Annotated in this window: 62 protein-coding genes (1 of these 62 only partly in view); 46 read left to right on the top strand and 16 right to left on the bottom strand. The window is 45.0% G+C overall.

Annotation, left to right across the window (positions count from 1 at the left end):
* Together L4D19_RS22540 and rmf are read left to right on the top strand one after the other, a co-directional pair.
* Positions 1-785: the 3' end of a DUF3466 family protein gene (locus L4D19_RS22540; protein WP_428454345.1), read on the top strand. Its footprint begins 1,288 nt before the window's first position; 785 of the gene's 2,073 nt are visible here — the last part of the coding sequence; the start codon falls outside the window, past its left edge; its stop codon occupies positions 783-785.
* Positions 786-956: 171 nt separating this feature from the next.
* The gene (gene rmf / locus L4D19_RS22535) at positions 957-1,130 is read left to right on the top strand and encodes a ribosome modulation factor (protein WP_075767993.1); all 174 of its coding nucleotides are present in this window, start codon (positions 957-959) and stop codon (positions 1,128-1,130) included.
* A 65-nt stretch (positions 1,131-1,195) separates the two neighbouring features.
* Here rmf and L4D19_RS22530 read toward each other — a convergent pair whose 3' ends face one another.
* Together L4D19_RS22530 and L4D19_RS22525 are read right to left on the bottom strand one after the other, a co-directional pair.
* On the bottom strand, positions 1,196-1,549 hold the full coding sequence (locus L4D19_RS22530; RefSeq protein WP_428454344.1) for a hypothetical protein: 354 nt from the start codon (positions 1,547-1,549) through the stop codon (positions 1,196-1,198).
* Entirely contained in the window at positions 1,546-3,285 is a 1,740-nt protein-coding gene (locus tag L4D19_RS22525; RefSeq protein ID WP_428454343.1) for a trypsin-like serine protease, read from the bottom strand. The genes L4D19_RS22530 and L4D19_RS22525 overlap by 4 nt, the downstream gene beginning before the upstream one ends.
* Positions 3,286-3,517: 232 nt before the next feature.
* On the opposite strand from L4D19_RS22525, the gene L4D19_RS22520 reads away from it, so the two are divergent.
* On the top strand, positions 3,518-3,934 hold the full coding sequence (locus tag L4D19_RS22520) for a GNAT family N-acetyltransferase (protein WP_428454342.1): 417 nt from the start codon (positions 3,518-3,520) through the stop codon (positions 3,932-3,934).
* A gap of 262 nt (positions 3,935-4,196) precedes the next feature.
* On the opposite strand, the gene fabA is transcribed toward L4D19_RS22520, so the two are convergent.
* Together fabA and L4D19_RS22510 are read right to left on the bottom strand one after the other, a co-directional pair.
* Positions 4,197-4,712 carry a bifunctional 3-hydroxydecanoyl-ACP dehydratase/trans-2-decenoyl-ACP isomerase gene (gene fabA, locus L4D19_RS22515; protein ID WP_428454341.1) on the bottom strand — a complete coding sequence of 172 codons (516 nt, stop codon included), beginning with the start codon at positions 4,710-4,712 and terminating at the stop codon, positions 4,197-4,199.
* Between the two features lie 69 nt (positions 4,713-4,781).
* Complete coding sequence (locus L4D19_RS22510; protein ID WP_428454340.1) at positions 4,782-6,491, bottom strand: AAA family ATPase; 1,710 nt, start codon at positions 6,489-6,491, stop codon at positions 4,782-4,784.
* Between the two features lie 317 nt (positions 6,492-6,808).
* Here L4D19_RS22510 and matP point away from each other — a divergent pair, with 317 nt between their 5' ends.
* The 4 genes from matP (at position 6,809) to L4D19_RS22490 (ending at position 8,706) form a co-directional block, all read left to right on the top strand.
* On the top strand, positions 6,809-7,267 hold the full coding sequence (gene matP / locus L4D19_RS22505; RefSeq protein WP_160657158.1) for a macrodomain Ter protein MatP: 459 nt from the start codon (positions 6,809-6,811) through the stop codon (positions 7,265-7,267).
* Between the two features lie 91 nt (positions 7,268-7,358).
* Positions 7,359-7,664: a DUF3634 family protein gene (locus L4D19_RS22500; RefSeq protein WP_428454339.1), complete on the top strand. Its 306-nt coding sequence runs from the start codon at positions 7,359-7,361 to the stop codon at positions 7,662-7,664.
* A gap of 87 nt (positions 7,665-7,751) precedes the next feature.
* The gene (locus tag L4D19_RS22495; RefSeq protein WP_428454338.1) at positions 7,752-8,165 is read left to right on the top strand and encodes a PPC domain-containing DNA-binding protein; all 414 of its coding nucleotides are present in this window, start codon (positions 7,752-7,754) and stop codon (positions 8,163-8,165) included.
* Between the two features lie 58 nt (positions 8,166-8,223).
* On the top strand, positions 8,224-8,706 hold the full coding sequence (locus tag L4D19_RS22490) for a PaaI family thioesterase (RefSeq protein ID WP_428454337.1): 483 nt from the start codon (positions 8,224-8,226) through the stop codon (positions 8,704-8,706).
* Positions 8,707-8,800: 94 nt separating this feature from the next.
* Here the strand turns inward: L4D19_RS22490 and L4D19_RS22485 are convergent, their stop codons facing one another.
* Positions 8,801-9,046 carry a hypothetical protein gene (locus L4D19_RS22485; RefSeq protein ID WP_428454336.1) on the bottom strand — a complete coding sequence of 82 codons (246 nt, stop codon included), beginning with the start codon at positions 9,044-9,046 and terminating at the stop codon, positions 8,801-8,803.
* Positions 9,047-9,369: 323 nt separating this feature from the next.
* On the opposite strand from L4D19_RS22485, the gene L4D19_RS22480 reads away from it, so the two are divergent.
* On the top strand, positions 9,370-10,086 hold the full coding sequence (locus L4D19_RS22480) for a PilZ domain-containing protein (RefSeq protein ID WP_428454335.1): 717 nt from the start codon (positions 9,370-9,372) through the stop codon (positions 10,084-10,086).
* A 260-nt stretch (positions 10,087-10,346) separates the two neighbouring features.
* Here the strand turns inward: L4D19_RS22480 and L4D19_RS22475 are convergent, their stop codons facing one another.
* Complete coding sequence (locus tag L4D19_RS22475; RefSeq protein WP_428454334.1) at positions 10,347-10,745, bottom strand: response regulator; 399 nt, start codon at positions 10,743-10,745, stop codon at positions 10,347-10,349.
* A gap of 338 nt (positions 10,746-11,083) precedes the next feature.
* On the opposite strand from L4D19_RS22475, the gene L4D19_RS22470 reads away from it, so the two are divergent.
* The gene (locus L4D19_RS22470) at positions 11,084-11,290 is read left to right on the top strand and encodes a YodC family protein (RefSeq protein ID WP_075768003.1); all 207 of its coding nucleotides are present in this window, start codon (positions 11,084-11,086) and stop codon (positions 11,288-11,290) included.
* A gap of 163 nt (positions 11,291-11,453) precedes the next feature.
* Here L4D19_RS22470 and L4D19_RS22465 read toward each other — a convergent pair whose 3' ends face one another.
* Entirely contained in the window at positions 11,454-13,049 is a 1,596-nt protein-coding gene (locus L4D19_RS22465) for a BCCT family transporter (RefSeq protein ID WP_428454333.1), read from the bottom strand.
* A gap of 533 nt (positions 13,050-13,582) precedes the next feature.
* Between L4D19_RS22465 and L4D19_RS22460 the strand changes: the two genes are divergently transcribed.
* On the top strand, positions 13,583-14,293 hold the full coding sequence (locus L4D19_RS22460; RefSeq protein ID WP_428454332.1) for a hypothetical protein: 711 nt from the start codon (positions 13,583-13,585) through the stop codon (positions 14,291-14,293).
* Between the two features lie 146 nt (positions 14,294-14,439).
* Here the strand turns inward: L4D19_RS22460 and L4D19_RS22455 are convergent, their stop codons facing one another.
* Entirely contained in the window at positions 14,440-14,673 is a 234-nt protein-coding gene (locus L4D19_RS22455) for a hypothetical protein (RefSeq protein ID WP_428454331.1), read from the bottom strand.
* 297 nt (positions 14,674-14,970) lie between these two features.
* Between L4D19_RS22455 and L4D19_RS22450 the strand changes: the two genes are divergently transcribed.
* The 8 genes from L4D19_RS22450 to L4D19_RS22415 all read left to right on the top strand — a co-directional run bounded on the left by L4D19_RS22450 (position 14,971) and on the right by L4D19_RS22415 (position 24,709).
* Positions 14,971-15,807, top strand: coding sequence for a BrxR family transcriptional regulator (locus tag L4D19_RS22450; protein ID WP_428454330.1), 837 nt, complete (start codon positions 14,971-14,973; stop codon positions 15,805-15,807).
* Positions 15,808-15,919: 112 nt separating this feature from the next.
* Entirely contained in the window at positions 15,920-17,425 is a 1,506-nt protein-coding gene (locus tag L4D19_RS22445; protein ID WP_428454329.1) for a DUF3375 family protein, read from the top strand.
* 1 nt (position 17,426) lies between these two features.
* On the top strand, positions 17,427-18,107 hold the full coding sequence (locus L4D19_RS22440; RefSeq protein ID WP_428454328.1) for a DUF4194 domain-containing protein: 681 nt from the start codon (positions 17,427-17,429) through the stop codon (positions 18,105-18,107).
* Complete coding sequence (locus L4D19_RS22435) at positions 18,100-21,453, top strand: ATP-binding protein (protein ID WP_428454327.1); 3,354 nt, start codon at positions 18,100-18,102, stop codon at positions 21,451-21,453. Before L4D19_RS22440 ends, L4D19_RS22435 begins: the two co-directional genes overlap by 8 nt.
* A complete protein-coding gene (locus tag L4D19_RS22430; protein ID WP_428454326.1) occupies positions 21,446-22,663 on the top strand; it encodes a Wadjet anti-phage system protein JetD domain-containing protein in 1,218 nt (405 codons plus the stop codon). Before L4D19_RS22435 ends, L4D19_RS22430 begins: the two co-directional genes overlap by 8 nt.
* A 569-nt stretch (positions 22,664-23,232) precedes the next feature.
* Positions 23,233-23,532, top strand: coding sequence for a hypothetical protein (locus L4D19_RS22425; protein WP_428454325.1), 300 nt, complete (start codon positions 23,233-23,235; stop codon positions 23,530-23,532).
* 20 nt (positions 23,533-23,552) lie between these two features.
* Complete coding sequence (locus tag L4D19_RS22420; protein WP_428454324.1) at positions 23,553-24,047, top strand: hypothetical protein; 495 nt, start codon at positions 23,553-23,555, stop codon at positions 24,045-24,047.
* Between the two features lie 59 nt (positions 24,048-24,106).
* Complete coding sequence (locus L4D19_RS22415) at positions 24,107-24,709, top strand: P-loop NTPase family protein (RefSeq protein WP_428454390.1); 603 nt, start codon at positions 24,107-24,109, stop codon at positions 24,707-24,709.
* A 26-nt stretch (positions 24,710-24,735) separates the two neighbouring features.
* On the opposite strand, the gene L4D19_RS22410 is transcribed toward L4D19_RS22415, so the two are convergent.
* The gene (locus L4D19_RS22410; RefSeq protein WP_428454323.1) at positions 24,736-26,619 is read right to left on the bottom strand and encodes an NACHT domain-containing protein; all 1,884 of its coding nucleotides are present in this window, start codon (positions 26,617-26,619) and stop codon (positions 24,736-24,738) included.
* A 326-nt stretch (positions 26,620-26,945) separates the two neighbouring features.
* Here L4D19_RS22410 and L4D19_RS22405 point away from each other — a divergent pair, with 326 nt between their 5' ends.
* The 11 genes from L4D19_RS22405 (at position 26,946) to L4D19_RS22355 (ending at position 32,527) form a co-directional block, all read left to right on the top strand.
* On the top strand, positions 26,946-27,797 hold the full coding sequence (locus tag L4D19_RS22405; protein WP_428454322.1) for a major capsid protein P2: 852 nt from the start codon (positions 26,946-26,948) through the stop codon (positions 27,795-27,797).
* A 12-nt stretch (positions 27,798-27,809) separates the two neighbouring features.
* The gene (locus L4D19_RS22400) at positions 27,810-28,079 is read left to right on the top strand and encodes a hypothetical protein (RefSeq protein ID WP_428454321.1); all 270 of its coding nucleotides are present in this window, start codon (positions 27,810-27,812) and stop codon (positions 28,077-28,079) included.
* Positions 28,076-28,228 carry a hypothetical protein gene (locus L4D19_RS22395; RefSeq protein WP_160657061.1) on the top strand — a complete coding sequence of 51 codons (153 nt, stop codon included), beginning with the start codon at positions 28,076-28,078 and terminating at the stop codon, positions 28,226-28,228. Before L4D19_RS22400 ends, L4D19_RS22395 begins: the two co-directional genes overlap by 4 nt.
* Entirely contained in the window at positions 28,228-28,431 is a 204-nt protein-coding gene (locus L4D19_RS22390) for a hypothetical protein (protein WP_428454320.1), read from the top strand. Before L4D19_RS22395 ends, L4D19_RS22390 begins: the two co-directional genes overlap by 1 nt.
* Positions 28,431-28,841, top strand: coding sequence for a hypothetical protein (locus L4D19_RS22385; RefSeq protein ID WP_428454319.1), 411 nt, complete (start codon positions 28,431-28,433; stop codon positions 28,839-28,841). Before L4D19_RS22390 ends, L4D19_RS22385 begins: the two co-directional genes overlap by 1 nt.
* A complete protein-coding gene (locus L4D19_RS22380) occupies positions 28,841-29,452 on the top strand; it encodes a chemotaxis protein (RefSeq protein WP_428454318.1) in 612 nt (203 codons plus the stop codon). The genes L4D19_RS22385 and L4D19_RS22380 overlap by 1 nt, the downstream gene beginning before the upstream one ends.
* 197 nt (positions 29,453-29,649) lie before the next feature.
* Positions 29,650-30,267 (top strand): hypothetical protein, encoded by a 618-nt coding sequence (locus L4D19_RS22375; protein ID WP_428454317.1) that lies wholly within the window; start codon positions 29,650-29,652, stop codon positions 30,265-30,267.
* On the top strand, positions 30,264-31,361 hold the full coding sequence (locus L4D19_RS22370) for a hypothetical protein (RefSeq protein ID WP_428454316.1): 1,098 nt from the start codon (positions 30,264-30,266) through the stop codon (positions 31,359-31,361). Before L4D19_RS22375 ends, L4D19_RS22370 begins: the two co-directional genes overlap by 4 nt.
* A 107-nt stretch (positions 31,362-31,468) precedes the next feature.
* Positions 31,469-31,870 (top strand): virion protein, encoded by a 402-nt coding sequence (locus L4D19_RS22365; protein WP_428454315.1) that lies wholly within the window; start codon positions 31,469-31,471, stop codon positions 31,868-31,870.
* 100 nt (positions 31,871-31,970) lie between these two features.
* The gene (locus L4D19_RS22360) at positions 31,971-32,384 is read left to right on the top strand and encodes a hypothetical protein (RefSeq protein WP_428454314.1); all 414 of its coding nucleotides are present in this window, start codon (positions 31,971-31,973) and stop codon (positions 32,382-32,384) included.
* A gap of 2 nt (positions 32,385-32,386) precedes the next feature.
* Positions 32,387-32,527, top strand: a complete 141-nt coding sequence (locus tag L4D19_RS22355) for a hypothetical protein (RefSeq protein WP_192928708.1) — start codon at positions 32,387-32,389, stop codon at positions 32,525-32,527.
* A 27-nt stretch (positions 32,528-32,554) separates the two neighbouring features.
* On the opposite strand, the gene L4D19_RS22350 is transcribed toward L4D19_RS22355, so the two are convergent.
* From L4D19_RS22350 to L4D19_RS22340, 3 genes are all read right to left on the bottom strand, one after another.
* A complete protein-coding gene (locus L4D19_RS22350) occupies positions 32,555-33,037 on the bottom strand; it encodes a phage protein (protein ID WP_428454313.1) in 483 nt (160 codons plus the stop codon).
* Positions 33,038-33,619: 582 nt separating this feature from the next.
* Complete coding sequence (locus tag L4D19_RS22345; protein WP_428454312.1) at positions 33,620-35,704, bottom strand: ATP-binding protein; 2,085 nt, start codon at positions 35,702-35,704, stop codon at positions 33,620-33,622.
* A gap of 3 nt (positions 35,705-35,707) precedes the next feature.
* Complete coding sequence (locus tag L4D19_RS22340) at positions 35,708-36,886, bottom strand: FIST signal transduction protein (protein ID WP_428454389.1); 1,179 nt, start codon at positions 36,884-36,886, stop codon at positions 35,708-35,710.
* A gap of 156 nt (positions 36,887-37,042) precedes the next feature.
* Between L4D19_RS22340 and L4D19_RS22335 the strand changes: the two genes are divergently transcribed.
* The gene (locus L4D19_RS22335) at positions 37,043-37,768 is read left to right on the top strand and encodes an SDR family oxidoreductase (protein WP_428454311.1); all 726 of its coding nucleotides are present in this window, start codon (positions 37,043-37,045) and stop codon (positions 37,766-37,768) included.
* Between the two features lie 73 nt (positions 37,769-37,841).
* Here the strand turns inward: L4D19_RS22335 and L4D19_RS22330 are convergent, their stop codons facing one another.
* Complete coding sequence (locus tag L4D19_RS22330; protein ID WP_428454310.1) at positions 37,842-38,285, bottom strand: hypothetical protein; 444 nt, start codon at positions 38,283-38,285, stop codon at positions 37,842-37,844.
* 276 nt (positions 38,286-38,561) lie between these two features.
* On the opposite strand from L4D19_RS22330, the gene ccoN reads away from it, so the two are divergent.
* The 11 genes from ccoN to L4D19_RS22275 all read left to right on the top strand — a co-directional run bounded on the left by ccoN (position 38,562) and on the right by L4D19_RS22275 (position 48,559).
* Positions 38,562-39,989: a cytochrome-c oxidase, cbb3-type subunit I gene (ccoN, locus tag L4D19_RS22325; RefSeq protein WP_075768020.1), complete on the top strand. Its 1,428-nt coding sequence runs from the start codon at positions 38,562-38,564 to the stop codon at positions 39,987-39,989.
* A 12-nt stretch (positions 39,990-40,001) separates the two neighbouring features.
* Complete coding sequence (gene ccoO / locus L4D19_RS22320; protein ID WP_428454309.1) at positions 40,002-40,613, top strand: cytochrome-c oxidase, cbb3-type subunit II; 612 nt, start codon at positions 40,002-40,004, stop codon at positions 40,611-40,613.
* A 9-nt stretch (positions 40,614-40,622) separates the two neighbouring features.
* Entirely contained in the window at positions 40,623-40,805 is a 183-nt protein-coding gene (locus tag L4D19_RS22315; RefSeq protein WP_428454308.1) for a cbb3-type cytochrome oxidase subunit 3, read from the top strand.
* Positions 40,802-41,782, top strand: coding sequence for a cytochrome-c oxidase, cbb3-type subunit III (gene ccoP / locus L4D19_RS22310; protein WP_428454307.1), 981 nt, complete (start codon positions 40,802-40,804; stop codon positions 41,780-41,782). Before L4D19_RS22315 ends, ccoP begins: the two co-directional genes overlap by 4 nt.
* Positions 41,783-41,902: 120 nt before the next feature.
* Complete coding sequence (locus L4D19_RS22305) at positions 41,903-42,394, top strand: FixH family protein (protein ID WP_428454306.1); 492 nt, start codon at positions 41,903-41,905, stop codon at positions 42,392-42,394.
* Complete coding sequence (locus L4D19_RS22300; protein WP_428454305.1) at positions 42,391-44,784, top strand: heavy metal translocating P-type ATPase; 2,394 nt, start codon at positions 42,391-42,393, stop codon at positions 44,782-44,784. The genes L4D19_RS22305 and L4D19_RS22300 overlap by 4 nt, the downstream gene beginning before the upstream one ends.
* The gene (gene ccoS / locus L4D19_RS22295; protein ID WP_428454304.1) at positions 44,777-44,971 is read left to right on the top strand and encodes a cbb3-type cytochrome oxidase assembly protein CcoS; all 195 of its coding nucleotides are present in this window, start codon (positions 44,777-44,779) and stop codon (positions 44,969-44,971) included. Before L4D19_RS22300 ends, ccoS begins: the two co-directional genes overlap by 8 nt.
* Complete coding sequence (locus L4D19_RS22290; RefSeq protein WP_428454303.1) at positions 44,968-45,645, top strand: sulfite exporter TauE/SafE family protein; 678 nt, start codon at positions 44,968-44,970, stop codon at positions 45,643-45,645. The genes ccoS and L4D19_RS22290 overlap by 4 nt, the downstream gene beginning before the upstream one ends.
* A gap of 74 nt (positions 45,646-45,719) precedes the next feature.
* Positions 45,720-46,475: a fumarate/nitrate reduction transcriptional regulator Fnr gene (gene fnr, locus L4D19_RS22285; protein WP_075768028.1), complete on the top strand. Its 756-nt coding sequence runs from the start codon at positions 45,720-45,722 to the stop codon at positions 46,473-46,475.
* A 226-nt stretch (positions 46,476-46,701) separates the two neighbouring features.
* A complete protein-coding gene (gene uspE / locus L4D19_RS22280; RefSeq protein ID WP_428454302.1) occupies positions 46,702-47,643 on the top strand; it encodes a universal stress protein UspE in 942 nt (313 codons plus the stop codon).
* A gap of 106 nt (positions 47,644-47,749) precedes the next feature.
* Positions 47,750-48,559, top strand: a complete 810-nt coding sequence (locus tag L4D19_RS22275) for a carbon-nitrogen hydrolase family protein (protein WP_075768030.1) — start codon at positions 47,750-47,752, stop codon at positions 48,557-48,559.
* Here L4D19_RS22275 and L4D19_RS22270 read toward each other — a convergent pair.
* Positions 48,556-48,945, bottom strand: a complete 390-nt coding sequence (locus L4D19_RS22270) for a PTS sugar transporter subunit IIB (protein ID WP_428454301.1) — start codon at positions 48,943-48,945, stop codon at positions 48,556-48,558. The genes L4D19_RS22275 and L4D19_RS22270 overlap by 4 nt on opposite strands.
* A 413-nt stretch (positions 48,946-49,358) precedes the next feature.
* On the opposite strand from L4D19_RS22270, the gene L4D19_RS22265 reads away from it, so the two are divergent.
* Positions 49,359-49,766, top strand: a complete 408-nt coding sequence (locus tag L4D19_RS22265) for a hypothetical protein (RefSeq protein WP_428454300.1) — start codon at positions 49,359-49,361, stop codon at positions 49,764-49,766.
* A gap of 16 nt (positions 49,767-49,782) precedes the next feature.
* Positions 49,783-50,178, top strand: coding sequence for a GFA family protein (locus L4D19_RS22260; protein WP_428454299.1), 396 nt, complete (start codon positions 49,783-49,785; stop codon positions 50,176-50,178).
* Between the two features lie 73 nt (positions 50,179-50,251).
* On the opposite strand, the gene ttcA is transcribed toward L4D19_RS22260, so the two are convergent.
* Both ttcA and L4D19_RS22250 read right to left on the bottom strand, forming a co-directional pair.
* Positions 50,252-51,145, bottom strand: coding sequence for a tRNA 2-thiocytidine(32) synthetase TtcA (gene ttcA / locus L4D19_RS22255; protein ID WP_075768035.1), 894 nt, complete (start codon positions 51,143-51,145; stop codon positions 50,252-50,254).
* A gap of 237 nt (positions 51,146-51,382) precedes the next feature.
* Positions 51,383-52,552 carry a serine hydrolase gene (locus L4D19_RS22250; protein ID WP_428454298.1) on the bottom strand — a complete coding sequence of 390 codons (1,170 nt, stop codon included), beginning with the start codon at positions 52,550-52,552 and terminating at the stop codon, positions 51,383-51,385.
* Positions 52,553-53,036: 484 nt separating this feature from the next.
* On the opposite strand from L4D19_RS22250, the gene L4D19_RS22245 reads away from it, so the two are divergent.
* The 3 genes from L4D19_RS22245 to L4D19_RS22235 form a co-directional block, all read left to right on the top strand.
* The gene (locus L4D19_RS22245) at positions 53,037-54,521 is read left to right on the top strand and encodes a carboxypeptidase M32 (protein WP_428454297.1); all 1,485 of its coding nucleotides are present in this window, start codon (positions 53,037-53,039) and stop codon (positions 54,519-54,521) included.
* Between the two features lie 92 nt (positions 54,522-54,613).
* Positions 54,614-55,000 (top strand): hypothetical protein, encoded by a 387-nt coding sequence (locus tag L4D19_RS22240; RefSeq protein WP_428454296.1) that lies wholly within the window; start codon positions 54,614-54,616, stop codon positions 54,998-55,000.
* A 447-nt stretch (positions 55,001-55,447) separates the two neighbouring features.
* Positions 55,448-56,568, top strand: a 1,121-nt coding sequence (locus L4D19_RS22235) for a glycogen/starch/alpha-glucan phosphorylase (RefSeq protein ID WP_428454295.1), incomplete at its 3' end; no start/stop codon positions are given.

Below are 56,568 nucleotides of genomic sequence, written 5' to 3'. Positions count from 1 at the left end.
CTGAAGGTGACTATTACGCCGTTCGAGCTGCTATCTACAAGCCAAAATCAGGTTTTAGTGTAGATTCTGGCCAATGGGAAAGAACAATTATTCCGGGCCTTGATATCGAAGAAGGCAACGATCGTAAACTTCGCTTCTCTATGGCGACAGACATCAACAGCAACAACAAGGTGATTGGTTTCAGCAAAAATGTTAGCTCTGAAAACCGCTCTTATTCTGAAACGATGTTTGTTTATGATAATACTGCTGGAACGCTGAAGAAACTTGACACCTCGATTGACTCAACTATTTTCTTCCAAGGTGCTAACGGGTTCCCGTCTTCGATCAACAATAAAGATCAGGTTGTTGGCTGGGTGGATTCAGAGAGTGTCAACCAGGTTAATGGTCGCCAGCGTCGCCAGCGTGCATTTACCTACATGGCGGGTGCCGACATTACAGGTTCGCCACTTCAGGCCAATAAGGCTTGGATGCTGGACGATTTGACCAATGGTGGAAGCGTAAGTACCGAGAATAACGCCTTCCGTATTGCTCATGCAACGGATGTTAACGATGCTGGTATTATCTCTGCAACGGCATTCAAGTGTGAAGGTGGTTATCAGAGTCTGACTAAAGAATCGCAGTGCTCAACAGACGAGAAGGTAGTTGCCGTTAAACTGGTTCCTATTGTCGGTGGTACTATTGAGCAGCGTCCTGAGGAGCAGTCGACTATCAAGCGTGAAGGTGCATCTCTTGGCATGTTTGCTTTGACATTGCTAGGTTTGATTGGTTTCAGACGCAGAAAGTAATTTTTTGTTAAAATTGCTTATTTTTTACTCAGGCTCACAATTTGTGAGCCTGAGTTGTATCTGGGGTTGATCAATAGTTCTGTTTGGCTAATTCTTATAAGTGGAGTCACAAAAACTCCATCATTATGAAACTGTAATGAAAGAAACTCTGATAAGGATGAGGATCGCACTATGAAGAGACAAAAGCGGGATCGTTTGGAACGCGCACAGGCTCAAGGCTATAAAGCTGGTATCAATGGTCGTTCCAGTGAAGAATGTCCGTATCAATCTCCGGATGCCCGTACTAATTGGCTTGGTGGCTGGCGAGAAGCAAGAGAAGAACGGCAGACCGGCCTCTATAAATAACACTCCCTTCATATCACCCTTATTAAGCCCCTCAGGAGAAGGGGCTTTTTACTGTTTTAACGCTTCTATTTTTCTATCGGGATAATAGTATTGGTGATATTCAACTCTTCTCCTTGCAGGGAGGCAGGGATCTGCACTTCAAAGCGTCCATTAAATGGGGCACGCCTGCAATGATCGGCCACTGTTCGGATAACCGCCACATTCTGCGGTTTGCTGTTATCATTCATGACACGCAGTCCGAAACTGTTATCTTGGGTACACCCTGTACTCTGAGTAATAAATACAATGGAAGTATCACGGACCATATAAGACGATATTGGCTCAACAGGGCCTTCTACAGGAGGGTAGGAGACTTCGGTTGATGTACATGCAGTGCTCATAAACACAGAGCATAACACTAATATTGACTGTTTAATCATACTGATTCCTTGTGTGTAGATTGTCGACGTAATGCAAATCCCAAAAGCATAAGAAGGGAAAGCAAGCCCGTGTTGCCACCACTTGAAGATCCTGCAAAGCCTACGGAGGCTACAGGGGCTACTGGGTCAGTATCATCGCTATATGAAGGAGTAGGGGTAAATAATATGTTTTTTAAGAAGACAGTATCTTCGCCATTATTTACTACATTATCTTTAAGGTATGCAAAATAGATAGTACTTTTATCTTCTGTTAATGGTATAGAAACGGATGAGTATTGGTCTTGCTGCCCACTATCAGCTAGTTTAGTGACGCCGTTTACTGTTAAGGTAAAGAAGTCAAAGTTAAGTTCTGAAGAGGTACGATAGTCAAAAGAAAGAGTACCTTTCCCTTCTATGTTCACGGCGGTTAGTGATATTTCCGAATGGAAAAGGTTAGGGTTTGAACGTAGCACGGTTGGATTGTTATTTACGCTGGTGTCTTGTGTTTTTATCCAAGGGGATTCATTAGACATCCAGCCAGTTAGATTAGTGACGTCGCTAAGAGCTTCACCCTTGAAGGTTTCCACCAAAGTGACGGTACTTAGTGTTGTCGTAAACTGAGGCTCTTTGGCATAGTCAGTTGTGAAAGCTAAGCTTAATTTAGCTTCCCCAGCTACATTTGACGTGTACTTGACTGTAACTTGGCACTGTGTGTTTGGAGCAATGTTACCTGTTTGGTTTGTATTTACTGAACAGTTGTCATTGCTGATTACGGCATCACTAATGTTGTGTGTTGTCAGGGTCACTGAATTAATTTGTAAAGGTACTGCCGTGCTATTTTCAATGGTGAAAGTGTGAGTGTAGCTTCCTTGTAGCTGATACCCTATGTTGTAATTTTGGGTATAAGAAATACCATTCCTACGTTTATTGATCCAATCTTCAAAATAAGCCGCTTTTGCATAGACGCCATATTTACCGCCGACTGCGCATCCGTCCCCCCAACTGACGACTCCGATTTGCTTGGTTTTACCTGCAATCGTTTTGACGAGTGGGCCACCACTGTCACCCTGGCAAGAGTCATAACCGCTGTATACAAAGCCTGCACAAAGCGCATCAATTCCCACATTGTTGTAGTTGTTACCTGCATTCTGGCATGTTGCTAATGGGACAAAAGGTACATTGACTTGTTTCAAAATATCCGGTTGGCTCGATACGCCTGCAATTGTGTTTCCCCATCCCATCACCGTCATTAAGTCGCCGTTGTTAAGTTGGTTGGTTTCTGTCAATGTGGCAATTTCAACGGCTTGAATATTGGTAGGGGTTCGCTCAAGCTGAAGTACAGCTATATCGTTACTGCTGCTGTTTGGCTGGTTGTAACCTTCATGGACATAAATATTTTTCACCGCAATGTGTTGAGTATTCGCACTGTTGGTGCTTAGCTTGTGTAAGCCGAGTGCCACTTTAATATCTTCTGCATTGGTTCTTTCTACACAATGCGCAGCGGTCAAAATGAGATCACCACCAATGTAACTTGCCCCACAAAAAGGGGTGTTAGTATCGGCAGTGGAAGGCATAACCGCAACCATGAAAGGCCAGTTACCTTCCACTGCGTTAGTACCGCCGATAATACGTGGCTTAGTGGTTTGTGTTTCATTTTGAATCGGGGTTGCTTGCGACAAGGGAGTGGCCATTATCGAAATACAGGTGATGGCCTTTAATATCCCTTTATTTATAGATTTAATATGATTTGCTTTCATTATGTTCGCCAACTTATTGATAAATATGGGTGATTCTCTTTGATATGCAACAGGTTTGCAAGCGTGAAAGATTTGATTTGTGGTGAATATCAGCAGTATCCCTAATAACTGAAATAACAAATGCTTTATTGAGAACTTTGAACAAGTGCAAGGATTGATATGTGACTCAGGTATACGCTCTCAATTCGAAAAATGCTAAAGAGAGCAACCTGTTATATTCAGAGGAAGCAGTATGGAAGTTAACTATAAAGTAAATCATCCAATTACATCTGAAGAGTTTATAGAGTTACTGAGTAGGACATCGCTTGGGGAGCGTAGGCCGCTTGAAAGTGAGGCTATCGTCAAAGGGATGCTTGATAACGCGAGTTTAATGGTGACAGCCTGGCTAGACGGTAAACTGGTTGGTCTTGCCCGGTCGCTAACGGATTATCATTATTGCTGTTACTTGTCTGATTTAGCTGTAGATGAAAGTGTTCAATCGATGGGCATTGGAAAGTATCTCATCAAGAAAACGAAAGAAGCGCTGAAGCCTGAGTGTAAGATTGTATTGTTAGCAGCGCCTTTAGCTGAAGAGTACTACCCGAAGATAGGTTTTGATGCCCGTAATAGTGCCTGGGTTCTATCTGATATCAATAAGCTCGTGATTTGATAGGTGCCAGGGCGATACACTGTAACGTAAGTGTGATCTATATTATTCAATGACTTAATCAGTTTTAAGTGGCCTATGCGTTTAATGTTAGGTGAGTAAGCTAATGATTTGGCTGGTGGTTTTTTATTGCTGTCTTTTAATTGCCTGAGCTGTGACGCTGTCACTGTTTGAGTTATAGAGTAGGGTTATTAAGTAGAAAAAAGCATCGTTACAAGGTAACAAAAAAGGCCGCATAAGCGGCCTTTTATCAATGAGTTCTGACTTAGAAAGTAGACGTGTCTTTGAACAGACCGACTTTCAAATCTTTCGCGACGTAGATTTCTTTACCGTCTACCAGAACGCGGCCATCAGCAACGCCCATGATTAGCTTACGGTTGATAACGCGCTTAAGCTGAATGTCATAAGTCACTTTCTTCGCATCTGGAAGGATTTGACCTGTGAATTTCACTTCGCCTACACCCAGTGCACGGCCTTTGCCTTCACCACCGGCCCAACCAAGGAAGAAACCAACGAGCTGCCACATCGCATCAAGACCAAGGCAACCAGGCATTACAGGGTCACCTTTAAAGTGGCAGTCAAAGAACCAAAGGTCAGGGTTGATATCCAACTCAGCGTGGATGAAACCTTTTCCGTGCTCACCGTCTTCGTCAGTGATTTCAATGATACGGTCAATCATCAACATGTTGTCAGATGGCAAAGATGGGAAAGCTGGACCGTGTAGTTCGCCTTTACCACATGCAACTAGTTCTTCGTAATTATAAGATTGCTGGCGTTTCATCAGACTTATTTAGCTCCTTGAAAAGTATGGAGGCAATTTAGCTTACACATGTACGCCAAACAACTCGGATCAGTTCTGGACAAACCAGTTACGGATACGTGCTAACCAACTGACTTCACTATCAAGATCACCATGGTGGAAGTGATCTATGCGCTGTGCAATCTTAGCCAGTAAGGTTTCAGAGTCGTCTTCTTCACCTCGGAAAGCTTTACCTGTTAACAAAGGCAAGGCCTCATCAACGCTCTCAACGGTCCATAGGTGGAATTTACCCTCCTTGATCGCTTCGATAACCTCATCGTTGAGACATAGATTGCTCTGGTTTGTTTTCGGTAGTATGACACCCTGCTTGCCTGTTAGGCCGCGGAAGGCACACACCTTATAGAAACCCTCGATCTTTTCGTTGATACCGCCAACTGCCTGTACACGACCAAATTGGTCTACCGCGCCTGTGACAGCAATCTGCTGGTTGATTGGCTGAATAGCAAGCGCCGATACTAATGAGCATAGCTCAGCGAGCGAGGCACTGTCGCCATCAACCTCACAGTATGATTGTTCAAACACGATTGAAGCGGAGTATGGAAGCGGTTGGTCAAGATCTAGCGCGGTACTGACAAATGCCTGCATGATCATCATACCTTTGGCATGGATGTTACCCGCAAGGTCGGCTTTACGCTCAACGTCCGATATATCGCCGTCGCCAAAGTGGACGACACATGAAATTCGGGCCGGCTCGCCGTATGAACAAGGGTGGCCGGGTACTTCAACAACAGTCAGACCGTTCACCTGGCCAATTTCTTCACCCTGGCAGTTGATAACAACCTGGCCATGGTGAATATCTTCGATTGCACGCTCTGGTAAATACGATTCACGGAATTCGCGGGCCTTGAGTGAGTCTTCCAGGTGCTGCGCGGTGATCTTCTGTCCCTGAGACTCAATCGCAGCTTCACACAGCAGGCTCTGGTGCCAGATAGGGCAGAGAGGAACACGTGTCTGGTCCTCGGCGTGGCGAGCCCCTGTTTTGAGTAGGATTGTTAGTGCGTCATGATCGGCCAGATCAGGCAGTTGCGCATTACGGCTAATGGCTTTGAGGTAAGAGAGGTATAAAGGAAGACTCTCTTCACTAATTACCAAATCTTGTTCGAACTCACCATACATTGAAAAACCAGAGGAGAGATCCGGTTCGGCATTTTCAAGTTCGGCCATCAGGTAACGATCACCGATTAAGATGAGCTTTACGTTTAGCTGCTCGGCGGCGGGAAGCGGATACAGCGCCTTGTTTGATGAGGCTTGCCACTCGAGCTTACCATTCATCAGAACGCTTTTAAGGCGCGGCCACAGGCTTGGGTTACTGAGAATGCTGGTAACCGATAAGACGAGGTAACCATTGTTTGCCTGGTGTACCAGCCCATGTTTGATTTGTTGCTTGGCTAGCTTGCTGTCGTCGAGCGGCGGGTAGACAGCTCCAAAGAGGCTTTGTTCTGTCACATTCTCGCCGATCACAATAGGGCTAGCATCAAGATGACTGCCCTTGGATTGCTTGTTTTGAGCGTCATGTTGCGTCAGTAATTCGATAACATAATCGCGATAGACCTTGTTATCAGGCGCGGTAATGCGAAGAACCCGGGGTTGTAATTCAACACAGGTAAATCGGCGTACGGCATCCGTAAGGCGATCTTGCAAAATACCGGCTTTCGCTGGTGTTAGATCGTCATATTTCTCTAAGATGGTTTGATACTTTGAGTAGTCTGGAGTCATTGTACGCCAGGATTCTTCATGCATGGGCTTTAGCTTTATTTCGTTACTGTGAAAAGGACAGCAGTATAAAGGAATCAATGGCCGCATAATAGGCAGAGATTGACGATATTTTCGGGTTGTCGCTTTTCAGTATCGGTATCGTTTCGTTTTTATCGCCCTGGCTTCAGATTAGAGTGCAGGATAAGAGTTCGCCTGTATCATTTGTTGCAAGAAAAGTTGATAATGGTCCGGAACACTCTGAAATCAATCAGTAATATATCAAATAGGTAATTGAGCTTTTTCCTGTCTACAGTTACACTGTCACAGTTTAAGTGTAGTCTTTTTGAGAATCTCCTACGAATATGAAATATCAGCAGCTTGAAAACCTCGAAGCCGGTTGGAAATGGAAGTACTTGGTAAAGAAATGGAAGGAAGGTGATGCGATCACCTGCTACATCGATACCAGTGAGGCCGAAGCGGCTGTACAAGACTTACTCGCGATCGAGCATGAGCCTACCAAGGTCATTAAGTGGATCGGCAAGCATATGTCGCCGGACCTTGATAAGAAGCTAAAGCAGGCAATACGCGCCAAGCGGAAACGACATTTCAATGCCGAGCAGGTTCATACCCGTAAAAAGTCCATTGATCTTGATTATCGTGTCTGGGAGAAACTGGCTGAGAAATCCAGAGAGCTAGACTGCACGCTGTCCGATACAATCGAATATCTCTTGAGTGAAAGCAATAAGACTGAACAGGCGAGCAAGAAGGTGCTGGACATAAAGAATGACCTGCATGATCTGTTAGATATTGATCTCGAATGATACCTGTCTGTTGCTTTTCTAGGACTGGCAGAACGGCCAGATGTAAGATTTTAATATACGCTTAAAGAAAACCGCTTAAAGGAGTAAGTGAATGGAATATGTCATTGTACTAGCCATTGCTGTGATCTTTCTCGTTTTCAAAGATCGCCCAATCATGGTGCTGAAATTTGAAGATGGCGAGCTAACGCAGTCTAAGGGCAACATTCCGCATGGATTCCTGATCGGCTGTAAAGACATTGCGCACAAGCAACCGTTTTCCGGAAAAATAAAGGTATATCGAAATCGCTTTGCAACCAAGCTTGTTTTTTCCAAGAGTATACCAAGCAAAGTGAAACAGCGTATCCATAACGTTTTTCCTCATACGAGCTCTCCGAAAAAGCGTGGTCGTCGCGCTTAATCTATTCTTTATGGAATTCTTAATAAATGGCTTCCTCGGAGGCCATTTTTATTTCATGGTTATCACTGTATTTAATCAGGCTTTATTATGCTCACACCTCATGCCTTCCGTTTGACACAAGGCGCAGACCTCAAAGAGGCTATTTTTGATTACGTTAAGCGTGAGTCAATTCAGGCTGGCTCCATACTTAGTTGTGTCGGCTGCTTAGCATCGGCTAATATTCGCCTTGCCGATGAAAGCCAGTCAATGTGCTTGGCTGGCCCACTAGAAATTTTGACCCTGTCCGGTACATTGACGCCGACACATGTACATTTGCATATCTCTGTCGCAGATAAGAATGGTGTTGTATACGGCGGCCATCTAATGGATGGGTCAGAAGTTTCCTATACTGCAGAAGTCTGCCTGGCCAGTTATGGGAACCTAGCATTTAATCGAAAGCTGGATCCTGAAACCGGTTTTGACGAGCTTGTTGTCGAAAAGACTCATTTGCAAAGCGAGTAAGCTGTTGATTCTCTATGGTATATACTGAAAGATATCGGTCTGTCATAGGGATAACGTGATGGCTTCAACCCCAGAATACTTCCAAGACAAACTACCAGGTAACCATTGCTTTGGTTGTGGCACTGAAAATGACCATGGCCTACATATCAAGAGCTACTGGATGGCAGAGAACAAGGCAGCGTGCCATTTTGTTCCTCAGTCATTTCATACGGCTGCTCCCACGCATTTTCTCAATGGTGGGGTAATTGCGACAATTATTGATTGTCATTGTATATGTACTGCAATAGCTTATGCTTATCGGCAACAAGGGCGAGAAATAGGCAAGGGAACCCCATTATGGTATGCCACAGGGGCCTTGTCCCTTCGTTACAAACGTCCGGTGAATATTAATAGTCGGATACTTTTGGAAGCGACTGTTTCGGACTATAAGGAGAAACAGGCTAAGGTTGACTGTTTATTAAAGGTTGACGATACGGTTTGTGTCGAAGCGACTGTAGAAGCCATTGCGGTCAGCGAGGAATGGATGAAGCAAAATAAATGATCCTGTCTGGGTAAACCGAGCGAGGTTGTTACTTTCCTTTTAGCTGAGAGTAACAACCCCAAACGCTGTCAAAATAGACCTTGTTATTGACCTGTTATTTTACTGCACTGATCAAAGCTTGCTGGCTAGATAAATATTGATTAATGGTTTCCCTTAGGGCTGCTAATTCAGCCTCTGCTTTTAACCGGCGCTCTTTTTCTTCTTCGTATTGTTTGCCCAGCTCTACGGCCAAATAGCCGCCTTTAATGAGTGCTTTGGTCGTTACGTTACTGTTGGTTAGCGCTTTCAAGTCTTCAATCATGAAATAGTGCTTGTCGATATCTCGAATGGTTATTGCCATATTTGGAGTTTGTTCGTTGAAAATCAGTTAGATGGCATTTTAATTGATTTGTTAGTTACATCAAGCCATTTGATTGCATCTCTACGGGAGATAATAAAAGTCACATCACGATTTTGATAGCGATATGGGCTTTGGCGCTATCAATACGATTAAACTAATGCACTATAACTTTTGAATGAAAAATAAATAGTACATTATTAGAGAGTCTTATGTTGGTTAATAAATCAACATATAGAATAAGCTTAAAACAGAGGTGCTTGTAATATTATCTATTGGTATTAGAATTCATTGATACCAGTGATAAAAGCATTTCAGGATAGAAATTGAATCAGCTCAACAAGCATCTTTTGTCTACCAAGAGCAGAGAAAAAACCATTTCAGGCAACCAGGGAATCGCTATGGTGAGGCATGGTAGCGAGGTTACCATCAGTATAAAAACCCCGTTAGGGCGACTATATCGAATTGAGACGGTTTTTATCGGCAGCAACAGTAGTGATGAGATTTTCTTTGAGCTCCCAGAAGTCAGCAAGTCCGTTATAGATGAGTATTTTGATCAAGGTTTCTGGTTAACCGTTAAGGCTATATCTGAGAAAGGCGAGGGAGCGATCGTCAATTTCAAAACACAAATCATGTATACAATACTAAAACCAACACGTTTATTGGTTTTAGAGCTTCCTCGAACAATGGGGCTGTTACAATTACGCAGCGAGCCTCGCTATGACGTTAAGCTGCAAGGGAAGATAGCACTAGCGCAACGTGAACTGCTGGTGGACTTTAAGGATTTATCGAAAAACGGGTGCTGTTTCTATCAAGATATTAATGGTCCTCAACTTCGTGAAGACATGGCTATTGTGGTTATGATTCAGAACCCGGCGAGCGGAAAAATGTTCACATTAACCGGACTGGTAAAAAGCGTGCATCGTTCAGGCTCTCAGAATTACTACGGCATGATGTTTGATCTTGATGGCCAGAAGCAAGCAAAAGCATTGTTAGCTCAGCTGATTTTTGATGGTTCAAAATTATCATTCAAACATTATTAGTAAATGAAGTAACAAGGACTGTTTCTGCTAACAATCTAATGCACTATAACTTTTATTCTTGAATCAAAAATCAATTATCTATCCTCACTAATACTTACCAACCTTAAAAAATACCTAATAGTCTTACAAGATGTGACCGTGTAACAGAGTGCTTTTGATGTAATTGAAAGTGGCTACCTACGGTGTTTTTACAGGGGAGCCTGGCTTGATTAAATAGCCAGTAGGTGAGAAAGCTTAGAAAGAGAATATTCGCTCTAAGCTTATGAACCAGTTTCTACCGTTCCTGAGTTTGCTTTAAACTTTGCCAGACTGCGTTGTACCTTTTGTACAGATAGTGGTTTCATCAAGTAATCATTGGGCTGATGGGACAGGACTTTCTTAACAACCTCGGTCTCATTTTCTGATGTGATGATCGAAACGGGCATATTCGGCAAGGTACGCTTTATATAACTCAGCAAGTCTAAGCCATCGAGTGGTTTCTCGATATTCAAATCCAGGAAAATAGCATCGAACTTATAGCTTGAATCGATAATTAGTTTTTGCGCTGATGCAATGTCGCTCACCTTGATGATTTCTTTCGGTGAGATGCATTTTCGTATGATTTGAGATAAAACCTCAGCCATTAATTTATTGTCTTCAATAATTAAGAATCTATTCATCCGAACCCAACTCTGATCACATCATATTGATTCACATGCATATAAAGATAGAACACTCACAGTTACGAAACAAGCCTCTTCGTTAAGGATTCATGCATAGGTAACAAAACGCTCATTACTTAGAATTTCATTTTTGCACTTTGGAAAATGTATGCATTACCCATTTAGAACTGAAATGGGTGACGTTGTCACCAAAGGTGATGCCGGAATTTCTTTATATCATGACTAGTCATTGTGCTATATATCAGATATATAAAGTGTTTTTCTGTGATGAACCCATCGGTTAGAAATACATTGAAGCTGTTATGATAAAAACAGGAATTTAATGAGAGGTGATTATGGCTTTTAAAATCGGTGATGTTGTTCGCTTAAAAAGCGGTAGCCCTTTAATGACTGTGGTCGGCATATCTGGCTCCAGCCGAATAAGTTGCAAATGGTTTGTAAACAACGCGAACCCAGAGCAGTGTGAGTTTCCATCGCAAGCATTAAGTCTATATGCCGGGCCTTTACCTCAAGAGGAAGCGCAACAAGAAGCGCTGGCTTAAATGGTTAAGCAGACTTGAGAATCATCGAAAGACTTGGCGACATTGACTCACAATACCGCGACACATTACCGTGTAACTTTTGACTAAAAGATTGTTTGCTCTGAGATTAATACAAAAACTCCACCGCTATGGTGGAGTTTTTGTTAAGTCTTATCAGCGATTACTACTTGCTATAAGCTACCTTGTAGTAAGCCATTTCAGTTCGCATTCCCATCAGTAAGCTCACACACATTGTCAATAAGATAATAGTGAATGGCAGAGCTGTAGAAATTGCTCCTGCTTGTAGTGCTTGGATGGCCTCTGTGCCACCGACCCAGAGCAGAACGGCCGCGATCGCACCTTCAATAGTTGCCCAGAAAATACGCTGAGGAACCGGCGCATCTACTTTACCGCCGGCTGTAATGCTGTCGATAACCAGAGAAGCGGAGTCTGAAGAGGTAATAAAGAACACCATGATCAGAACGATTGAGATCACTGAAAGCATCGTGCTTAACGGTAATGCCTCATAGACATTGAACAGAGACAGAGTGATGTCTGTTAAACCGTTTGCACCGAGTTCACCCACTTTATTAGCTACCTGGTCAATGGCAATACCACCAAATACCGACATCCAAACTAGCGTAATGAGAGTAGGGATGAAGATCACCGCGATGATAAATTCACGTATGGTACGACCTTTTGATACACGCGCAATAAACATACCTACACATGGAGACCAGGAGATCCACCAAGCCCAGTAGAATACAGTCCAGCCATGCATCCAGGTTTCGTCTTCACGGCCATGCGGGTTGCTGAGCGGAACGATGTTTTCAATGTAGCCCATAAGAGTTGTTGGTAGTGTATTCAGCGTAATGGCAAAACCAACAAGAGCAACAAACAATAGCAGGGCGAATGCAATGAGTAAGTTTGCATTACTGAGAACTTTGACACCGCCATCGATACCACGAATAACTGAAATTACAGCCAGACAGGTAACAAAGATAATCACGCCAATTTGCAAGCCAATACCCACATCGACACCAAATACGTGACTAATTCCGCTTGCTGCCTGTTGTGCACCTAAGCCCAGCGATGTCGCAAGGCCAAACAGCGTTGCGATAACCGACAAAATATCAATGATATGCCCAAACCAACCCCAGGTACGATCACCAAGGATAGGGTAGAAAATGGAGCGCATTGAAAGCGGCAGGCCTTTGTTATAGGCAAAAAAAGCAAGTGAAAGCGCGACTATTGCGTACATTGCCCATGGGTGAAGTCCCCAGTGGAACATTGTTGCGCCCAGAGCAACTTTAGCCGCTTCTGGTGTATTAGCTTCTACACCCAGCGGGGTTTCGTACCAACCCGTATAGTAAGCCACTGGCTCTGCGACGCCCCAGAACATAAGGCCGATGCCCATACCTGCAGCAAATAACATCGCAAACCATGAACTATTAGAGTGCTCAGGTTTAGCGTCTCTTCCGCCGATGCGGATCTTACCAAAAGGAGAGGCAACCAAAGCTAAACTGAAAATCAAAAAGATATTACCAGACCACATGATCAGACCATCAAAGTTATTGATGATTTGCCATTTAATGCCGTCTAATGCTGCTTTGGCTGTTGAAGGCTCTGTTGCAAGAAGCGCAACGATAAAGAAAATGATCAGTCCTGCACTGATACCAAAAACTGGATTGTGAACATCAAATCCCCATTTCTGGATGTTGTCCTGACCGACGGTATAGTCAGTATTGTCGATACTGTATTTGTCCCTAATTTGTGACATTTTGATCCTTATTCGATTAGCACACTAAGCATTCCCAATGGCTTTGAGCCGTTTTTTTTCAATGGTTCAACGGTGAATTATTTAGAGTACTTAATGAAATTTTGAAAGATAGTAACAAGAATGACGAGAAAAACCAAATTTACTCTGAAATTGTCTAATAAAAACGCGTATTTATGCATTTGACTGATTGTTTTGTTAGATTGAAATGTTAGATATCTAATTATTTAACAAGTAAGAAGGGAAGCGTCTCTATATTGAAGTCAATTGTCCTCTAAGTATTTCAGGTGAGATTCATATCTTGGTTCACTGAGTATCAACCGAGGGCTTTATTCTGTTCGTATTAGTGAGCGTACGGTTGGAACTGACTGCCTTCAAACAAGTAATGATGGGAGCTACTCAAAAAGAAAATGTCGACCTACCGTAAGCACAAACGATTTATCGAGTAAAAACCCTAAAAACCTGATGGTTCTCATGTGTTTAGATGCACTTGCTTGATATGTTTTTCGGCTCGTATCAGCATGGATAATATAACAATGAGTAATACTAAATTAATGATTGGCTTGGTTTTTTTAACGACCATTGGATTGCTAGGCTGCAGAGGAGGTGGCTCTGACACCACACCAACGCCAACGACAGCACAATCATTTTCTGGTAATGGAATTTATATCAATAGCAATGACTTTATGGTTATGGCGGTAGATTCAAAGCGCTCCAAAAATAATCTTATCGTCGGTAATTTCAATTACGGTTTAGTGCTTGTTGTTGACAGTGCAACAACAAGCAAAAATCAGATGAATACAAAGGGCATGACACTTGCCGACAGTAATAGCTTTGATTATGACCCGGAACAAACAATGACAGCCAGTTTTGTTGGAAGCGTGGGGACACTGACTGCTGTTATTGACAACACTAACATCGTGTATTCAATGGATAAAACCAGCGCATCATTACCCCTGGACCAAATTGTCGGTACGCACACCAATCCTTCAGACGGAAGTACGTGGACAATCAACGCTGATGGCTCATTTTCAGTAAATGGTATATGTACCATTTCAGGCAACCTAAAGCGTAACGGTGATCTGTTCAATATTGATAAGGCCACCGCCGTTAGCTGTAGCGATGCATCCTTTAATGGTGACTATCATGGTGTATTGATGACAGTTAGCCGCAATGGCGCACAGTACGTTGCAGGCATTCTTGGCAATGACACCGCGTTACTCTGGGGTAATGCAGTTAAAAGCTAATCAGCTGGAATAAGGGGGCTCAATGAGCCCTTTGTTATTACTGTGCGGTTTATCCCGTTTTAAAATGTCTGCATGCTTCCCCAGATTACAATGTCTCTCTTCAAGGTCGTTCAGCCTGCTCAGTGAGAGGCGGCAGAGCAGGGAAGTCAGGATTTCTTCCGGCTGCCGGCTTTAAATTGTTCGGGATGAATCAATACCGGGTTTAGCTGTTCAAGTTGCCGGATTGCCCGCTGCTGGGCGGTCCGTTTCGGCGCTTTCTTGCTGCGCCCGCGTTTTTGTTGCTGCTCGAACTCTTCCTGCTTGGCCTGGGCAAATTTCAGTACCGCACCGAGGCGCTTGTTGTACGCAAGCGTAATTTTTATCTTTATGATTTCAAACACGAATTAGTGGAAGATAGTGTGTTTATATAGACACAAGCATGTACACCTCCTGACTTTTCACACTAAGGATTGGTTTGAAAGCTGCTCAATAGCATTGCTCCATCGTGTTCTTGGTGGAAAAACTAGGTAAGACTCATTGATGGTATTCAGCCGAAACTTGGAAAGGTACTGCTGGATTATGTTGATGGTTCATCACATTTGATAAACCCAATGATTGTGGATTTATAAAAAGCTTCGAGCTCATCAGATAGTTATAAGCTGTTCACTGGGGCTCAAGTAATAATGAGAGTTTAGAACATGGAAGGTATAAAACGATTACAATTAATTGAAGCTTGCTTGTTATGGGAAGGTGGTGTGAACGCGAGAATCCTACAGGACTACTTCAGTATCTCCCGCACGACAGCACAGCGCCACATTGATGATTATAAGTCACAATACCCACAGAATGTTGTAGGATACAATGGTCATTTGAAGCTCCATCTTGTCAGCGACGCATTTACACCTCAGGTCACGCGTGGCGACTTAAAGGAGTATCTGTCGTTTTTTGGTACAGGTCATGATGAGTTCTTTGAGACTAAAATCGATAATCCACTGAGCATCGAACTATTGCCGACACCTACTCGAAATATCGACCCAAGACTCATTCGTTGTGTGATAAAAGCATGTAGAGAGCAATTACGCTTAGATATCGGCTATTTCTCAGTCACAAGTGGCGTGAATGAATGTCGTATTATTAGTCCGCACTCGATCGTATTCGATGGGATTCGTTGGCATACCAGAGCCTGGTGTGAAAGATCTCAATCGTTTAAAGATTTTGTGCTGTCGCGGTTCAACGATGTACCAGTCTTTGAAGATTCGGCAACACATTTCAAAGCTGATGATAAAGAGTGGAATACACACGTTGAACTCAAACTTCAGCCAGATCCTCGTTTATCTAATGCAAAGCGCCATAGCATTGAGTTGGATTACCGTATGACCAATGGCCAATTGGTGATTCCGTGTCGTGCTGCATTGATTAAATACCTCATTCAGAACCTACGTTTGGATGCATACAATCAGAACCCAGAAGGGCAGCAGATCATTGTTGAGCCACATTGTTGGGCGGCATTAGAACCTTACCGTTTTAAAAGTTAACTGTTTAAAAGTTTTACATAGACAAAATCACAGTATTGAGTTGATGGACCAATGCGTTGATATTACTCATCAGATACTGTGATGTGCTGAGTTAGTGGAGAGTGAAACGCATATGCATACCGAACTGAAACTCAAGCTCGACACCTTTGCCCAACTAAAAAGCAACGTGTCGTGGGATATTTTAACCCGATCTAATTCTACATGGGTGTTAGCGCTATTATCGTTTTTGTTTGAAAAGAAACCCCGCATCCAGCGAGAAGAGTTTTATGCTGAGGTGAAAAAACACCTCAATAAGATGGCTAAGGTATATGAAAATATCCAGGCGGATCACGCCCATTACATCAATGATTGGTTAAATCATGGTTACCTCGCAACCTACCAATACAAGCAAGGTTTAGGAGATGGTGAATATGAAATCGGCTTTACCCGCGAAGCGCAGCTTGCAGTGGATTTTGTTCAATCACTGAACAATAAAGATATCATGCTTAATGAAAGTTACATGCAGATGTTAATGTCGCAGGTACATAAGCTCAATATAAGCACATCAGAGGATAATAAAGAGCGTTTAAGAGACTTAGAAAACCAGCAACGCCAGATAAAGCGTCAGATAGAAGCCATAGAATCAGGTGATATTGAGATTGTTGACAATGAAAAAGCGGTGCGAGATTTCAAGACAATTATCCTCTTGCTTAGCAGTTTAGACAGTGACTTTATTCAGGTCAGTAATGATGTACGGGATGTGAACTCTGAAATAATAAACAAAGTCATCAATATGGCGGAAGATCAAAACAAAGGTGCTATTCTTGATTTTACCTTTGACTCGCTCGATGAGCTTTACTCCAAGCCCAGTGGCCGATCTTTTGTAAGTTTTTGGGAAATGATGAAAAACTCGCGCTTGCAGTCACAGTTTGAAAACGATATTGAATCATTACTTTCGAGACCGTTTATCACGGAAGTTTCAGCAGAAGAGCGTAAAGTCCTACAAAACTTAAGTCGCCGTCTCATGACAAAATGTTTGTCAGTATCTGATGAAACTGGCGTGGTATCCAAAACCTTAAGCTCTTTTGTTAGATACCACCAAGACACTACGGTGTTTGCGCTGAACCAGAAAATCAAAGATGCGATGAGCACTTTCATAAATGTAAAAGATAGCTTCTCAATTAAAGATGAACTCTTAGAAATCACACTACCAAAATTAGACAAACACCAGATAAGTGCTGTTGAACTTTACATGGATATTGGTGGCTTTCCAGAACCGGATTACTCCAATCCTGCGATGACCTTAAAGGAAGCTAAAAACCTTGTTCCGGAAACAGATATCAACTGGCGCAGGCTAATCTTCACAATTAACACTAGTTTAGCGAACGCCTCCGATAAAAAGATTGGTATCAAACTCTCTGATATAACAGAGAAATACCCCATTGAGTTTGGCCTTGCTAGCTTCATAGGCTATCTGGTTATTGGTGATAAATACGGAATCATCGATACCTCACAATTTGAACGCATTCCATATGAGTTCATCGCAATTGATAGTGATACACCAATTAGGAAGTACGCGCTAATACCACTGATTTACTTTACCAGCACTATTACTAGGCAAGTTGATGAGGTGTACTGATATGGATAACACAATAGATATGGATGCTTCTGAATCACAAACACTTGTTTCAGTACCTGAGGCAATCGAAACAGAAGAAGTCGAGCATGAGTTAACAACCAATGAAGATCTGAGAGCTGCATACCAAGCATTGTCACGCGGAATTATCTACGCCGATACACAACAAGCGTTGTACACCATTATTTCGAACAATGAGAAGCTGCTGAATGAGCGATTTGAATTTGATGGTGCCCGCCTACTTATCAACACAACGTTTAATTTTGCTTATCTCACAACGCTTAAGAATGAGGCTGGCGAGTCACTCCCCAACCTACTACGCACTTTAAGACTCAATAAATACGACTCGTACTTGTGGATTTTCCTGCGTAGCGAATTTGATAAGGCAATGCGAATGAGTGGTGAGGCCATCATTCAGGAAAGTGAAATCATTGCTCAGTTAGAGCAAATTGAGCCTAGCTCCGTACAGGATAAACGAAAACATGACAGAGCGATGAGCAGTGCGATTACCAAGTCACTCGAAAACAGTGTCCTAAAAAAGCTTAAACTCATGAAAAATGACGAGCAGCGCTACCTTATTCGCCCTTTAATTTCGGTCGCAATTGGTGCCGAACAAGTGGATACATTCCTAGCCCAATTTTCCAACAAACAGGCTGGTGCAGTGGAGGATGAGATCAATGGCTGATTTATTCCAAATGTACGAAGATGAAAAGTTTCATCTAGATAAGTTTCAAATCTACAACTGGGGCACCTTCAGTGGATATCACAGCTTCAATATCTCAAAGCTTGGCACTGTCATTACTGGTCAATCGGGTGCAGGAAAGTCGACTATTCTTGATGCAAATTCGGCATTACTAGTGCCATCGGGTAAGCGTCGTTACAACCTAGCGTCAACTAATGATGGAAAGAAGCGCTCCGATCGTAACGATGTGACCTATATGTTGGGTGCATGGAGTAAAAAAGGCGATAACAACAATCAAGAGAAAACACAGTTTCTGCGTACTGCACCAAATTATTCGGTTCTAGCTCAGACCTATAAAAGCGGTGATGGTCGCACGGTGACGATATGTCAACTCATCTACCTCAATAAAAAATCGACGTCTCAGGATGATATCAAACGCATTTATTTGATCATCAATCGGGATTTCAGCATCAAAGAAATCAAACGTTTTGAGAGCTTAAAACAGCTAAAAGCACTATTGCCACCAGCCAATGATTTTCGTTACTGCGATACGCCGACAGAGTACTTCAATCTGCTGCGCGAAGAATTAGGTATTGATTCCGAAAAGGCATTATCACTGCTGCATAAAGCGCAATCGGCGAAAAACCTAGGTAACATCGATGCATTTTTGAAAGATTTCATGATTGATGAACCCGAGACTTACGATGTCGTAAGGCAAATGTCCACACAGTTCATCAACATTAATCAAACCTATGAGCACATTCGATCACTGGAACGCCAAATAGAGATACTGAAAGAGGTTGATGGTTTTGAGAAAGAATTGGTTAACTTGAAGCTTGATGAGACAAAAGAAACTTTAAATCGCGACTATCGACAAGATTACTCTGATCTGCTCAAACGAGATATATCAAAACGTGTTTCCATTCAGCTTGAAACTGACATAATGCGCCTTAACGCTGAAATAGAATCTAAGGATGAAACATCAGCTAAGCACAATCAAACACTAATCGATCTAAACGTTGAATATCAGTCTGCAGGCGGAGACGCTATCGCTAAACTAAAAAACACACGACAAGATATTATCGATTCTCAGCAAGGTATTAAAACTACACTTGAACAATTTAAAGGTGCTTTGAAGAAATGTGACATACCGTCTGATATCACTGATGAGCAATCTTTCGCTGAAGCTTTAGCAAGCTGTAAGAAAAAGGAACGAGAACTAGAGGGCGTTTCAAAGTCATTGTTTACCGACGCTGGCGACGCTTCGGTAGAGTTGAAGGATCTTAAGGAGCAAAAGGAAAAGGTAGAAACTGACCTCGCACTCATGAAAGATTCAAACTCCATGATTGATGGGCATGCAGCACGTATTCGTAACGAAATCTGCGAGCACCTTGGCTTGAGTATTGATGACTTACCGTATGCTGCGGAGTATCTGCGCGTTAAAAGTGAGACGCAATGGACAGGCTCGATAGAACGTTTGCTGCACAGCTTTGGCTTGACCTTACTAGTAACCGATGAGCACTTTAATGAGGTCACTGAGTTTGTTAACTCTCATCACTTAAAAGGCGTCTTGCAATACAATCATGTTGAATCACTCAACTACCAACACGCTAGTAATCTACATGCTGATTCTGTAGTGAACAAGCTCGAATGTAAGTCAGGTAATTTATCCGGTTATGTCACTGCAAAAATTAGTGAGTTATTCGGTGATTATCGCTGCTTTAATGATATCAGTAGTTTTAAAAACGAGGCAGTCAAGGGACTGACCAAGGAAGGACTTATTCGCCAAGGTGCTCGTCGCTACAGAAAAGATGACCGTTTTAACATCAATGACAGGGGGCGCTGGGTCCTTGGTTGGACTAACGAAGAAAAGATTGCCTCTTTGCAATCCCGATTACATGACCTTGAAACAAAAATTGAAGATGCACGACAGAAGAAAGAGCAGGCCATCAATAGTAATACTTTGAACAACCAATCGATGGTTCTTATGCAAGGACTTGCGAAGGTTAAGTTCAGCGATATTGACTTACTCGGTGCCTGTAAACGTGCTGATGACTTAACAAAGCAGATCTACAATCTCGAAAATGGTAACGATAAACTCAAATCTCTTAGTGATTCTATAGAACAGACAACTAAGGAGAAGAAGTCGATTGATCAAGTGATAGTTGATTTAGCTATTAAGCGAGATAAGCGAGAAACTGAGAAGAAGAACGCGGAAAACCTTATAACGGAAATCGACAATAAAGCGATCGTTGTTATACCTAACGAAGTTCAATCAGCACTTTCTGAGTTGTACAGTGTGAATACAGATACAGCGACACTGAGCGTAGTCTTGCAAAAGGATGAAGCGGTTAAAGATAGTATTCTTGGTTCGCTTAAAACCATCAGTACCAGTATTGGCAAAGTAGAGGCCTCAATTCGACAGCGCTTAGAGCGCTTTGTAAATCGATTTCCAGAGGTGGAAGCTGAACAAGGACTGAAATCAGACCTTGATGAGTTGATCCACTTCCTCAATTACTACGAACGCATCACCAATGAAGATATTGTGCGTTTCAAAAAGAAATTTGAACATTTATTGAATGATACCTTAGTTAACCATGTTACAGGACTTCGTAATAAACTGGCGTGGGCGCGTCAGACGATAGAGGATCGACTAGAGGAAACTAATGAAGCATTAAGTACTGTTGACTACAATAACGGGCGCTACTTAAAAATCGACTTCAATACGATAGCGAATCAAGATGCCGCGCAATGTAAGTCAATGCTAAAACGTGTCACAGAAGACTTAGCTGATATAAGCGATGCAGGTAAAACTCGTCGATTTAACGAAATCAAAGCGTTTATTGATCGCTTCAATTCGAGTGAACCTGCTGACAAAACCTTTATCCAGAATGCACTCGATATTCGAAAACAAATTAGCTTTTATGCCAAAGAGATCGACCCAGAGAACCCTGAAGTCAATGGCCCCATACACGGTACAGACGGTGAGCTATCGGGCGGCCAAAAAGAAAAGCTTACCGCAACGGTCATGGCAGCAGCGCTTCGTTTTCACTTAACAGGAGACAATCGAAATATTCCTACGTTTGCACCAATTGTTCTGGATGAAGCCTTTATCAGAACGGATGCTAATTTCACGAATACAGTTTTGAATGTCTACAAGAAAATGGGCTTTCAATTAATCATTGGAACGCCAAATAAATCTCTAACGGTTATCGAACCATTTGTTGATAACGCGATTAGCATCGGCATTGAGCAAGAGAAACACTCATACATGCGCGATTTGGAAATCGGTTATGACGAGGAAGAGCGCTTTTACATGAAGCAAGGTGAATTATTAACTGATGACTAGCTTTTCACTGACAAAAAAAATACGCACACAGGACGATCCTCTGCACTGGTTACCTGATGTATATCTCGATCTTTTGAAAGCTTATTGCACGGACTTATTAACCAATAAACCCTACATGCTAATAGAGCTATACATAAATGAGCGGGAGCTACCAAAGTTCCCCATCATGTCAATGACTACACAAGTCTTTGAGGCGAACATCAATCGGTTAACAGAGTTTTACACTGCGTGGAAAGAGCATTCCCTTAATGAGTATGCGCAATGGCAATATAGGTGCTTTCAGAAGTGGGGTAATCAACGCTATCCAAAAGAGCTAAGTTTTGAAAATTTCGAAACACTATTTCAACTAACCGGTTTACTTCCTGCTGTTGCTCAAGTATTGGATAAGTACAAAGCACTTATATTGTTGAATGAGCGCTTATCACTACTTCCTAAAAAATGTGGACAATGGTTTGTTAAAGCTTCGATGAATGATATTAACCACCTGACAAACACTGTTATATGGTTTCTTGATAATCCCAATAGTGGTTTGTATATGCGACAAGTAGATGTTGAAGGCGTGCACACAAAATGGATAGAGCAGAACATTACGCCATTATTCACCGCTTTAAAACTAATTAACCATGACGATACAGAATTGAGCTTTGAAGCCTATACTGGGTTAGTCACGCCACCGGCAACTGTGCGCTTTAGGCTAATAGGCAGTGAACTCGATGATTTCTTTCATGGCGCAACCGATATCATGATGCCTGTTAAGGACTTAAACATCATTGGTAGCAAGCTTGGTCCACTCTGTTCTACCATTGTAATTCTTGAGAATGAAAAGCCAGGTTTGTACTTCGATAACATAAAACAGGGAATGTGTATCTTTGGCTTAGGTAATGCCGTAACCATGCTTGAACACGTCGACTTCATTAGGCGATGTCCCAACATCTTATATATCGGCGATTTAGACATTGAGGGCTTGTATATACTGAATCGACTGCGCAAACGCATCCCCCAAGTAAAATCTCGCTACATGGATAAACAAACCCTCATTGAGTACGACGCGTCAGCCGTTAACTACACACCTAAATATACAAATGAGTCATTAGACGGTCTGACAGATAGCGAGCGTAAATTGTTTGATTATCTAAGCGAGATACAAGGCACTGATAGCAACAATCGTCTAGAGCATGAATTTATTAAGTTGGCAGATATGTTGCAGTGAAAATTAATCCGCTGTATGAAAAATAGCCAGGTATAAAAAAGTAGCACCTGAAATTTCGTGCTTACAACATACTTCCTTTGCCGACAGTCCTACTTCAGCTTCCTTTAAAATGCCGATGATTTGTTCTTTTTTGCAATCTAACTAAATGTTAGTTTCGCTCGGAGTCGGAAAGTAAGTGCTACTGTTAGCCTGAAACATAGGGCTCAAAGATCAATGTATGGTTTGAATGTTGCCCTTGAAGATCTGACTCATGACACATGTCTTTTACCCGAGATCAACCAAAAGCCGTAAAGTCACACTGTTTATTAGGATTGTACGGCTGTCATTGAGAGTCATCGCTATGGGGGATAGCAATGATACAAGGCTTTCCGTTCCTTGTAACAACAACTTTTCGCCAACAGCGATTCTTGAAGTTACGAATCACTTTGTTTAACTCGCGTTGAAACCGGCTTACCGGGATCTCAATTTCAACCCCAACACTATGATTTTTCATTCAAAAATTGGCGGTATGCGCTGTGCTTGCGGTGAGGTGATGACGCTTCACCAAGCGCAAAAACTTCCTGTACTCGATGTGTGATAACTGCGGCACCGACCAGCGCACCGGGAAGCGTATTCAGGCTCGTTTCTCGCAATATTTCGCCACCATGGCCGAGCTAACGGCCAGTGAAGAGGCAGACAAAGCCGAGGGTAAACCGAAGGCAGCCGAACCGAAGACAACACCCGCTGACAGCAAACCGATAGCTGAGCCGGAGCAAACCGAAGTACCAGCCGAACCGGAACCGGACAAAAAGCCGAGCGCATGGCGCGTGATACTCACCGGGATCATTCTCGGCGGCCTGACGGGCGGCGCAATTACCCGCTTATCGTAACTAAACCAAAGGAAATAGGTATGGAAACTGAAAACCAAGCCGTCAATGACGCCGAACTGGGCGACAGCACGGTTATCGAGACGCATTCGGAGCAAGACGAAAAGGCGTTTTTGTCGTCACTGGATGATGATGCTCAGGACTTTGACCCGGCATCCATTCAGGCCAAGGAAGACAACCAGAAGGTCGAAACCGAAGCGGCCGCCGGAATGGTGTTCATCGGCCTGATGACCGTCGAGCAGACCATGAAAGCCATGGTACACCCGGACTTTGCCTTTGACCCGGAGCAGGCCGAAAGTGTGGCCTATAAGGTCGCGCCGCTCATCGTGAAATACGGTGGCAACCCGCCGCCATGGCTGGCGGCCTACATGGACGAAATCATGGCCGTTGCCGCCATTGGTATGCTCGGCTTCTCCAGCTGGATGCAGGTCAAGCAGCTCAAGGCTGCCGATATTGCCGCCGCCAAGGAGAGGGCCAAGCAGGCCGCCAACGATGATCAGCAACAGGAGGCCGCTTGAAACTCCAACCTATCAACCAGAACAATGCGCTAGATAATCACCATGCGTATGCGGTTGGTATGTCAGGCTGCGGGAAGACTTCCGCAGCCAAAAAGCTGTTTATCAAGTCAACCGACCAAGTCGCAATATTCGACCCGCTCAATGACTACGAGGGCAAGCTTGCCGGGCGAGTCGTCCGTAGCTATGACAAGCTCAAGGACTTTGCCGCAGCGCTGATTGCCGGACGTAAGACCAACCGGGGCTTTAAGATTGCCTATGCACCCAAGTACGAAACCACCGAGGCCGACTTTGACAAGTTCTGCTCGGTGGTCTGGGGCGTGGGGAATGGCAAGCATAAAAAACCGCTTAAGGTGATTTGCGAAGAAGTGGCCGAGCATACCAGTACAGCAGGAAAGGCAACCGGGTACCACGGCAAGATTCTGAGGCTAGGGCGCAAGTTCGGCCTGCATTCCATCAACATGTTCCAGCGCGGGCAGGAGGTATCAAAAACCATCATTGATAACTGCCAATATGCTTGCGTTATGATGCAAAAAGCCGATGACAGCGCCCATTACTTACAGCGAAAAACGGGGATTCCAGCAGTAGAGATAATACCGCTGCAAAAACTTGAATATATTTTGCAGAATGGAAAGTTGTGGAAGAAAGGTATAATAAAGTGGTAAAACACCGCCCCAAAAGGGCGGTGTAATTATAAGAAGGAAAACACATCAGTTAAAGCGTTATTTTGACCCTCAACAGATTTAATTGCCGGAGTGTATAAGGATTCATAAAAGCATTCCAAACACACTCTATAAACTTCCTTTACATCATCGTAGAACCCAGCCTCTTTAGCTAAATCATATATATTAAGAAAGGAAACAGTTGAGTCATCATATCCTTCATCATCTACAAATACGTAATCCACAACTGTAGCATGTCTTATTTTATCAAGATTCAACCCCTTTAAGGAACCCAGCCGTTCAATGTGGTAAAATAGTCTGTTATTTGTTTTTACATACGCATTAAGCTCTTTACCTACCAATTTATCAAGCTTCCTAACTGGCAGAGAATAATCCATCCATTCCATTTCAAGGAAAAGAACTCCACCATCTGGCATTTTTTTGTAATAAGCACTTGAATCAGACATCGCATCCATTAACGTGCTTTCAATATAAGCATCTGGATCTTTTAAATAACTATCAATGCCGATATGTTTAAAAACTTCAAGAACAAACATTCTTGTGTAATCTAAAGCATCTATATCTTTCAAAAAAAGAATGACATTATCAAATGTGTCAGCGTCTATCGAGCTAATTAAATGATTGTAAAACTTCTCTTTTTTGTCTGATGGTAGCGTACTGATAAACAGCGCTGAGTGGAACTCTTGAATTGATTTATGAAGAAAAACATATCGGTCATAGCCATCATTTTTTATTAGGCAGGTTATGTTGCTTATATCATCTATAAAGTTACAGCTATCATTCAAACTTAAATTTGCAATCTTAAATGCGTTTCCCGTTAACTCTAAAAGTCTCGTTTCGGTGAAGTCAAATTCACTTTTATGAATACCTTGAAAACAAATCGAGGAAAACAAATTCAGGGCTTCAATCGATGAAACTTTTGACTTTCTCGGCCTCGAAAAATTTTTTAATTTATCGTGCTTATGATAAAGAGTGCTAAAAAGCTGTCTATAAAAATCCACCATGGTTTCTGGTATTGAATCCCAGTAGGGGTAGCAAACAAACAACAAGTTAACTAATATTGGGGTTTGTAATGTTTCAGCAAGAGCTGTATTACTTTCAATTAACTTTTTAAGCTCCTGATATTCTTCATTATCACTAAGTCTATTTAAAATGCTTAATATATCAGCCTTGCTTAAGCTCTTTACTTGCATGTTCACTATTCCAATTTCTCTACATATTTCAGTGTCAGGCCTTGAAGTAGAGATGATTGGGCAACGATATCTGTTGTTTATTATTTTAAGGTTATCTAAAACCTCTTCACGTAATTGTGGTGAAACTTCATCAAACCCGTCGGCCATCACAACTACCTTACGTGTTTTCAGTAAATAAATTAGTTGCTCAGAACTACAGTTAACGCCAAAGTCTACTAGTTGCTGCCTAATATAGGCAAATATATCACCATCGGTAATTCTTCTTAGCTCAACAAATATGGGAATTCTTTTTTGGGCTTTTATTTCTTCCAAGAATAGCTTTCGTAGAATTGTACTTTTACCTTGGCCCGCTATACCAACTAAGTTAATAATACCACTATGTGGCAATGTAAAGCCGTCACTAACAATAAAATCAGTAGACTTTTTATTCCTACTGTTAACACTTGAGATTGTTAATGGAAAGTAAACCTCATCAAGGAAGACATCAGCATCAGGGCTGTGCAGCGTTCTCATTTTTAGATTTTTATAGGCGCACTTTGAAAGGTACTCAGTACGAATATGTGTAAGGTTTAACTGCTCTACAATCTCTTTACCTGACTTTAGTTCTCCAGGCCAAGCTGAGTTTAACATTCTTTCTGTTAACACTTTAAAAGCTTCTGATAAAACTCCAGAGCCTATAGTTACTGCCATTCCATCCATATCGTAATACCTTTCATAAATCAGGGTGAAACAATACATCACCACCACCGTAAAGTAATGTTTTTTTTAGAAATTAATCACAAATCAAACACCCCGCAAGCCTATAGGTTTACGGGCTTTTTTTCGTTTGCCTTAAAGCCGAACCGCCTGCTTTTCTAACCGGACTTAATTCGAGTTATTACCAAACAGAGAGCAAATAACATGAGTGCAAAAACGAAAGGCTATGTGATTACGGCTGTGATTGCGTTGGTAGTCGCCGGGGGCGTTGTCTGGGCATCCAACAACGTTGACGCTGTCGATGAAGTAATCGGTTAAGGGAGTAAGTCATGGAATTACTGAATACTCCTTTCGCACCGCGCCCCAAAGAGCTTGACCCGGTCGAGGGTGTTGGCTGGGGCAACCGTGCGTCATTGCGTCTGGTTGCTGGCCCGACGTACCACAGTATCGAGCTGGTGACCGATATTCTCGACCCCAAAGATATCGAGCGCGTCGAGGTAACGCTTAACGGTTCGCCCAAGTACAGCGTCAGCGGCGAAACGCTGGTCGAATTGCAGGCCCACCGCAAGAACTACGCCCAGCCGGGACGCTATATCCTGTCATTCGGTGACCCGACGCTGCGCACCAAAATCGGCGTCCGCCAGACCGACCTTGTCACCTTGGGCGGTGAAATCTGGTTTGTGTATATCACATTGAAAAGCAAACCTGCTGTAGACGGAAACGGCAAGCAAATTCTGCCGCCGTCTATCCGTGCCCGTGCCCACGTGCTGCCTGCACAGAGCGTGCGTTATTACATGCCGCGCCTGTATGAAATCACTTGGCATGCTGCCGCCACTGGCCGCACCCCGTTTGATTTCTCCGAGCGCAGTCCGGCCCTGAACCTCAAGCGCATCCATTTCAAGGATAACTCTATCGAGCGTGTCCGCGTCCTGCGTGACGACTACGAAGAGTTGAACGTTATCAAGGAAGATAACGCGTTTGATTTGGCCCAGTCGAAAAAAGAGCAGTGTGCGGGCTGGTTCAGCCTCGACTTTATCCGTTATGGCTTCGGTGCCGATGGCATGCTCAACACGGCGGCCCGCAAACAGCTGGCCTTCGAGCTGGACAAAAATGCCGTGGGCAGTGTGCCGGTGATTGTCGAGGCCGTGGAGCAGGTGAACGCGTTGCCGCAAGCGGCATAAGGGGCGGGAGATATGCTTGACAGCTTAGGTGAAAGCTTGGGCGGCCTGACCGATTCGATTCTCGGCGGTGGTGAAAAACTTATCGACTCTTGGTTTGACAACGAGGCCGACAAGGTCGCGTCGGCCGCACCGGAAGAAAACCGTACCACCACCCACGAGGAGCCAGCACAGCAACCGACCGGGCAGCCAATCTACCCGGTGAACGCCATGCCAACCAACCTGATGTTTGGTGGCTTTGCGCTGTTGATGCTGTTCATGTTCCTGATGCTAAGGGGGAAATGATGCCATTACTATTCTGGCCGTTGCTCGCTGGCACCGTGGGCTTTGTCGGCGGGTTGTTCACGGGTGAGGCGTTCAGCCGCACCCTCAAAATTCTGGTTGCCGTTGTGATGGGCCTCTGGCTCTACAACATCGTGTGGGGGAAGCGGTAATGATGGGAATTCCGGGCATTACCAATTCCGGCTCGATGCCGATTAACGCGGGCGGCGGGGCTGCCGGACCATCTGGTGTTAAAGCCAATAACGAGTCCGGCTTTCGTGTCGGTGATATCAACATGGGCGGCGGCAGCTCGAACCTGTTGCTGCTGGTTGTTGTCCTTGTGGGGATGTGGTTTCTGATGGGCAAGGGGGGCTGATGCGTTTTCAACTGATACGGCCCAACCGTGCCGACATCAATGCCCAGTTTGCTTTGTTGCGTCCGGCGTTCAACGGGGTGAATCAGGCCAAGGCGGAGTTTGATTTTTGCTGTGATGCAGTAAAGCGCAAACAGGCCAGCCTGTACCACCTCAAGGGCAAAGGCGTCTCGGTCCGCTTCGTGGGTATGGTCACGGATGACAATAGTTACCTGATTCTGGCGATGACCGGGCGCGGGCTGGTTGCGGCCGCCCCGACAATTATTGAGGCGGTGAAATCGCAGGGCTACCGCCAAATCAAATATCACACCGTGCGCCGGGGGATGACTCGTATCCTCACGCGATTCGGGTTTTCAATCACTGACAAGACGGCCCATGACACCGTGTTGTCCTTACTGTTGGAGGGCGACTGATGGGAGGCGGCGGCAAAAGCTCAAGCAAGAACACCACGACCACAACCAATACCAGCGGCCAGAACGCTATTGACGGTGATAACCTCGGCGTGGCGATTTCCGGTGTCAACGGCTCTAACATCAACGTCAATATGACGGACCACGGAGCCATGGCACGGGCCTCCGAGTTGGGCGAGCTGGCATTGACCAGCAACACCCAGGTGACTAAAGCGGCGCTCGACAGCAATGCCGATGTATCCAAAGCGGCCTTGAAAATGGGCAAGGAAACCGTCGATTCGGCCATGAGTTTCGGCCGCGATGCACTGGCCTCGAATGAGGCGGCACTCGGCAAGTCGTTTGATTTCGGTCGGGATGCCCTCAAGGCCAACGCCGATGTATCGAGCAAGGCAATGAAACACGTCACCGACGCTCACGGCCACAACCTGCAAATGGTTGCCGGACTGGCGGGCAACCAAGCCGCGCAGAATGCCGAGAATCTGGCCGCGATTAAAGACCTTGCGGCGATGAAGGCCGACGGCGGACAAGTTGCCACCTCCAAGCAGATGACCATGACGGTCGGGCTGATTTTCTTCTTCTTGGCCATGATGGCGATTTTCGGGGGTAAGAAATGACATTTAATCGTGTAATGCAACCGCGCCAGCAGGAGCAGTTTCAGGCAATCGGGGAGTTCCTCTATATCGAGAGCTGTCCCGATACCGTGCTCATCCGCACCGAGCGCGGCGAGTACCGCCTCAAGCCGGGCGCTCAAATCATCGACAGCCAGTTAACCGGGCGGATTACGGTCGAGAACTTGGGCGAGGCCGGGGCCGTGTCGATTATCTGCGGTTTCGGCCGCTATATCCCGCCGACGGACGGGCAGAAAGTCGATGTTACCCAGATGCCTGCGGTGGTGTTCGCGCCGGGGCAGCAGGTCGATATTGCCAGCCCCGTGATGCTGGCAGACGGGCAGGTGATTGCTATCTCACAGCTGCCGAAAATCCAGCTTGCCGATGGCCAACAGGTGACCGTGTCACAACTTCCGGCTATCCAGCTAGCTGCCAATCAACAACTGGCGGTGACGCACTTGCCGGATGTTGCACTGGCTGCGGGCCAGCAGGTCGGGGTTACCGAGCTGCCCAAGGTCAAACTGGAAACCGGGCAGGCGGTCCGCGTCTACGCTACCACGCCGCTACTGACCAAGCCTGTCGGCGGCGATAGCGTTGCCAGCCAAGTGCTGACGCTGGCTGCCGGGACCGCGGTACTGGCAAAAAATACGTCACGCTGTCACGTTTTGGTCAAAGTGCCGACCACCAACAGCCACGCCGTGACCCTCGGCAGTGACTGGGAGCTGACACCGGGCGAGCCACTGAAACTGGAAACTACCGCCGAGCTGGCCTTTGCCGGGACGGACGGCGATACCATTCAAATTATCGAGGTGAGCCGATGAGCACACTAAAAGACCAGCTGCCCGCGGGCAGCGCACGCAACAAGATTGAGTTTCTGGCCGAGCTAATGGAAATGACCGTTGCCGAGCTGTACGAGAAAATCGCCGGGCTGGGCGGGGCCGAAAACCTGCTGGTCAATCCAAAGTTCAATGAGGGCTGGACGTCGCAGTCCGGTGCCTTGGCGCACATGGTCCGCAGCATGCACATGACCGCAGGCGTGAAGCCGGATTTGTCCATGACCGTGGGCAACGGCCGCGGCTCGATGCTGGTTACCAATGGCTGGGCCATGGAAGTGCCTTTTGACAAAACCCAGAGCTATCCGGCACTGGTTGCCAACGGCCGCCCGATGAGCTGGAAACAGACCGTCGACCGAGAAAGCGGCGCGTTACAAGTACTGTGCCGCGACTTTACCCTGTATCAGGTGGTCACGGTGCCGATGAACGGCATGGACCATACAGCACTGAAAGGGCGCTTCACCCTGACCGGGGTGAAAGGTTCGACGGTCACCGTGGGGATTGCCAAGCTGAGTCCCTACAGCAACAGCATGGACTTGAGCTGGCGATATGGCGAAAACACCTACGTCATGGACAAAGACCATCATATCGATGAGCCGATTACTGTAGAGACCAAAAGCGTCGATTTATACCAGTATGCCCGCTCCGGCCCCGGCATGTTTGCGCTGTTCCTCAAGGTAGAGAACGGCGGCAGCGCGTATATCTATGACGCGGCGCTCTGGCATAGCGGGGTGCATGGCGACAGTCCGGCCCGGTTTATCAATCGCCGTCAGCCTGACAGTTACGGCCATTTCATTGACAGCGCCCCCTTATCCGGCGCTGCCAAGTTTGAAACGGTGGCACCTAATACCGTCAAGTACAGCTTCAAGCGCCATTTTCCGTACATGTACGACCCGAGGCAGCATCTGATTATCAACTGCCGGGACTACAAGAGCGCCAAGGTGACGGACATCAAGCCGGATTCGTTCACCATCGAGTTTAGCCAGGCGGACTACGCCAAGCTGAACGGGATGAACGACTTCGGGTATAACTTCTGGCTGCAATACAGCTCGATGCCCGTCGGACTCGGATTTTACCGATGAAATGGCTCTTGGCGTTGGCCCTCGTATTACTTTGGCTCAACAGCCGCAATCAGGCCGCCCGTCCGGGTGGCCTTTCATGGCAACACCTCACAGGGATGACTGACACTATGGCATCAGGACAAAACCGCGGGATTCGCAACAACAACCCGCTCAATATCGAATACAGCAAGCGCAATAACTGGCGCGGGCAGGTCGGCAGCGACGGCCGTTTCTGCATCTTCGAAGATGATAAATGGGGCTTCCGGGCTGCGACCCGTGTACTGCGCAGCTACCAGAAGCGCGGCATCAACACCATCGAGAGCATCGTACATACCTTTGCCCCGAGCCACGAGAACGACAGCAACCGTTATGCCGATTTGGTTTCTAGCTGGACGGGCTACGGCAAGCATGACTTGCTCGACGTGCGCAACGACAACACCGCCGCGGTACTGATTCAGGCCATGGCGCGGATGGAAGTCGGCCGCCGCTATACCATGGGTGAAGTCATGGAAGGAGTCGCGCTGGCATGAGTCCTACAACCAAAGTGATTGCAACCAAGATTGCCGTCAGCGTCGCCGGGATGGTTATCGGCGCGTATGCCATCAAGGGACTGCGTTCTGTGGGGTGGCTATGATTGGGCTGATCACCACATTGGTTTCCGGCGGCATCGGGCTTTTCCGGCAGCGGCAGGATAGGCGGGCCAAGGAGCAGGAACGGCAAGACCGTATCAGCGAGGCCAAGACCACCTCGACCATCCGGCGTATTGAGCAAGGTGATACCAATGCCGCCAAGCTCGACGAGCTGAGTATTGCCCAGCGTGGTTGGAAGGACGAATATCTGCTGGTCATTACCACCGTGCCGCTGGTGTTGTCCTTTGTGCCGGACTATGCGCAATATGTGGCGCTCGGGTTTGAGGCGCTCAATACCATCCCGGAGTATTACTGGTACGGCTTGGGCATGGTCTATATCGACACATTCGGCTTCCGGCGCATGGTGCGCGTGGCGGTCGAGCGCTGGATTGAGCAACGGTTCGGGAGCGGCTGACAATGGCAGAACTACTGAAAGAGCTGGCAAGCATGGGAATATCGCCCGATAGCGTGGTCATGCTGCTGTTTCTGTACCGGATGGACAAACGCCTGACGATACTGGAGACAGTCTGGAAACAGATAAACGCCAAAGCCGCCTGACTCAGGCGGCTTTTTCATGCCCGGAGGCTAGGGAAGTCGTTGTGCTTTCTTGGCTGCCGCTTTGGCCTGTGCCTTGCGGTAGGCCTTTTTCTTTTCCTTTGTCACAGTGTCACGTCTCGGCTCTTTAATTCGTCGGCCACCGCGGAACGGCAACGGGGTTACCACATGGGAGCGCCGCGGGATGTAGTCCAGCTCGTACATCCGTTTCAGCGTGTGGTATTCGTCGAAACGCAGTGCCCAAGACATCAGCTCGCGCGGGCTGAACCGACGGCCGTCCGGGGTGACAATCACACAATATTGCTCGTCGATACGGAACCCGGTCCAGCGGGTATCATCCGGCAGATAGCCGCGGGCGCGGATCACCAACAGTTTCTCGGCCATCGGGTTGACGTCCATCCAGCCGGACAGCCAGCGCTTGACGGTGACGGGCTGGACATGAAACCACGCCGCAGCTTCGGGAATGGACGTGAAGTTCTGCCAAAACAGTTTTACAAACGATTCGTGGAGCATGAAGTACCTCGCAAAAATCCTAGCCAACAAAAGTTTATTCCGATTAATGAAGGGCTTGCTGATTGGCGATAGCAATCAATTGCGGCAACTAAGTCACAGCGGCGTTGAACAAGCTTTTCATCAATGACAAAAACTAACGCGTGGCGCGCGGTTTAAAAACACCAACGTTTGAAGATAACTAACTGTTTCCAGAGACTTTTTACAGGTAAAGGCGGAAGGTTTCCGGGCTGACCCAAACCATGTTAAAAAAGTACACCCGAGTACGCATTATGTATATTATGTTAAATAGGGTATTCGGTATTTATATCCAAACAACTATTCCCTAACTCTCTTTCCCCTTTGCCTTTTTGCAATACTCTCTTTGCTTTTCTAGCACTGTACAATTTAACAGTATTGGGAATTTACCATAAAATAGGTAATTAACACCTATTTTTAAGCACTGCTGCAAATGTTCAGTTTGCCTGGTGATTCAAAATCAGCTGTTAATTACAGCTTGGTTTAATCGAACCAAGCTAGTTATTTTTAATTCGAGCAAACTAATGATGACGCTAAGCGTGTTTATAAGCCTAGCGTCTTTTCAATCTACTCAGTTGTGGCTAACGCCTGGTATTTGTTGAGCATTGCATTTAGTTCTGGCGTTAGAATCGGCTTCGCCAAGAATCCATCCATACCGGCTTTTCTGTATTCGATTTGATCTGAATGCATTGCATTAGCCGTTAATGCAATAATCGGTATGTTTATATTTTTCTGTCGTAACTGTTTGGTTGCCTGCAGCCCATCCAGCACTGGCATCGAAATATCCATTAGCACAATGTCAAACTGATGCTGGTTATTCTCAAGTATATCGAGCGCTTCTTTACCGTTATTGGCAATCACCACTTGATGGCCTCGTTTTTCCAGCATTAGCTTAGCAACTAATTGGTTTGTGTTACTGTCTTCAGCTAACAGTATACTTAGCGAATGATCAAGGCTGTTTTCTATAACAGGCTCATAAAGCTGTGATTCGTCAAGCGCCTGCGTTATCGGTATATAGACAGTAAAACAACTGCCTTTGTGTAGTGTGCTTTCTAACGTTATCTTTCCGTTCATTTTATCAATCAAATGCTGGCTGATTGCCAAACCAAGCCCCGTGCCGCCATACCGCCTTGTAATGCTGCCATCGGCTTGAATAAACGGATTAAATAAGTTTCTTTGAGCTTCTTGTGAAATACCAATACCAGTATCTGTCACTGCTATCGATACATATTGGTTGTCTCGCTTAACATCAATAGAGACAGAACCTTGGTTGGTGAACTTAATCGCATTTCCTATCAGATTAAACATTACCTGAGATATCCGGTTTTTATCACCGACCATCTTCTTGGGAACCGATGGCGATATATTTACACTCAGGGCTATATTCTTTTTAACCGCTTGCTCATGCAGTTGGCTTGCGACGAGGTTAATACTCTCATCCAATTGCATCTCTGTATTATAAAGCTCAAAGTTACCCGACTCGATTCTCGAGAGATCAAGAATATCATTGATGATCGTTAACAATAGCTGGGCTGATTGATCCATTTGGTTAACCCAGCGAGCCTGCTCTTTGCTCAACCCGGACTCCGCCAACGTATCCATAAAACCTAAAACTGCATTTAATGGAGTTCTTATCTCATGGCTCATCATTGCTAAGAATTGCGACTTGGCTTTATTCGCTGACTCCGCTTGTTTTCTGGCTTCCTGAAGTTCAAAAAGCCGTTTTTTGCGGTTGGTAATATCTTTTGCCGTTCCCCTGTAGCCTAATAACTTTCCTTGCTTTGAGAAGTATGGTGTTCCGCTAAAACTAATCCATAACCCCCCTTCACTCTCCGGCAACTGCCACTCGAGATCTTCAAAGGGTTCTTTCATCCCAAACTTTATTTTTAGTTTTTTCTTTAACGCCTCTTGCTCGTCAAAAATATCGAGGATACTGTCATTATCAACAACATGGTTGGCAAGATTCGGTGACGATATATAGGTAAACCGTAAATCGGTATCGACTTCCCAAAACCAATCACCAACCGTTTTGGCAAAATCTTTAAACCGCTGCTGGCTGTGAATAAGCTCCTGAGTTCGTGCCGTTACTAACGATTGTAGCCTCTCACGGTAATCAATATCGATAATAGCCCGTTCAAGTAATGGTCTGAATCGATCTAGTACCCGTCGGCATTGGGGCGAAAACTGTCCGCGCTCGGAATGGAGGAATAATAATACCGCATCGCCTGAACTGACTTTAACCCCTGTTAGCAACACAGAGTGGCAATACTGAAACATCTCATGCGGTAGCCCCTGAAACTCTGATACCTGGCTTGGTGAGAACAGCGCAATACTCTCACCATTCATTGAGCGAACAAACGTATTGCCTACTGGCCAGGTACTTGACTCGAAAAAACGACACGTTGTAACAAGTTCCTGCAATGGTGCATTCTCATCTTCTCTCGTTAAGACCAACGCATGTTCAAAGCCAATGTACTTTCGTAATACCGACAATAAGCCATTGAAAACTTGTCTCTTGCTGTTGGCACCAGCCATCGCTGACATACCTGCTAGAATAGCGGCATTTTCATCCCGAAGCTGTTTTTCGCGTTCCTGACTTCGCAACAGATCAAGCAATGTCTCTTGAAGTTTTTCTGATTCAATGCCTGGCATTAACTAGTCCCTATGAAATAAAACTGCGGATATCATGAGGTTACCGTGCGCATTTTCACCACCGACAAACTGTCCCTGTTCACCAAACGTAAAGGGACAGACAAATGGCGTATGATGCATTGCTTTATTCACGTACTGTGCCACTTCTTCCATCCTGTCTTGTACCTGTAACATACAACCCGCACAATAAATGGTAATTCCACCAATCGGGTCTAATTCCTGACTCGCACTACCGATGTCAAATGCTGAGTCGATTACCCTGCCCGCCCGTGTGATAAGCCGCTCTTCTGTACCCTCCATAAAGAACAGCTCTTCACCTTCTTCAACGCTTGCAAACAGTTCGATTCCGCCTCTTTGTGTCACTTTTAACGGATGTGACAGCTTGAAGTACGGTAAGCCGTGTACTTTGCCGGCAATTCTTCCTAGTGGGTTTAAACAGCTTCTCGAAACTATGCTATTTTCACCTGAGAGTGGTTGACCGATCCATTCCTGGTAAATCTCTATAGCAGGTCTGTGATTAAGCTCGATTAATTCTCGCCCCTCTGTGCGCGTTGCAATCGCACTCGTTCCTAAACTGGCATAACCGGAATGGAATGAGTAACTAATGTTGCAAGAAGGATAAAACACACAGAGTCCAACCCCTTCTTTGCACTGTTGTTCGTGAGTGAACAGTTTCCAGTTCCCTCTCACATGATCGTCCGCCGCACTCCCGCCAATAATGGGCACAGGGATACCCAGCTCATCCTCTATGCCTTGTATAACTTCTTCTTCATGTCCTGGGCTAGAGTGAAGCAAAATTAATGCCGGAAGTTCTCCAGGGCGATCGCTGTTCTCAATCGCACGTAAAAGCGCCTGTCGCGCCATGTCATACGGACTTTGATTTGTTGATACGATCGCACTCCCGAATGCACCTTCATAATCACACATCGCCCACAAAGCAATGCCTTCACCGCGATTATACCCTTCGTCTGTCATTACGCCCTGACACGAGGAGCATCCAAGTATCTGAGAATTCGGAAATTCAGCCGCCAACACTTGCTGGATAAGCTGCTCATCATAGTGTTCGGAAAAATAAGCAAGAATCAGCTTGGGGTTGATGATTTTACTTTTTAGTTTGCGAATTGCATCCGAAACAGCATGCTCTGAAGCATGGAAAGCAGAAAAACTTGTGGCTATATCCATATTTTCATATTTATTGTTATGAGTTGCTCTCATCATAGACATTTTTGCTTTTGTAATCAGCAAACTGATACCATTTTTATGGTTTTGTGGCTAAAGTCAGACTGCTAATGACCGCTAAACTATACAATTACTTAATTTGGGATGATGAAGGGACGCATGACTAGCAAAGTCGTTATGGTAACAGGCGGTGCCAAGGGCATTGGTCGGGGCATTTGTGAAATGCTGGCCAGCAAAGAGATTATCGTTGTTGCAGTAGATATTGACGAGGAAGCCGGTTTTGAGCTGGTTGCACATAACCCGATGATCCGTTTCCGCCAAGCGAATGTTACCCGCGAGAACGAAGTTGCTGCTGTTGTAGAGGAGATTCAGTCACAGTTTGGCAGGCTTGATGGTCTGGTTAACAATGCTGCTATTGCTAACCCCTATAACGCACCTGTCGAATCCCTGGAAATGCATGATTGGGAGCGAATTATAGCTGTTAACCTAACCGCGCCTATGCTAGTGACAAAATTATGCCTGCCTCTGCTTAAGGCATCTAAAGGTGCTATTGTTAATATCAGCTCAACCCGTGCAGAACAGTCCGAGCCCAATACAGAAGCGTATAGTGCATCTAAAGGTGGACTGGTGAGCCTGTCCCATGCGCTTGCTGTTAGCCTTGGGCCTGATGTCAGAGTGAACTGCGTTTCACCTGGTTGGATTGATACAAGTAATGAAGAGCTACGAGATATCGATCACAGTCAGCATCTTACTGGTCGCGTCGGACACTCTGCAGATGTTGCGTCTATGGTAAAATACCTATTAAGTACTAATGCAGGCTTTATCAGTGGTCAGAATTTTACTGTTGATGGCGGGATCACAAAAAAGATGATATATGCTGAATAAACATGAAAAGATAGGCTTGAGCCATCAAGCCTATAAAACGATCAGTTTCCAATAAAAAGTGACTAATTAACAGTCACTTTTGTACAGTAAACTTTGCAATTATAATCTCACTTCCCTGCTGCACCGTTATAGCCCACTCCATTGTGTCATGAACACACTCAGGTACAGTAAATGTGCCTACCCAGTGATCGGTTTGTTGCTCAAATATGACAGGAATGGTCCCCATAAACATATCGACACCTTCTATTTTAGCAACTGGTTTTACATTTGTGTTACTAATTCGTAGAGTGACTTCCGAATTAGCGACTACAGGATATGGGTTAACTGATAACCCGAGCTTTTTATTTGAACCATCAACAGCACAATATTCTGCTGTGATCCGGCAGTTGGTAGCACTATCATCTATGGATGTGTTTTCTTCATAGGTGACTGTTCTCCATACAAATGCCGTTATTAATACTGCCATCAAGATTAAAATCTGGATTAATCTTGCCTTTGTTAACTTCTCCGCAGCCATGATTTACCGTGCTTCCCGTGTTACAGAGTTCAAACTTTTCACATAAATGTTGCTTAACCGTAAACATTGTGTGGGCTTAACTCTGTCAATCACTTGTTAAGTAAAGTATTATGTGCAGTGAAAATGCCACTTTTACAACAAAATAGCAATTTAAATGCTGAGTTGTTTAAAAAAACAACATGGCAGTTAAGTAAGCTTTGGGTGGCATTGCGACAACTTGTTGTTCGCACAAGGAAAGAGAGTGTAGTTGAACAATTCAAATTGGAAGCATGCAACATGAGCCAAGTAAAGCAGCTTGAACAAAACTACAACTATACGGTCGTTCGTCAATTCACCCTGGTCACCATACTATGGGGAATTGTCGGAATGGGCGTTGGTGTATTGATTGCCGCTCAACTGGTGTGGCCGGCGCTAAACTTCGACCTACCTTGGTTGACATACAGCCGCTTGCGTCCACTGCATACCAATGCAGTGATTTTCGCATTTGGTACTAGTGCACTATTTGCTACGTCTTATTACGTAGTACAGCGCACATGTCAAACAAGGCTATTCGGTGGAAAGTTAGCATCGTTCACCTTCTGGGGTTGGCAAGCCATCATCCTTGCAGCAGCTATTTCGCTGCCAATGGGATGGACATCTGGTAAAGAATACGCAGAACTGGAATGGCCGATTGATATCGCGATTGCAGTTGTTTGGGTATCCTATGCCATTGTCTTTTTCGGTACCATGATCAAACGAAACACGTCGCACATTTATGTTGCGAACTGGTTCTTTGGTGCCTTCATCTTAACGGTAGCTGTCCTTCACATTGTGAACAGCATGGCTATCCCTGTATCGATGACTAAATCGTATTCGATTTATTCCGGTGCTGTGGATGCGATGATTCAATGGTGGTATGGACACAACGCAGTAGGTTTCCTACTGACAGCCGGTTTCCTGGGTATGATGTACTACTTCGTACCTAAGCAAGCAGGCCGTCCGGTATTCTCCTACCGTCTGTCTATCGTACACTTCTGGGCACTGGTATCTCTGTATATCTGGGCTGGCCCTCACCACTTGCACTATACAGCCTTACCTGACTGGACTCAGTCTCTTGGTATGGTGATGTCTCTGATCCTGTTTGCTCCTTCTTGGGGTGGTATGATCAACGGTATCATGACGCTGTCGGGTGCATGGCACAAACTTCGTTACGATCCAATCCTACGATTCCTGGTTGTTTCATTGTCTTTCTACGGTATGTCTACCTTCGAAGGTCCAATGATGTCAATTAAGACCGTAAACGCCCTTTCTCACTATACTGACTGGACAATCGGTCACGTTCACTCTGGTGCGTTAGGTTGGGTTGCAATGGTTTCTATCGGTGCCGTTTATCACCTAATTCCTAAGCTATTCGGTCAGGAACGTATGTTCTCTATCAAGTTGATCAACGTTCACTTCTGGCTGGCAACGATTGGTACGGTTCTTTACATCGTAGCAATGTGGATTTCAGGTGTGATGCAGGGTCTGATGTGGCGTGCGGTTAACACTGACGGTACATTGACCTATAGCTTCGTAGAGTCTCTACAGGCTTCTTATCCATTCTACTTTGTTCGCTTCCTGGGCGGTGCAATCTTCCTTGCTGGTATGTTCCTAATGGCATACAACGCATATAAGACAATTGTTGCACCAAAAGAAAGCCTAAAAGCAACTGAGCAACCAGCATAAGGAGTTCCGACAATGGCTAATAATCGTCATGAAATTGTAGAAAAAAATGTCGGCCTTCTAGCGATACTTATCGTCATTGCTATAAGCTTCGGTGCACTGGTAGAAATTACGCCGCTTTTATATCAAGACCAAACTACTGAACCAGTAGAAAACCTACGCCCTTACACGGCGCTAGAAATGGAAGGTCGTGATATTTACATTCGCGAAGGCTGTAATGTTTGTCACAGCCAGATGGTTCGTCCATTCCGTTCTGAAACTGAGCGTTACGGACACTACTCTGTTGCGGGTGAAAGTGTGTGGGAACACCCTTTCCTATGGGGTTCAAAGCGTACTGGTCCTGATCTGGCGCGTGTTGGTGATCGTTATTCTGACGACTGGCACCGTGTCCACCTTCGCGATCCACGTGCCGTAGTTCCTGAGTCAAATATGCCTGGTTTCCCTTGGTTGGAAGAAAACGTGCTTGATGGCAAGTTGACCTCCGACAAACTAGCTGTTTTCCGTGACGTTTTTGGTGTTCCTTACACCGATGAGCAAGTTGCGAATGCTGGTGAGGAAGTGAAAGGCAAGACTGAAATGGATGCAATCATTGCTTACCTTCAGTCGCTTGGTCACGCAATGAAATAAGGAGGCACAATGGATATTGGAACCATTCATAGCATTTGGACAGTGATCCTGTTCGCAAGCTTTATTGGTATCGTCCTTTGGGCTTACAGTAAACGCCAAAAATCGCGTTTCGATGAAGCTGCCAACCTTGTATTTGCTGATGAAGAGCAAGATTTGGCAACGCGTGAGAAAGACAGGAGCTCGGAAGCATGACTACATTTTGGAGTCTATGGATTACAATCATCACGCTCGGCACTATTGCTGGTATTGCTGCTATGCTCGTCTGGTGCAGCAAAGACAAGATGGGTGTCGAGGAAGGTGAGGATATGGGTCACGAATACGATGGTATTCGTGAGATCAATAACCCGCTGCCTAAATGGTGGTCCTACATGTTTTGGGGCACCATCATCTTTGGCCTTTTTTACTTATTCCTATACCCAGGTCTAGGTAACTATAAAGGTTTCTTGGGGTGGCAGAGCTCAAACCAAACAGTTCGTTCTGTTGAAGAATCGAAACTAGCGATTGCTAATGCTCAGAAAGAGAAACGTTTGGACGAGTACGCTCGAGAACTAGACGAAGCGCAAGCTAAGTTTGGCGAAACCTTTAAAACATTGGCTTATGATGAGTCTGGTAATAATCTTCGCCCTATCACTGAAATCGCAGCTGATTCTGAAGCGATCAAAGTGGGCCAGCGTCTGTTCATTCAAAACTGTGCCCAGTGCCATGGTTCGGATGCGCGTGGTCAGCTAGGTTACCCTAACCTAACCGATAACGCTTGGCTGTACGGCGGTGAAGCAGAAACTATCAAGGCAACCATCATGGAAGGTCGCCAAGGTGTTATGCCAGCTTGGATTGACTCTCTAGGTAAAGATGGAGTCAAAGAAGTCACTACCTATGTACTTGGTATGTCAGGACGTAAAGTCAACGCCAAAGAAGCCGCTGCCGGTAAGCAACGCTTCGTTGTGTGTGCAGCTTGTCACGGCACTGACGGTAAAGGTAACCCTGCATTTGGTGCACCTGACCTAACAGACAATACATGGCTATACGGCGGCTCTCGCCGTGCGGTTGAAGCCACTATTACTCACGGTCGTCTGGGTGTAATGCCAGCATGGAAAGATATTCTAGGTGAAGATAAAGTTCAGCTAATTTCTGCCTATGTCTGGGGTTTGGGTAACGACACCGACAAGTAACAACATGGTTAATACTCGGTTACATATTGATTGAAAAATTAGTAATAAAAACTGAGACATAAGACCAAGCCCCTGTTAATTTCAGGGGCTCTTTCCATCAAAGCTTCAAAGGTAATCATTATGCGTAAACCATGGTATAAGCAGTTTTGGCCTTGGTTCGTTTTCGCCATTCCTGCAATCTCAATAATGTACAGCCTGACAGCTGTTTACATATTCTCTCAGAATCAAGTCGACCTTGTTGCAGAAGATTATTATAAGAAAGGCAAAGCGATTAATTTAGACCTTTCTCGTCTCCGCGTTGCTGATGCGCTGAATTTGAAAGCATCAGTCAGTGTTGCAGATACCGATATTGTGGTTAATTTTGATAAAGGTGATCTCAAGACTAACCCTAACTTGCGTGTCACTTTTACGCATCGTACCCTAGCCAATAAAGACTTTACGCAAATGGTCAGTGCCGATTTAAGTGGCGCTTATCGTTTCAACTCTCCTGAGCAGCTTGAAGGCCCATGGTTTGTTGAAGTAGAGCCATTTGATGGCGACTGGATGTTGCAAGGACGCGTTAACCTACCGACATCCGACCCGATTTCGTTGTACGGGCAGGATAAGGAATGACAAAAGACTGTTACCATTGCGGCGATCCTGTTCCACAGGATTGCCAGCATCAAGTTGAAATACTGGGCGAAACGCGTGACATGTGTTGCCCGGGTTGTGAAGCGGTCGCGCAAACTATCGTTGAGAGCGGCCTTACCTCCTATTACGAATTCCGTACAGCACCAGCCGAGAAAGCTGATTTAGTTCCTCAGCAACTCCAATCTCTATTGCTCTATGATCATGAAGAAATTCAACAAGAGTTTGTTCGCGAGTTTGATGACAGCAAAGAAGTTTCCCTCTCTCTCGATGGCGTATCCTGTGCAGCATGTGCATGGTTGATAGAAAAGCAATTAAAACGAGAACCCGGCGTTATCTCCATCCGCGTGAACACCACAACTCACAGGGCTTTACTTACCTGGGATCCAACCCAAGCCAAACTTAGCCACCTTCTTTCTGTGATCCATCAGCTTGGTTATAAAGCTGCCCCTTTTGAGGCTGATGCCCAGGAACAGCAATACCATAGAACAATGAAGAGCTACCTGTACCGACTCGGTATTGCTGGTATTGCAACCATGCAGGTGATGATGTTGGCCGTCGCCCTGTATTTTGAGATTTTTGGAGACCTTGACGCAGAATTTAAAAACTACCTTCGTTGGGTTAGCCTGATTTTTGCCACCCCTGTCCTTCTGTATTCTGCCTTACCGTTTTACCTCAATGCCTGGCGTAACCTGCGCGCCCGAACATTAGGGATGGATGTTCCCGTCTCTATCGCTTTGCTCTTTGCCTATGTTGCCAGCCTTTATGCCACAGTTATGGAAAAAGGCGAGGTGTTCTTCGAGTCAATCTCGATGTTCACCTTCTTCTTGCTCTTGGGGCGTTTCCTTGAAATGCGTGCACGCCGGCAGGCTGCAGCTGCAAGTGCCAACCTGCTCAAGTTAGTCCCGACCATGGCCACACTAGAAGATGGCTCTCAGGTTGCTGCAAAAACACTAAAAGTCGGTGACATAATTACCATTCTGCCAGGTGAAAGCCTGCCTGCCGACGGTGAGATTATCCGAGGTGAAACAGCTGTCGATGAATCGATGCTGACCGGCGAGCCAATGCCGGTTCCAAGAAGCTCAGGTAGTTCCGTATTCGCAGGTACCATTAACGGTGATGGAAATATCACTCTGCGTGTAACCAAAGACCGGCAGAACTCCCTTATTTCCAATATCGTACGCCTGCAGGACGAAGCCCAGTCTTCTAAACCCAAAGTAGCTGAAGTTGCGGACGTCGTTGCCCGCTATTTCGTGGCAGGTATTTTGATTATTTCAGCCTGCACCTGGCTTTTCTGGCATCAGCAGAAACCTGAAGATGCCCTGTGGATCACCTTGGCGGTGCTTGTGGCAACATGCCCATGTGCTCTTTCTCTGGCCACGCCAACTGCCCTCACCTGCTCGACATCTAGCCTAGGGCGGCTGGGTATCCTGCTTCGACGCGGGCATGTTCTGGAGACACTTTGTAAAGTGAACCAGTTGGTCATCGACAAAACTGGCACGCTAACCGAGGGCAATATCCGACTCGTCGAAACACAACTACTTGGCGATCTGTCTGAAACGGAAGCACTGGCTTATGCTGCTGAAATGGAACGTTTTGCAAACCACCCGATTGCAAGAGCCTTTAGCGGATATCGCGACAGTAGCAAAGCGTTTGATGAAGTTGAAAATGTTATCGGCTGTGGCCTAAAAGGCTCTTTAAATGGTGATGAATGGCGCATTGGTCAGGCCGCTTTTGTTCTTGAGCATCACCCAGATAAAGCAGAGCAATTAAAGCTGTGCGACAACCGTTTTCAGGTATGGCTATCTTGCAATAACCAGCTTATTGCCGGTTTCAAGCTTGATGATCCTATCCGAGAAGACAGCAAGGAGCTTGTAGAGCAGTTCCAAGCATCCGGTATCAAGGTCACCATGTTGACCGGCGACCATTCAGCTAATGCTCAGACTGTGGCTGATAAGCTAAGCGTTGATAACTTAATTGCCGGAGCTACTCCGGAAGGCAAGCTTGAGTATCTTCGCAGCCTTGATAAAGACAACGTTGCCTTAATGATTGGTGATGGTGTTAATGACGCCCCTGTTCTGGCCGGAGCTCATCTCTCTGTCGCCATGGGCGGCGGTACTGATATTGCCAAATCCTCCGCAGATATGGTATTGCTAGGTGATCAGCTATTACGTATTTTACGTGCTCGAGAGCTAGCACTAAAAACCAGAAAGATTATTCGAGAAAACCTGGCTTGGGCGCTAGGGTACAACCTCGTTATCTTGCCATTGGCGGTCGCTGGTTTTGTCGCTCCGTACATTGCGGTTGTAGGTATGTCGGCAAGCTCGATCATTGTTGTTTCTAATTCTTTAAGGTTATTAAAAGAAAATGGCTAGTCTTTACTTGTTAATACCAATTGCGATCGTTTTTGTCTGTATCGCTGTAGGCATTTTTCTTTGGGCCGTCAGAAGTGAGCAGTTTGAAGATCTTGAGCGACAAGGCTATGACATCTTGTTTGATGAGGATGACCCCGAGCAGAACAAGCCTCAAGCAAACAAAAAAGAAAGTGAAAACGTGTCGTGAATATTGATTTTTACGCGGCTTTTGTTATCGGCTTAATGGGTGCTGGCCACTGCCTCGGGATGTGCGGCGGAGTAGCTGCCGCACTTACCTTGGGTATGCCAGGGCAGCAGCAGGCAAGCCGTTGGCCATACTTACTATGCTACAACACCGGTCGTCTTATCTCTTACGCCATTGCAGGTGCCATCATTGGTGGTGCGTTTGCTGGCATCGCCTCTTTCGGTGGATACTCAACAGGGCTTGTATCACTTAGGTTGTTTGCTGCCATCATGATGATTTTGCTTGCGCTTTACATCGGACAATGGTGGCAGGGCATCACCAAAATAGAACGCCTTGGCCAGTATCTCTGGCGCTTTGTATCACCCAAGGCTAAGTCCCTGCTGCCGTTGAAGTCGCCTGTTGCGGCACTACCCTTCGGTTTGCTATGGGGGTGGCTGCCATGTGGACTTGTATATTCAACCCTAAGCTGGGCCGCTGTTTCCGGCAGCGCCCTATCCGGCGCAGCCGTTATGCTAGCCTTTGGTTTAGGGACGCTTCCGGCAATGATTGCAGTAGGGTCAATGGCCCAGCAACTGCAGAACCTGCTGAGAAACCTTTATTTCAAACGTGCCAGTGCCTTGTTGTTATTGCTCTATGGGGTTCATACTGGTTATATCGCAATCAAACAAATGTTGTAGGCTTTTTAATACTCGTCATATTGCTTCATAATATGTTAAAATATTGACCTACATCAAATTGGTTAGACAGGCTTATGATTTCAGACAAACTTACAACCAAACGTATCCAGTCAGGCGGATGTGCAATCCACTGCCAGGATTGCAGTATTAGTCAGTTGTGTATTCCATTTACTTTGAATGAGTCTGAGCTCGATCAGCTAGATCAAATCATCGAACGCAAAAAGCCAATCCAGAAAGGACAAGAGCTTTTTAAAGCGGGTGATGAACTCAAATCACTTTATGCGATTCGTTCAGGTACCATCAAAAGTTACACCATCACAGAACAAGGTGATGAGCAGATCACTGCCTTCCACCTGGCAGGCGATCTTGTGGGTTTTGATGCTATCAACGAAATGATGCACCCGAGTTTCGCTCAGTCACTAGAAACATCAATGGTGTGTGAAATTCCGTTTGAGATCCTTGATGACTTGTCAGGGAAAATGCCAAAACTTCGTCAACAAATTATGCGTTTGATGAGTAATGAGATTAAAGGTGATCAGGAAATGATCTTGCTGCTTTCCAAGAAGAATGCAGAAGAGCGCCTTGCCGCTTTCCTTTACAACCTATCGCTTCGTTTCTCTCAACGTGGCTTTTCACCTCGTGAATTCCGTCTAACAATGACGCGCGGTGACATTGGTAACTACTTAGGCCTGACTGTAGAAACTATCAGCCGCTTGTTGGGACGATTCCAAAAGTCTGAAATGCTGAGTGTGAAAGGAAAGTACATTACGATTCTTGATCACGAAGAGTTGGCGCGCCTTGCCGGTGTGAGCAAAAATACTGCTGCATAAGTGATTTAGCCGTTACAAAGAAAGTGATACGAGCTTGAGCCGTATCACTTTTTTTATATTTATCGCCTTTCTGAACTCCCCATTACTCCTCCTATACGTTACAGTTAATAGGCCAATCTGATTTATCTACTTGCTTTAAATGGTATTCAGGGCAATAGATAGTATCCTTACTACAGGGATCAGAGACTGGTTTTGATGCCAACACGATTTGTGTAAGGGGGCAATTATGACCAAGTACAATAATATTCTCGTCGTTGCCGATCCGGCTCAGGATCACCAGCCAGCGTTGTCTCGCGCTGTCGATCTGGCCAGAAGAGCGCAAGAAGTAAAAATCACTCTATTCCTCGCTATCTATGATTTCTCTTATGAAATGACATCTATGCTTTCTTCCGATGAACGGCTAGCGATGCGTAAAGGCGTGATAGTACAAAGAGAAGAATGGCTAAAAGATATCACACGGCCCTATGTGGATGATGGCTTTAACATTGATATCACCGTGGTGTGGCACAACCGGCCTTATGAAGCCATTATTGCCGAAGTATTCAGCAATGCCCATGACCTTCTTATCAAGGCCACTCATGATCACGACAAGCTAGGCTCGGTTATTTTCACCCCAACCGATTGGCATTTATTGCGTAAGTGCCCCTGCCCTGTACTGATGGTCAAAGAGCACAGCTGGCCGGAAAATGGCAAGATCGTTGCCAGCGTAAACTTGGCCGCCGACAGTGAAACCCATGAAAAGCTGAACGACACAATAGTGTCTGAAGCAAAAACGATGGCAGAAATACTTGGGGCCGAAGTCAACCTGGTTAACGCCTACCCTGCAACGCCAGTTAACATTACTATTGAGCTGCCCGAGTTTGACCCTGCCTCATACAGTGATGCTGTACGAGGACATCATTTGACTTCCATGAAGGCACTCCGTCATAAGCATGGGCTGCCAGAAGAGCAAACTCACGTCATTGAAGGGTTGCCGGAAGATGTTATACCTAGTGTGGCGAAAGATCTGGATGCAGAGCTTGTCATTCTCGGTACGACAGGTCGAACCGGGCTGTCAGCTGTCTTTATCGGCAATACCGCGGAGCATACAATTGACAGCCTTAACTGTGATTTGCTGGCTCTCAAACCCGAAGGTTATGTTAGCCCGTTAAGTCCGCAACCAGAGTAGTAGAACTGATACTTACCAAGCAGCCCCTTCTGGGGCTGTTTTTCTATGCTGACTAACTAAGAAAGATCTTTGATAGCCACGCAACGGTCACCACCTTAGAGGAAACATGAAGATATCGATCATTCAAACAGAGGTAAGTTATAAGAATAAGCGTGAGAACATCAGCCGTGTATCCAGCTTACTTTCTGCTGCAAAAGAGATTGGTGATCTTGTGTTACTGCCTGAGCTCTTCTCCACCGGTTACATATTTAATGAAGCAAGTGAGATACATGAGTTATCTGAAAAGTTTGCTGGTAGCCAAACTATCGAGTCCTTACGAAGTCTGGCGAAGAAATTTAATACTGTAATCGTTGCTGGCATTGCCGAGGAAGATAATGGCCAATATTTCAATACTATCGCGGTTATTGATAAGAACGGATTAATAGATAGATATAGAAAGATCAGTCAAACCAATATTGATAGGCAATATTTCTCGAGAGGTAATCAACTCACCACTTTTAAGTACCAAGGTGTTACCTTTGGAGTCGCGATTTGCTTTGATCTTTGGTTTCCGGAGATTGTTCGAGAATACTCTCGACTTGGTGTTGATATCTTATTGCACCCTTCAAACTTTGGCGGCGAACAAAGCCTCCAAATTTCCCGGGCTCGCGCTATAGAAAACAGTATGTATGTCGTGACATGTAATCGAGTTGGCTCAGATATTACTAAAGATTTGACAGGTATTTACCGTGGGTGCAGTCAAATCTGTTCTCCTGATGGAAATTATCTCATCAGACTTGGTGATGCACATACACTGGCGACAGTGGAGCTTGATATTGACGTAAGCTCACCCAAACAAGTTATCGCGGTCGACTTGAATCATGAACGCGATTCAATCTTGAGCCAACTAAAAACGAATATAACTAAGCACAATTAAGTTTCAGATACTTCGCGGCTTCTGATACAAGCCAACGCATCACTGACTACTTTTTTATAATCCATGGTGCCAAATACTTTCCCTTCAATTTTAAACACAGGAATGTTAAAAGGCATCATAGTTTCTTTTGCTTGTTGGTAATTGTGATGGACCTGAGGAGAGACGAATACTACCTCAATATTATCTGCATATAAATTTAAAAAGTCAGAATCTTCTAATGCTGGAATGCCAGAATACATAACGTAATAAGGCAATTCAGACTCATCGATAAACTTTTGCATTCGTTGTGCCATCATGCTTGAAGTTAAACCACCACCACAGACAATAGATATTATTCTTCTGCCATTTATCTTTTCCGTTAAATGACGGTCAAAAAATACGCTCATTGTTACCTCATTATCAGAGAATCAGTTTTCAATAAAGGTAAATTTATAAGATAAGCCTTTATTTATATACAATACATATCCAAAATACATTAGTTAGAAACACTTCAAAGAAAAAGTGAAATAAAATTGATAAATATCCATTTTCCTTCAGTGGTTTTCTGATAGCTGGCAGCTCAAAACGTGGTGCAGATCGCAATATATTGAGTTTAAGCATAATTCATTTCATACACTTTCCAAAAAAAGTGACTGTCATCTTATTTTTAAATACATTTTTTGATATACAATAATCAAATCAATTAATTAGAAGCAGTATTCTCCCCCCCCTTTATCTCCAAGCTAGGAGGAATATACTGAGCATAATTATTGCTGATTCAAAACAAGTAATAACAATTTTATCACAAAAGGATAAACTCATGAGGAAAAAGATAATAGCGGCCAGCTTTGTAGTTGGAAGCTTACTATTATCTGGTTGTGCTACAACACCTAACGAAAACTACACTTATAAGCCAAAGGCGTTATCTCCTAAGTTAGTTGATGCAATGTATAATTTGGCCAAAGAGTCTAACAGCGATGATATTAAATTTGAGTTTATCGAAAACCAATCCCTATTACTGATCACTATTATCAACGATGATGATCGTTTTTATTTTGAAACCGGAACTGGCATCGGATATTTTGATGAATTTTGTAATGGGAAAGATCCTTTTTATACTACAATGCGTGAAAGTGGCATAGGGATGCAATTTAACTTAGATGACAATGGTGTTGATTCGTATGGGCCTTGGAATTCAGATGCGTGCCCTTCAGACTCACAGAAATAGCCTAGTGGAGTTAATAATGCACAAAGGATCGTGTCTTTGCCGTGCCGTGAAATTTGAGGTTTCAAGCTCTCTTGAAACAGCCACAACCGACGCATGTCATTGCAAGCAATGCCGTAAATGGACAGGTCACTTTCTTGCGAGTGTTGAGGTTCCCCGTGATTCCTTGTTAATTAATGGCTCGGAATATATCTCCTGGCATCATTCATCGGAAAAAGTTAGACGCGGATTTTGTTCAAAATGCGGTTCTTCACTGTTTTTTGATCCCGTCGATACAACAAAGCATAACTGGATTGGCATTGCTTTGGGGGCTTTTGATACTCCGACAAAGACAACTCTGGGCCAACACATCTTTGTTGCGGAGAAAGGCGATTACTACGAAATTAACGATGGCTTGCCACAGAATGAACATTAATTGATAGAGTTTGCGAGCACCCAAATCAACAAAGGGCGGCTCAATGCCGCCCTTTGTTCTAACTAACTCTAGGCTATACGTTAGTTACATCAATAAACATTGACTCATCAATGTTTGTTGAAGATACCATGGCTTCACTAAAGGCGTATTCTGCCCTTTCACCTTCACGGTCCAGTGGCAGGTTTACAAAATCAAACAGATCTTTGTCTGCCAGCTGGCTTGGGCTAACGTTCTGGATTGACTTAAAGATACTTTCCACACGGCCTGGTGTTTTCTTATCCCAGTCGATCAGCATCGCTTTAATGCTCTGACGCTGAAGATTTTCCTGAGAGCCGCAAAGGTTACAAGGAATGATCGGGAAGTCTTTGTGCTCGGCATATTTGATCAGATCTTTTTCGCGGCAGTATGTTAGAGGTCTGATCACAACATTACGCCCATCATCTGAACGTAGCTTTGGAGGCATCGCTTTCAGACGAGAACCGTGGAACATGTTAAGGAACATGGTTTCAACGATATCGTCCAAGTGGTGGCCTAGCGCAATTTTCGTTGCACCAATCTTTTCAGCAAACGAATAAAGCGTACCACGGCGCAGCCTTGAGCACAGGCCACATGTTGTCTTGCCTTCAGGGATTTTTTCTTTAACCACTGAGTAAGTATCTTTATCGACGATATAGTAAGGAATATTCAGGGTCTCAAAATACTCAGGTAAAATATGCTCAGGGAAACCTGGTTGTTTTTGGTCAAGATTGACAGCAACGACATCAAATTTAACTGGTGCCGCTTTTTGAAGATTCAAAAGGATATCCAACATCGCAAATGAATCTTTACCGCCACTGATGCATGCCATGACAACATCATTTTCTTCAATCATGTTGTAGTCAATAATGGCATTTCCAACATTTCTCCTTAGACGTTTTTGGAGTTTGTTGAATTCAAGTGTCTCTTTTCTTATATCATTCTGATTCATTGCGACTTCTCACACTGTCGAGTATTTCGACTGTAGATTTCCTAGATGGATTCTTTATAGGGCGTGGATTATACGGATTTTTGTATTAAGTGGGAACACTCTGTACTGTTATGTCAGTCAATCTCTGCTGATAGCAAGCATAATGTGCATCTATTAAGCACCTTACGACAGGAAACAAGTGACAAAAGAAGAGCCGCCACTGGCGGCTCTTCTTTTCGTTAAAGCAATTGGTCTTAGTTACTTAAACAGCCCCATGAAGAACAGCTTGATGTAGTCAAAGATCCGGCTAAAGAAGCTACCTTCTTCCACGCTTTCCAGAGCAATAAGTGGAACATCATAGATGTCTTCCCCATCTACTTGATAGAAAATCTTACCAACAACATCGCCTTTATTAATAGGAGCAACCAAGTCATCGTTTAGCGCTACATTGGCAGTCAACTTCTTAGCATCGTTACGTGACAATGTCACATAAGAATCTTTCATGGTACCAAGGGAAATGCTATCGCTGGCACCCATCCATATACGTTCATTCAGTACTTCATCACCTTGCTTATGCGGTGACACAGTATCGAAGAAACGGAAGCCATAGTTAAGCAATTGCTTGCTCTCAGCTTCACGGCTTTTCGCACTCTTTGACCCCATCACTACCGAGATAAGGCGCATGTCACCCTGGGTTGCTGAACTTGCCAAACTATAGCCAGCTCCGCTGGTATATCCGGTTTTCATCCCATCAACATTCAAACTTTTATCCGCCAACAAGCCATTCCTGTTGCGTTGCGTAATCTTGTTATATGTAAAGGAACGCTCGCTATACAGCGAATAAATATCAGGTAAATCGGTAATCAGCGCACGGCCTAATAACGCAATGTCATAGGGTGTGGAGTAAAGTTCATTGCTATCGAGCCCATGTGGATTGGCAAACGAGCTGTTGTTCATATTCAGCTTCTTTGCCCATGAATTCATTAGCCCAACAAACGCACCTTCCGAACCGGCAACATGCTCGGCTATCGCCACACTTGCATCATTGCCTGATTGAATAATCAAACCACGATACAAATCCATCATATTCACTTCGGTATTGACCTCGATGAACATCTTAGACGAATCAGGAAAATTTCTAGCCCAGGCATTACGGCTGATCACCACTTTGTCATCTTTGCTGATACTGCCGCTCTTCATTTCTTGTCCGGCCACATAACTTGTCATTAGTTTGGTTAAACTGGCCGGGTTAAGTTGCTCATGGGCATTTTTTTCTACCAGTACCTGGCCGGTATGGTAGTCCATCAATACATAGCCTTTTGCACCAAGAGTCGGCGCATCAGGAATAACGGTAGGAGCCGCAAAAGTAGCGGACGAGAACAATGCTGCACCTGCAAGTACAACATTTAATTTAGAAATCTTTTGCATGATGATGTAACTAGCCCTCTTTGATGATGCAAGCAGTATAACTAACCGCCTTAGCATTGCTTGCGACCTTTACGAAGTCTTACGATATTGTAAATTTAGTTACACATATCGCTGTCACGACCACTTACCAATACCACACTTACCTAATGTTTTCAGCACACTTACCAAAATTTGACACGATTGAGTAACTAGCTCAAATCTAGATCAGGCCAGTAATTATAAATGGGCAGAAATTGACGCTAATAAGCAGAAGTTCACGGTATTGGTACTTGCAGGTATTCGATATCATTCAATTACAATCAACTAAATCAATCGCTTACCATGAGCTAATGGCATAACGATCATGCTACGTCGCACATTTTATTCAGCAATTTTGATTTTTTTCTTCTCATCCCGTGTCTTAATCGATAAAAACTTTTATGCTAGGTGGCAACACTTGGCAAGATGTTTATCTGCCAATTGATGGTCAATATAAGGATTGGTAATGACTTTCTATGAAAAACTAGAGCAACATCAACAGAAACTCTCAAGGCTTTCCCACCTAAGTGCCATATGTGGCTGGGACCAGGCAGCTATGATGCCAGCTGGCGGTAATGAAGCTCGCTCGGAAGCGATGGCTGAACTCGCAGTCATGCACCATGAGCTCGCTACAGCTCCTCACTTGTCAGAATGGTTTGAGCAAGCTGAAGCTGAGTCATTAACCAAAGAGCAGGCCGTAAGCCTGAAAGAAATGAAACGCGGCTGGCAGATGAGTAACTTGCTGCCTGCCGATCTGGTTGAAGAAAAATCACTAGCGGGCTCCAAGTGCGAACATGCCTGGCGATCACAACGTAATAATAATAACTGGCACGCATTCAGTAAGAACCTGGAAAAAGTGGTTGAGCTTTCGCGCCAGGAAGCACAGATTCGCGCCGAGGCTACTGGCTTAAGCCGTTATGATGCCCTGCTCGATATCTATGAGCCAGGAATGACCACCAAAGAACTGGATCAACTATTTAGTGATGTAAAAAGCTGGTTACCAAGCTTGATACAACAAGTTCAAGAGAAGCAGCAAAGCGAAGCCGTTCTTACTCCCGCTGGCCCGTTTCCGGTTGAACAACAAAAAGCGCTGAGCCTCGAGGTTATGACCAAGCTTGGCTTTGACTTTAATCACGGCCGACTGGATGTCAGCGTGCACCCTTTCTGCGGGGGTGTTCCAACCGACGTACGTATTACCACCCGCTATGATGAGGAAGATTTCACCTCGGCACTGATGGGTGTGATCCACGAAACTGGGCATGCTCGTTATGAGCAAGGTTTACCTGCACAGTGGCGTGGTCTACCCGTTGGTGAGGCCCGTTCAATGGGGGTTCATGAGTCGCAAAGTTTGTTTTTTGAAATGCAGTTATCACGTAGTGAAACATTCATCGACTTATTAGCTCCGCTTGCGTCTGATGCTTTCGACCGCCGGAACGATCCTGCACTATCCAGCAAGAACCTAACGCTATTTAATACTCGCGTAAAACCTGGATATATCCGCGTTGATGCCGATGAAGTGACCTATCCTGCCCACGTCATTCTGCGTTACGAAATTGAGCGTGATTTGATTGAGGGTAACATTGAGGTTGCCGATATCCCTGAGCTTTGGGACAAGAAAATGACTGAATATCTTGGGCTGTCGACAAGATGTAATTACGCCGACGGCTGTATGCAGGATATTCACTGGACCGACGGCAGCTTTGGTTACTTCCCGTCATATACTTTAGGCGCCATGTACGCCGCTCAGTTTATGGCAGCGATGCACAAAGAAATGAACGTCGAAAACCTGATCCGCGAACGGAACCTATCGCCAATATTTAACTGGCTTGACCGCCATGTTTGGAAGAAGGCATCGACGGTATCGACCGACCAACTGCTTATTGATGCGACTGGTGAACGGTTGAATGCTAAGTACTTCAAGCAACACCTTATCGATCGCTATCTAAAATAAGCAGAACGCAGGGGCGATTAGTTTCTGCTAATAATGTTCAGTAGTACGCTGTCAACCAAACGAATACACCTTGATTAGTAAGAATTATACAAATGTCTAATGTCGTTCAGTTCTCTATGTTCAGCGGTAGTAAAAAGACCAACACTACCCCACCTAACAAATCTATTAGCCCTAAAGCTTCAAGGGAACAGGCCGCATTGAAGCAAGACAACCGCTGTTACTTCTGTGGTAAGCGTAAAGAACCGAAAGAGCTTAACTGGCTTAATAAAACTGGTTTTAAGGCAAAGACTCATGTTATCTGCGGTACTTGTAGTTCTGCTGCTAAGTCACGTTCAATGGATGAACTACGAATAATCCTTGCGCTGAAGGCTATGGATTTCAGAACGATTAAGATTCAGCAGTACCTTGAGTTGAGAGAAAAAGGTGTTCAGATAGACGGTGTACGTGAATACAGGTTCTACTTTGAAACTGTAGAGTAGTGAGTTAAAGGCCGGCGTCACAATCTTTGTGATTAACGATAGCCTGTATGCCGTTCCACCATTGACGAGAAGGTTATTACTGTTCAATGAACCTTAACGACAAAGCTCGCTTCGGAGAGTTTTGTCGTTATTGAGTGTTGCACTTAGTCTATCAGTCCAAGATTTTTAATACTGAAATCAGCCATTCTATGTTTTAACATTCCTAAAATTTAAGCTCATTGTTGCATACTTAACTCGATTTAATTTATATGAATCCCATTGAAACAGCCTTCAAAGCTAGCTGTCTACGCCTCAATATCTTGCTATAGATCACATTTCATTGAAAGATTAGGTAGCTACGCCCCTTCCACTAACTCCTAATCCGCCCTTGACCGGGATGATGTTTTGCCAGAATAACAAAGGCAACATAGCCACCAGTTGGAAATAATCCTAGAGCGAGATTGAACCATGACTACAAATGGTCAGACACAGCAATTTGATAAGACGGCTTTTAAAGCGGCTGTAGAAAAGCACCTAACAACGACTTACGCGAACACGTCTGCAACGGCGACTTCACGTAGCTGGTATCTGGCAATGGGCCGTGCCTTGGCTGAAATCACTACCGGTAATTTGCTAGAAACTGAACAGCAACTGGCTGAAGAGAAAGTGCGTAGCGTTAACTACCTGTCTCTTGAGTTTCTTATCGGCCGCCTGACAGGCAACAACCTGATCAGCATGGGCCTTTATGAAGAGGTTGCTGATGCAATGAAAGAGATGGGTCATAACCTGACTGATCTACTTGAAGAAGAGCGTGATCCAGCCCTTGGCAATGGTGGTCTTGGCCGTCTGGCTGCATGTTTTATGGACTCTCTAGCGGCACAAGAATACCCTGCTGTAGGTTACGGCCTGCACTATGAATACGGTCTTTTCCGCCAGTCTTTCGTTGATGGCCGTCAAGTAGAAGCTCCTGATGCATGGCGTGGCCTTGAAGGTTACCCTTGGGAAGTGGTTCGTCCTGAACTGAACCAAACTGTTAACCTGTACGGTCATGTTGAAGCCTATAAAGATGAAAATGGCAACGCGTGCCGCCGCTGGGTACCAGGTATGACGGTTGAAGGCGTCGCCTGGGATCTGCCTATCGTTGGTTACGATAACAAGAGCGTTTACCCGCTGCGTCTGTGGGAATGCCGTTCGCCAGCACCTTTCAGCTTGTCGCGTTTCAATGATGGTGACTATGTCGGTGCTCAGTACGCGGCACTAGAAGCGGGTAACGTAACCAAAGTCCTGTACCCAAATGACAACCATGACCAGGGTAAAGCACTGCGTCTGATGCAGCAGTACTTCCACTGTGCCTGTTCGATTGCCGATATTCTACGCCGCCACATCGGTGCCGGTAACAAGATTGAAGATCTGGCTAAGCTTGAGACTATCCAGCTTAACGATACGCACCCGACTATCGCTATCCCAGAACTGATGCGAATCCTGCTTGACGAATACAAGCTGGGTTGGGATGCCGCGTGGGCCATTTCTTCGAAGACATTCGCCTACACCAACCACACCTTGCTGCCTGAAGCACTGGAAACGTGGAG

Source organism: Photobacterium kasasachensis (assembly GCF_050336885.1).
Lineage (GTDB): Bacteria > Pseudomonadota > Gammaproteobacteria > Enterobacterales > Vibrionaceae > Photobacterium > Photobacterium kasasachensis.
The sequence above is the reverse complement of the archived record's forward strand: the minus strand, read 5'-3'. Positions and strand labels throughout refer to the sequence as shown.

Bases quoted from the DNA above. Each gene is read 5' to 3' on its own strand.
- L4D19_RS22470 (WP_075768003.1), top strand. From the start codon at position 11,084: ATGGCTTTTAAAATCGGTGATGTTGTTCGCTTAAAAAGCGGTAGCCCT.
- ccoO (WP_428454309.1), top strand. From the start codon at position 40,002: ATGGCTAATAATCGTCATGAAATTGTAGAAAAAAATGTCGGCCTTCTA.
- ccoP (WP_428454307.1), top strand. From the start codon at position 40,802: ATGACTACATTTTGGAGTCTATGGATTACAATCATCACGCTCGGCACT.
- L4D19_RS22440 (WP_428454328.1), top strand. From the start codon at position 17,427: ATGGATAACACAATAGATATGGATGCTTCTGAATCACAAACACTTGTT.
- uspE (WP_428454302.1), top strand. From the start codon at position 46,702: ATGACCAAGTACAATAATATTCTCGTCGTTGCCGATCCGGCTCAGGAT.
- L4D19_RS22490 (WP_428454337.1), top strand. From the start codon at position 8,224: ATGGCTTCAACCCCAGAATACTTCCAAGACAAACTACCAGGTAACCAT.
- L4D19_RS22300 (WP_428454305.1), top strand. From the start codon at position 42,391: ATGACAAAAGACTGTTACCATTGCGGCGATCCTGTTCCACAGGATTGC.
- L4D19_RS22435 (WP_428454327.1), top strand. From the start codon at position 18,100: ATGGCTGATTTATTCCAAATGTACGAAGATGAAAAGTTTCATCTAGAT.
- L4D19_RS22410 (WP_428454323.1), bottom strand. From the start codon at position 26,619: ATGGATGGAATGGCAGTAACTATAGGCTCTGGAGTTTTATCAGAAGCT.
- L4D19_RS22525 (WP_428454343.1), bottom strand. From the start codon at position 3,285: ATGAAAGCAAATCATATTAAATCTATAAATAAAGGGATATTAAAGGCC.
- L4D19_RS22370 (WP_428454316.1), top strand. From the start codon at position 30,264: ATGAGCACACTAAAAGACCAGCTGCCCGCGGGCAGCGCACGCAACAAG.
- L4D19_RS22340 (WP_428454389.1), bottom strand. From the start codon at position 36,886: ATGGATATAGCCACAAGTTTTTCTGCTTTCCATGCTTCAGAGCATGCT.
- L4D19_RS22450 (WP_428454330.1), top strand. From the start codon at position 14,971: ATGGAAGGTATAAAACGATTACAATTAATTGAAGCTTGCTTGTTATGG.
- L4D19_RS22275 (WP_075768030.1), top strand. From the start codon at position 47,750: ATGAAGATATCGATCATTCAAACAGAGGTAAGTTATAAGAATAAGCGT.
- rmf (WP_075767993.1), top strand. From the start codon at position 957: ATGAAGAGACAAAAGCGGGATCGTTTGGAACGCGCACAGGCTCAAGGC.
- L4D19_RS22380 (WP_428454318.1), top strand. From the start codon at position 28,841: ATGGGAGGCGGCGGCAAAAGCTCAAGCAAGAACACCACGACCACAACC.
- L4D19_RS22260 (WP_428454299.1), top strand. From the start codon at position 49,783: ATGCACAAAGGATCGTGTCTTTGCCGTGCCGTGAAATTTGAGGTTTCA.
- matP (WP_160657158.1), top strand. From the start codon at position 6,809: ATGAAATATCAGCAGCTTGAAAACCTCGAAGCCGGTTGGAAATGGAAG.
- L4D19_RS22305 (WP_428454306.1), top strand. From the start codon at position 41,903: ATGCGTAAACCATGGTATAAGCAGTTTTGGCCTTGGTTCGTTTTCGCC.
- L4D19_RS22420 (WP_428454324.1), top strand. From the start codon at position 23,553: ATGGAAACTGAAAACCAAGCCGTCAATGACGCCGAACTGGGCGACAGC.
- ccoN (WP_075768020.1), top strand. From the start codon at position 38,562: ATGAGCCAAGTAAAGCAGCTTGAACAAAACTACAACTATACGGTCGTT.
- L4D19_RS22350 (WP_428454313.1), bottom strand. From the start codon at position 33,037: ATGCTCCACGAATCGTTTGTAAAACTGTTTTGGCAGAACTTCACGTCC.
- ttcA (WP_075768035.1), bottom strand. From the start codon at position 51,145: ATGAATCAGAATGATATAAGAAAAGAGACACTTGAATTCAACAAACTC.
- L4D19_RS22475 (WP_428454334.1), bottom strand. From the start codon at position 10,745: ATGAATAGATTCTTAATTATTGAAGACAATAAATTAATGGCTGAGGTT.
- L4D19_RS22430 (WP_428454326.1), top strand. From the start codon at position 21,446: ATGACTAGCTTTTCACTGACAAAAAAAATACGCACACAGGACGATCCT.
- ccoS (WP_428454304.1), top strand. From the start codon at position 44,777: ATGGCTAGTCTTTACTTGTTAATACCAATTGCGATCGTTTTTGTCTGT.
- L4D19_RS22445 (WP_428454329.1), top strand. From the start codon at position 15,920: ATGCATACCGAACTGAAACTCAAGCTCGACACCTTTGCCCAACTAAAA.
- L4D19_RS22345 (WP_428454312.1), bottom strand. From the start codon at position 35,704: ATGCCAGGCATTGAATCAGAAAAACTTCAAGAGACATTGCTTGATCTG.
- fabA (WP_428454341.1), bottom strand. From the start codon at position 4,712: ATGAAACGCCAGCAATCTTATAATTACGAAGAACTAGTTGCATGTGGT.
- L4D19_RS22385 (WP_428454319.1), top strand. From the start codon at position 28,431: ATGCGTTTTCAACTGATACGGCCCAACCGTGCCGACATCAATGCCCAG.
- L4D19_RS22460 (WP_428454332.1), top strand. From the start codon at position 13,583: ATGAGTAATACTAAATTAATGATTGGCTTGGTTTTTTTAACGACCATT.
- L4D19_RS22425 (WP_428454325.1), top strand. From the start codon at position 23,233: ATGTGTGATAACTGCGGCACCGACCAGCGCACCGGGAAGCGTATTCAG.
- L4D19_RS22510 (WP_428454340.1), bottom strand. From the start codon at position 6,491: ATGCATGAAGAATCCTGGCGTACAATGACTCCAGACTACTCAAAGTAT.
- L4D19_RS22395 (WP_160657061.1), top strand. From the start codon at position 28,076: ATGATGCCATTACTATTCTGGCCGTTGCTCGCTGGCACCGTGGGCTTT.
- L4D19_RS22500 (WP_428454339.1), top strand. From the start codon at position 7,359: ATGGAATATGTCATTGTACTAGCCATTGCTGTGATCTTTCTCGTTTTC.
- L4D19_RS22335 (WP_428454311.1), top strand. From the start codon at position 37,043: ATGACTAGCAAAGTCGTTATGGTAACAGGCGGTGCCAAGGGCATTGGT.
- L4D19_RS22315 (WP_428454308.1), top strand. From the start codon at position 40,623: ATGGATATTGGAACCATTCATAGCATTTGGACAGTGATCCTGTTCGCA.
- L4D19_RS22330 (WP_428454310.1), bottom strand. From the start codon at position 38,285: ATGGCTGCGGAGAAGTTAACAAAGGCAAGATTAATCCAGATTTTAATC.
- L4D19_RS22355 (WP_192928708.1), top strand. From the start codon at position 32,387: ATGGCAGAACTACTGAAAGAGCTGGCAAGCATGGGAATATCGCCCGAT.
- L4D19_RS22415 (WP_428454390.1), top strand. From the start codon at position 24,107: ATGTCAGGCTGCGGGAAGACTTCCGCAGCCAAAAAGCTGTTTATCAAG.
- L4D19_RS22360 (WP_428454314.1), top strand. From the start codon at position 31,971: ATGATTGGGCTGATCACCACATTGGTTTCCGGCGGCATCGGGCTTTTC.
- L4D19_RS22465 (WP_428454333.1), bottom strand. From the start codon at position 13,049: ATGTCACAAATTAGGGACAAATACAGTATCGACAATACTGACTATACC.
- L4D19_RS22390 (WP_428454320.1), top strand. From the start codon at position 28,228: ATGATGGGAATTCCGGGCATTACCAATTCCGGCTCGATGCCGATTAAC.
- L4D19_RS22485 (WP_428454336.1), bottom strand. From the start codon at position 9,046: ATGGCAATAACCATTCGAGATATCGACAAGCACTATTTCATGATTGAA.
- L4D19_RS22245 (WP_428454297.1), top strand. From the start codon at position 53,037: ATGACTTTCTATGAAAAACTAGAGCAACATCAACAGAAACTCTCAAGG.
- L4D19_RS22240 (WP_428454296.1), top strand. From the start codon at position 54,614: ATGTCTAATGTCGTTCAGTTCTCTATGTTCAGCGGTAGTAAAAAGACC.
- L4D19_RS22400 (WP_428454321.1), top strand. From the start codon at position 27,810: ATGCTTGACAGCTTAGGTGAAAGCTTGGGCGGCCTGACCGATTCGATT.
- L4D19_RS22405 (WP_428454322.1), top strand. From the start codon at position 26,946: ATGGAATTACTGAATACTCCTTTCGCACCGCGCCCCAAAGAGCTTGAC.
- fnr (WP_075768028.1), top strand. From the start codon at position 45,720: ATGATTTCAGACAAACTTACAACCAAACGTATCCAGTCAGGCGGATGT.
- L4D19_RS22250 (WP_428454298.1), bottom strand. From the start codon at position 52,552: ATGCAAAAGATTTCTAAATTAAATGTTGTACTTGCAGGTGCAGCATTG.
- L4D19_RS22530 (WP_428454344.1), bottom strand. From the start codon at position 1,549: ATGATTAAACAGTCAATATTAGTGTTATGCTCTGTGTTTATGAGCACT.
- L4D19_RS22365 (WP_428454315.1), top strand. From the start codon at position 31,469: ATGGCATCAGGACAAAACCGCGGGATTCGCAACAACAACCCGCTCAAT.
- L4D19_RS22520 (WP_428454342.1), top strand. From the start codon at position 3,518: ATGGAAGTTAACTATAAAGTAAATCATCCAATTACATCTGAAGAGTTT.
- L4D19_RS22265 (WP_428454300.1), top strand. From the start codon at position 49,359: ATGAGGAAAAAGATAATAGCGGCCAGCTTTGTAGTTGGAAGCTTACTA.
- L4D19_RS22495 (WP_428454338.1), top strand. From the start codon at position 7,752: ATGCTCACACCTCATGCCTTCCGTTTGACACAAGGCGCAGACCTCAAA.
- L4D19_RS22270 (WP_428454301.1), bottom strand. From the start codon at position 48,945: ATGAGCGTATTTTTTGACCGTCATTTAACGGAAAAGATAAATGGCAGA.